The organism is Streptomyces albidoflavus (assembly GCF_000719955.1).
In the GTDB taxonomy this organism is placed as follows: Bacteria; Actinomycetota; Actinomycetes; order Streptomycetales; family Streptomycetaceae; genus Streptomyces; species Streptomyces albidoflavus.
Genome location: NZ_JOII01000006.1, coordinates 226,551 through 281,433 on the forward strand (window position 1 = coordinate 226,551; position 54,883 = coordinate 281,433).

Genomic DNA, 54,883 nt, shown 5'->3' on the forward strand with positions numbered 1-54,883 from the left:
GTGAACGGCAGCGAGCCCAGCCACAACTGGCCCGCCAGCGCCGCCCATTGCCACAGTGCCAGCCGCACGCCGTTGACGAGGGCGCCGGCCGCGAGGACCGCCGCCACTGCGGGCAGCACCGTCACCGCGCCGCTCGCCGCCCGCGCCACCACCGCCCCGGCCGGCGGGAGCGCGGTGACCCGCAACTGCCGCAGCCACCCCGACGAACGGTCCGAGGCCACGCCCGTCCCCGTCGACACGGCCGCGCCGAGCGCCGCGTACGCCGCCATCCCCACCATCGCGACCGCGCGCCACTCGGCGTCCACCTGGCCGAGGTTGGTGAAGAGGAGGTACATCAGTACCGGCATGGCCACGGTGAAGACCAGGAACGAGGGGTCCCGCAGTGTCCGCCGGACCTCCAGGGCGAGGTACGGGCCGAGTGCGCGCATCATCGGGTCTCTCCTTCCGGGCCGGTCTTCGCCGAGGTCAGGTCGAGGAAGGCGTCCTCCAGCCGTGCCGGGGACACCTCCAGTCCGCGTACGGCCCCGGCGGCCGCCAGGGCCCGGACGGTGGCGTCGGAGTCGGCCGAACGCAGGCGCAGCCGGTCGCCGTGGACGGTCACGCTCAGCACTCCGGGCAGCTCGGCCCAGCGCTGCGGGTCCGTGCCGTCCAGGTCGAGGGAGACGAGCCGGACCCCGACCGAGCGCTTGATGTGGGCGCCGCTGCCGTCGGCGACGATCCGGCCCCGGTCGATGACGACGATCCGGTCGGCGTTGTCGTCGGCCTCCTCGATGTAGTGGGTGGAGAACAGCACGGTCCGGCCCCGGTCGGCGAAGGCGCGCAGCGACTCCCAGAAGGACCGGCGCGCCGCCGCGTCCAGCGCCGCCGTCGGCTCGTCGAGGACCAGCAGCCGGGGATCACCCACCACCGCCAGCGCGAACCGCACCCGCTGCTGCTGGCCGCCGGAGAGCCGGTCGACGCGGCGCGCGCCCAGCTCCGCGACGCCCGCCAGCTCCATCGCCGCCCCGGCCGCCATCGGCCGGGGCGCCGCGGCGGCGGCCATCGCGACCACCTCCCGCACCGTCACCCGTGACACCCCGCCGGCGTCCTGGAGCATCGCTCCGACCAGCCCGTCCCGCATCGCACGCCCGGGCGCGCGGCCGAAGACCCGCACCGCTCCCGAGTCCGGCCGGTCCAGCCCCAGCAGGAGCGAGAGCGTGGTCGACTTGCCCGCGCCGTTCCTCCCCAGCAGCGCCACCGGTCTTCCCGGTGGCAGCTCCAGGTCCAGACCGTCGACCGCCGTCACCTTCCCGAACCGCCGCACGACCGCGCTGAACCGCACCGCGACCGGCGGCCCCGCCGCTCCCACGCCGGACGTGTCCCTGCCGGAATCGTGGGCCGTCGGCGCGACTTCCTTCACATGCTGTCCCGTCATGCTCCGAAGCTACGAGCGCGGCCACCCCCGTCGGCAGAGGCGCTTGTACGGACTCCGGCAGGACAAATGTCACCGACGGCCGCCCGCCTTCCCGGTGGAGGGAACCGCCCCCGGACAGACGGAAGTGCCCCGGCCGGATGGGCCGGGGCACTTCACGTACGTGTCCGCGAGGACGTCCTCGGGCGGGCTCAGGCCGCCTCGGCCTCCTGGCTCGCGGACGGCTTGCGGTGACGGCCCTGCGGGGCCGCTCCCTCGTCGTTCCCTGCGGCCGGACCACGGTGCTTTCCGGCGCCCGGTGCGGGCTCCTGGGCGTGCGGTGGCGTGGCCTCGTGCTCCGTGCTGGTCCTGGTCATGGACAACTCACCCCGTAACGCGGTTGATCTTTACAGCCGGGCGAGTTTAACCAACTACCGCACGCCCCGTCAGCGGAGCTTCCCGCAGGGGTACCGGGCGCGCCGCCGGAGGAGATTCCGCTTCCGGCTCCTCGGGTGCGAGATCTTCCACAGGTTCCGAGGCCGAGGCGGGGAAAGGAACATCGGCCACGCCGCACGGCACGTTCCGGGTGGCGTACGGAAGTCGCAGGACGCCCGCGCGTGTCCAGCGGCCCGCGCCGGCCAGCCACCCCTCCGGCGGCGTCAGACCCACCACGTGCCGGCTGGTCGGGCGCCACAGGCCGATACCGGTTCCGCCCGGCCCGTCCATCCGCAGCGCGACCGCGCACGCCTCCGGGGTGAGGAGCTGCCCCGGCTGGACCGCGAACGGCGTCAGCAGCAGGTCGGGGGCGCGCAGACAGCGGGGGAAGCGCACCGGCAGCATGCTGCCGAGCACCCCCCAGCCGATCCTGTCCTCGCCCGCCGCGTCGGAGCGGACCAGCAGCAGCCCGCTCTCCGGATCGGCCAGCAGCAGCCGGTCGTTGCTGCGCTCGGCGATCTGGAGCAGGGGAGTCGTTTCTCCACCCCGGTCCAGGTCCACCACCACGGTCTTCGTCACCCCGTCCCGCTCCTGGTCCAGCGCCAGCAGCCGCCCCGAGGTGTCCAGCCACGCCCCGCCCGCGCAGAACCCGGGCACCTCCGCCACGTGCTCCGGGCCGAAGGCGCCCCCCGCCACCCGCCACACCGCGGTGCTCGCCTCGCCGGGAGCCAGCGCGTAGGCCGTGGCCCCGTCCGGCGCCGCGGGGAGCAGCGACAGCGCGTCGCACTCCACCGAGCCGAGCGGGCGCTCCCCGGTCTGCCGCCCGGTCGCGGGTCCGGTCGCCGGGCCCGTCGGGTAGAGCAGCGAGAACGTGTGCAGGCCCGCCGGGGTCCGGTGGATCAGTACCTGCCCGTCGGCCAGCGGCAGCACCTCCGTGCCCGGTTCCTCCGGCTGGTTCCCGGCGAGCGCGACGGCGTACGGCTCCGGGCCGAACGTCCAGCGCTCCGGGTACCAGGAGGGTCCCTCCCTGGTCAGCCGCGCCGCGTACGAGCCGTCGGCGGCGAACACGCACCCGGCCGGGACCGCGTCGGCCCCCACCCGTACCGCCGTCCCCGCCCCTGCCGTGGCACCGCTCTCCCCGGTATCAGGGGGAGCACTGTCGATGGCACAAACACCCGTAGTCATCGGGCCGTCACCTCCGGCGACGAAGCTAGTGACCCCGTGCGCCCCGAGGGCACCGTTTATCTCCCCGATTCACCCCAAAGAGTGGCCGCATCCCGGGCGGCCGCCGACAGCCGGCGGAGAGGGGGGAGTCCCACCGGCAGCCGAGGCGCCCCCTGTCCCCAGGTAGCCTTGGGCCCGTGCCCCGCCTCTCAGAAGTCCTCACCGCCCTGGACGCCCTCTGGCCCCGTTCCCTGGCCGAGCAGTGGGACGCGGTCGGCACGGTCTGCGGAGACCCGGACGCCGGGATCAGCCGCGTCCTCTTCGCCGTCGACCCCGTGCAGGAGGTCGCCGACGAGGCGATCCGCACCGGCGCCGACCTTCTCGTCACCCACCACCCCCTGTACCTGCGGGGCACCACCACGGTGGCCGCCGACACCTTCAAGGGCCGCGTCGTCCACAGCCTGATCAAGAACGACGTCGCCCTGCACGTCGCCCACACCAACGCCGACCGCGCCGACCCCGGCGTCTCGGACGCCCTCGCGGGCGCGCTCGGCCTGCGCGTGGTGGGCGCCCTGGTCCCCGATCCGGCGGACCCGCACGGCCGCCGCGGCCTCGGCCGGATCTGCGAACCGGCTCACCCCATGACCCTGGCGGAGTTCACGGCGCTGGCCGCCGAGCGCCTGCCCGCCACCGCGCAGGGCATCCGCGCCACCGGCGACCCCGAGGCCCCGCTCACCCGGATCGCGGTGAGCGGCGGCTCCGGCGACGGCCTCTTCGACGACGTCCGGGCCGCCGGTGTGGACGCCTTCCTCACCGCCGACCTGCGCCACCACCCCGCCTCCGAGGCCGCTCAGCGGCCCGGCGCCCCCGCGCTGATCGACGCGGCGCACTGGGCCACCGAATGGCCCTGGTGCGAACTGGCCGCCACCCAGCTCGACGCGGTCTCCGAACGCCACGGCTGGGGCCTGCGGACCTTCGTCTCGGCGACGGTCACCGACCCCTGGACCGCCCACGCGGCGTCCGCGCCCTCTGTCACCCACGAATCCTCTGGAGCCCCCAACTGAACGCCGCGCCCGCCGACCAGATCCGCCTCCTGGACGTCCAGGAACTCGACACCCGGCTCGCCCAGCTCGCCCACAAGCTGTCGGGCCTGCCCGAGCACGCCGAGATCGAGTCGCTCACCAAGGACCTCGCCCAGCTCCGGGACCTGCTCGTCGCCTCCCAGACCGAGGAGGGCGACTGCGGACGCGAGCAGACCAAGGCCGAGCAGGACGTCGACCAGGTCCGCCAGCGTGCCGCCCGCAACCAGCAGCGCCTGGACTCCGGCGCCGTCTCCTCCCCGAAGGACCTGGAGAGCCTGCAGAGCGAGATCGCCTCGCTCGCCAAGCGCCAGGGCGACCTGGAGGAGATCGTCCTGGAGATCATGGAGCGCCGCGAGGCCGCCCAGGAGCGCGTCGGCGAGCTGACCGAGCGCGCCGCCTCCGTGCAGACCCGCATCGACGAGGCGACCGCCCGCCGCGACGCCGCCGCCGCCGAGCTGGAGGCCGAGGTGGCCACCGCCACCAAGGAGCGCGCCGTGGTCGCCGGTTCCGTCCCGGCCGACCTGCTCGCCCTCTACGACAAGCTCCGCGCCCAGCAGGGCGGCGTGGGCGCGGCCCGCCTCTACCAGCGCCGCTGCGAGGGCTGCCGCCTGGAGCTGAACATCACCGAGGTCAACGAGGTGAAGGCGGCCGCCCCCGACACCGTGCTGCGCTGCGAGAACTGCCGCCGCATCCTCGTCCGTACGGCCGACTCGGGCGTCTGATGCGGCAGTTCGCCGTCGAGGCGGACGGCGGGTCCCGGGGCAACCCGGGGCCCGCGGGGTACGGCGCCGTGGTGGTCGACGCCGCCACCGGCGAGACCCTCACCGAGACCGCCGGGTTCCTCGGCACCGCCACCAACAACACCGCCGAGTACCGCGGCCTGATCGCCGGACTCCGCGCCGCCCGCGACCTCGACCCCGAGGCGCGGGTCGAGGTCCGGATGGACTCGAAGCTCGTCGTCGAGCAGATGGCGGGCCGCTGGCGGATCAAACACCCCGGCCTCCAGGAACTGGCCGCCGAGGCCGCCGGAATCCTGGCGCCGGACCAGGTCACCTACGTCTGGATCCCCCGGGCCGAGAACCAGCACGCCGACCGCCTCGCCAACGAGGCCATGGACGCGGGCGCCCGCGGCGAGCGGTGGAACCCGGCCGCCTCCACGGCCGACCTCCCCGCGCCGACGCCGCCCCCGGCCGCCGCCCCGCCGGACCTCTCCACCCCCACCACCTTCGTGCTGCTGCGCCACGGCGAGACCGCGCTCACCCCCGAGAAGCGGTTCTCCGGCAGCGGCGGCAGCGACCCCGCGCTCTCCGAGGCGGGCCGCCGCCAGGCCGCCCGTACCGCCGAGGCGCTCGCCGCGCGGGGGACCGTCGAGGCCGTCGTCAGCTCCCCGCTGCTGCGGTGCCGGCAGACCGCCGAGGCCGTCGCCGGCCGGCTCGGACTGCCCGTCACCGTGGACCAGGGGCTGCGCGAGACCGCCTTCGGCGCCTGGGAGGGGCTGACCTTCGGCGAGGTCCGCGAGCGATGGCCCGAGGAGCTGAACGCCTGGCTCGCCTCACCCGACGCGGCCCCCGCCGGCGGCGAGTCCTTCGGCGAGGTGGCGGCCCGCGTCGCCGAGACCCGCGACCGGCTCCGCGCCGCCCACGCCGGACGTACGGTCCTGCTGGTCAGCCACGTCACCCCGGTCAAGACGCTGGTACGGCTGGCGCTCGGCGCGCCCTGGCAGGCCCTGTTCCGCATGGAGCTGGCCGCCGCCTCGCTCTCGGAGATCGCCTGCTACGCCGACGGGAACGCCTCCGTCCGCCTCCTCAACGACACCGGTCACCTGCGCTGACCCCGCACACGACGCTGCCCCGGACCCCTCCTGAAAGGGGGCCGGGGCAGCGTCGTGCGGCTCAGTGGTGGCCGTTGGCCGTGCGCGAGGCACCGCCGAAGAGGCGGGCGACCGCGCGGAACGGCAGGGTGACGACGGTGGCGATCGCACCGCCGATCTGACGGAAAACGTCTCCGATGGCCTTCAGCATGCGTGCTCCTCCGTTCGGTCTCCGACTGGCGGCCGGGGCGCCGGAAAGCGCCGGACCTGGCGCGTACCCCTGCCCCGGGGAGCGAAACGGGCGCCGCTCAGCGCAGCCCGGACGCCTCGCGCGCCAGCCGCTCCACCCGGTCCCAGTCCTTCGCCGCGACCGCGTCGGCCGGGAGCATCCAGGAACCGCCGACGCAGCCGACGTTGGGCAGCGCCAGGTAGGCCGGGGCGTTGGCGGGGGACACCCCGCCGGTCGGGCAGAACCGCGCCTGGGGCAGCGGCCCCGCCAGCGACTTCAGGTAGGGCGCCCCGCCGGCCGCCTCGGCGGGGAAGAACTTCATCTCGCGCACCCCGCGCTCCAGCAGCGCCAGCACCTCCGAGGCGGTCGAGACGCCCGGCAAAAACGGCACCCCCGACGCCCGCATCGAGGCCAGCAGCGTCTCGGTGCAGGCCGGGCTGACCAGGAAGCGGGCTCCCGCGCCGACCGCCGCGTCCACCGTCTCCGGCGACACCACGGTCCCGGCGCCCACCACGGCTTCCGGGACCTCGGCGCCGATGGCCCGGATGGCCTCCAGCGCCCCGGCCGTCCGCAGCGTCACCTCGACCGCGCGCAGCCCGCCCGCCACCAGCGCCCGCGCCATCGGCACCGCGTCGGCCGGGTCGTCGACGACCACCACGGGCAGAACGGGGGCCAGCTCCAGCACGGAGTCGGTGACGGGAGCGGGGGAGGGCGTCGGTGTAGGGCTCATGGGCCCATGATGACGGGCGGCACGCACACCGCGCAAAGCCTGTTGCGCAGACTGCAACGTACGGAGGTCCGTGGTGCGCTCAGCGCCCGTGGACGTCGGTCACCACCACGTCCAGCGCCCAGGCCGCCCCCGCCTTCTCCGGCTCGCGGGCCTCCACCACGTACCCCAGCTCCCGCAACGCCTTCACCAGCTCCGCCGGACCCTCGGGCTCCGCGCCGAAGGCCAGCAGGTCGCGGGTCAGCCGTCCCTTGGTCGCCTTGTTGAAGTGGCTGACCACCGACCGCTTCTCCACGCCGCCGACCATCCGCGCGTGCAGCACCCGCACCGTCGCCGTACGCTCCGCCACCTCACCCTTCGGCTTCCACGCGCCCGCGTACGCCGCCGACCGCAGGTCCAGCACCAGCCCCGACCCGGCCACGCCGGGCAGCACCTCGGCCATCGCCTTGCGCCAGTGCGCCGCCAGCGCCCCCAGCCCCGGCAGCTTCACCCCCATCGAGCAGCGGTACGAGGGGATCGCGTCGCCCGGCCGCACCGCGCCCCACAGCCCCGAGAAGACCAGCAGTGACCGCTCCGCCCGCCGCGCCGCCGCCTCGTCGAGGGTGGCCAGGCCCAGCGCGTCGTAGAGCACGCCGGTGTAGATCTCCCCGGCCGGGCGGGTGCCGGTGGTCCGCAGCTCCACGTTCTTGCCGATCTCGCCGCGCAGCCCCTCGCTGAGCCCGAGAACGGTCCGCGCCTTCTCCTCGTCGGCGGCGCACAGCTCCACCAGCTCGTCCAGCACGGCCCCCCGGGCCGCGGTCAGCCCCGGCAGCGACAGCTCCTCCAGCTTCAGCGGCGAGCCCTGCCCCGAGGCGGCCTTCCCCTCGGACGGCGGCAGCAGCACGAGCACGATGTGACTCCTTCGGCGACGACAGACCCCAGGCGCGGCCCGCCGGGGCCGCCCCGGCCAGCGTAATGGGCCGCCCGCACGGGCCGCGCCGCGCTCACCGCCCCGGCCTGCGGGTACCATGAACGCACGGCAGACGAGCCGGGCGGACGGCCGCGTGGAGATCCCCGGATCTCCCCGAGGAACGTCCGGGCTCCACAGAGCAGGGTGGTGGGTAACGCCCACCCGGGGTGACCCGCGGGACAGTGCCACAGAAAACAGACCGCCGGGGGCCTCGGCCCTCGGTAAGGGTGAAACGGTGGTGTAAGAGACCACCAGCGCCTGAGGTGACTCAGGCGGCTAGGTAAACCCCACCCGGAGCAAGGTCAAGAGGGGCCGCCGAGAGGCGGCCCTGCGCGGACGTTCGAGGGCTGCTCGCCCGAGTCCGCGGGTAGACCGCTCGAGGCCGGCAGCAATGCCGGTCCTAGATGGATGGCCGTCTCCCCGGAGGCCGCGAGGCCCCCGGGCGACAGGACCCGGCGTACAGCCCGACTCGTCTGCCGCCACTCGCCTTTCCAGCGCCTCCGGCCCCGGCCGGAGGCGCTTTCGTGTTCCCGCCCCGGCCCTTAACCCCCTGGTCATAGCGAATCCTCACGCAGGACACCCCCGTTTCTCAGTTCTTCCTCATCTGCCGTTGGTTGCTTGTCCGTGGCCGGCCGGACAGGACGGACGAAGCGAGGAGGCGAACGGTGTTCAGGGCTGAGACGGCAGTGAGTGAGGGCGGGGGCGGAGGTGCGGACGGGGATGCGTTGCATGTGGCGAGCCGGTTGCATGCGTTCAACCGGTTCGAGCTGAAGTACCTGGTCCCGGTGGAGCAGGCGGCGGAGATCCGGGACGAGTTGGCGGAGCGGATGGAGCGTGATGCGCACAGTCCGGTCGGTGGGTACGGGGTGTGGAGCCTGTACTACGACACGCCTCAGTTGCGGTTCTACTGGGAGAAGATCGAGGGCCTGAAGTTCCGCCGCAAGCTGCGTATCCGCCACTACGGCGACCTGGACGGCGTCACCGACGCCTCGCCGGTCTGCGTGGAGATCAAGCAGCGCGTCAACCGCGTCACGCAGAAACGGCGCATCACCCTTCCCTACGGCGTCGCCAGGCAACTGTGCGACGGCCGGGAACTGGTGCCGCACTCGGCGAAGGAGCGTGCCTTCGTCGAGGAGGTGCTGGAGCTGATCGTGCGGCTGAACCTGCGGCCCGCCGCGATCACCGGCTACCAGCGTGAGGCGCTGGTGGGCCGGGACGCGGACACCGGGCTGCGGGTCACCCTCGACCGGCGGGTGCGCGGCCGGGACCGCGACTTCCACTTCGGCACCCGGACGCCCGAGAACCGGTTCACGATCCCGCCGCATCTGGCGGTCATGGAGATCAAGGTCAACGAGCGCACTCCGTACTGGATCACCGACCTGGCCGCGCGGCGCAACCTCAATCTGGTGCGGGTCTCGAAGTACGTGCAGTCCATCGAGGCGTTCGGCCTGGCGCCGCGCTCGGTCTTCCACATCGACGAGGCGGACTACCCGCCTCCCCCTTCCCACGGACAGCAGTCGGCGCAGGACGCGCCCATGAAAGCAGGAGCACAGTGAATTTCGATCTCGATCTGCAGGAGCTGAGCGGCACGTTCAGCGTCGCCGACGTGGTGGCGGCGATGGCCCTGTCGTTCATCCTGTCCACGGTCATCGGCTACGTGTACCGGTACACCCACCGCAACGTCTCGTACAGCCAGTCCTACGTGCAGACCCTGGTCATCGTCGGCATGGTGGTGGCGCTGATCATGCTGGTGGTCGGTTCGAACCTGGCGCGGGCCTTCTCGCTGGTCGGGGCGTTGTCGGTGATCCGGTTCCGCAACGCGATCAAGGAGACCCGGGATGTCGGGTTCGTCTTCCTCGCCATGGCGATCGGCATGGCCTGTGGTGCGCGCTTCTACACGCTGGCGGCGGTCGGTGCGGTCGTGATCTGCGCGGTCATCGTGTTCATGCACAAGTTCAACTGGTTCGCGCTCGACGTGCAGCGTCAGGTGGTCAAGGTCCAGGTGCCGGCCGGTGAGGACTACACGCCGCAGATCCGTGACGTGCTGATCAAGTACACCAGCGAGTTCGAGCTGGTCAGCACCGAGACCATCCGGGGCGGCGCGCTGAACGAGGTCTTCTACACGGTGCGGCTCAAGAAGGGCACCGAACCCGGCGAGCTGGTGAGCGCGCTGCAGGCCCGCACCTCGGGACAGCGGGTGACCGTGCTGACCGGTTACGACAGCACGGACCTCTGATGACCGCCCCCACCCCCACAGGCACACGCAAGCGCCGGCTGAGGGACCGACTGCCTGTGCGGCTGCGCCAGCACTGGAAGCCGGTCGGGGCCCTGGCCGTCGGCCTCGCCGTGATGGTCGCCTTCCTCGGCGACGTACGGATCTCCCCGTACGTGACCTCCGCCTCCCGGGTGGAGGCGGACACCATCACCGACGACATCCCCGGAACCATCGACCTCTACGACACCTCGACCGCGCACAGCATTCAACTGACGTACCAGCAGACCGACTTCGACAAGATGATGAAGGAGTTCAAGGAAGACGGGACCAAGGACTGGATCAAGGCCGACCTCGTCGTCGACGGCGTGTACCTCAACGATGTCGGCATCCGGCTCAAGGGCAATTCGACGCTGATGTCGCTCCGCGGGGACCAGGCAAAGCAGGGAAAGCAGGCCCGGCAGGGCGGCGCGGAGGCCGGTCCGCAAGGTCAGGCCGCCGGTCAGCAGGGCCAGGAAGGCCAGGCGGACGAGGACGCGCAGGACGAGCAGGGCGGTGGCCGAGGCGGCGGGATGGTGCAGTACGACCTCTCGGCCGAGAAGCCGGAGGAGCTGCCCTGGCTGGTCAAGATCGACGAGTACGTCGAGGGCCGCGCCTACCAGGGGGAGCGGGAGATCTCGCTCCGGCCGGGGAGCAACGGCCAGGTGCCCCTCAACGAGGCGCTGTCGCTGTCGCTCACCGACACCAGCGGGCAGAAGGCCGAGCGGTACGCCTTCACCAGCGTCGAGGTGAACGACCGGCCCGCCGCGACCCGGCTGATGGTCGAGAACCCCGACACCGACTACGGCGACGAGGCGGGCGACGGCAACGCCGTGCTGTACAAGGCCCGGGCCGGCAGCAGTTTCGCCTACCAGGGCGACGACCCCTCGAAGTACGAGAGCTCGTTCAAGCAGCTCAACAAGAAGGGCAGCCAGGACCTCGAACCGGTCATGAAGCTCATCAAGTGGGTCGAGAACGCCTCCGACGAGGAGTTCGCCCGCGACCTCGACCAGTACGTCGACGTCGAGTCGCTCGCCGCCTACGTGGCGACCCAGAACCTGCTGCTGAACTTCGACGACATGGCCGGGCCGGGCAAGAACTACCTCCTCCGCTACGACCTCGACACCAAGAAGTTCTCCGTGCTGGGCTGGGACTACAACCTCACCTTCAGCGGCGACGCGACCGCCGGGCCCGACGACGCGACCGGCATGGGCGGCGGGATGCCCGGCGGTGGCGACGGCGGCGACGGGCAGCGGCCCTCCGGCGCGCCCGAGGGGATGCCCGAGGGGATGCCGGAAGGTCTCCCCGAGGGCGCCGAGATGCCGCAGGGCGGACCCGGGGGAGCCGATGGCGAGGGCCAGGAGCGGGGCGGCCCCGGCGGCGGTGCGGCCGAACACCCGCTGAAGACGCGGTTCCTGGAGACCGACGCCTTCGACGAGGTCTACCTGGCGGCGTACCAGAAGCTCTACCAGGAGTTCTACGCCTCCGGAACGGCCGCGAAGGAGGTGAAGGCCATCGCCGGTCAGGCGCGGGCGGCCGGTGCCGGGTCCGAGGAGCTGGACACCGCCGTCTCCCAGCTCACCGGGACCGTCACCGACCGGGCCGCCGCGCTCGCCAAGGACGAGCAGGTGACCGGCTGAGCATGCCGGTGTCCCCGGCCCCTCCCCGCGCGGAGGGGCCGGGGACACCGGCGCGTGCGGGCGCGGCTCACGTGCCGGCGCCCTCCCGCGTCTCGTCGACGTCGACCCCCGCCCCGAACAGGTCCAGCTGCCCCGCTCCGGCCGCGCCCGCCCCCACCTCGAAGAGCAGGGGCTGCTCGCCGTCGGCCGGGGCCTGGCGGAGGCTGCCGGTGCAGCTGATCAGGAAGCCGGGGACACCGGCGGAGTCCGGGGGATCGTGGCGGGCGAACTTGCCGGCCGGGGTGGCGACCGAGCGGTGGCAGACGGGGCAGGTCTGGCGCGGGTGGCGGTAGGACATGGGCCCAGGATGCCGCGTCCCGGTGACAGCCGGCGGCCCGCCCCCGGCGCAGGGGCCCGCTCCGCGCGCCGGTAGGTTGACGCCTCACCACCGCCCCGCACCGCTCCGGGAGTCCTCGTGCCGCAGCCCGCCCGCCCCCGCCTCCTGCTCGTCACCGACCTCAGCTACCCGGCGCGCGGCCGCCGGTACGGCGACGAGGACACCTGGCTCGCCGCCCGGCTGCGGGAGGAGTTCGACCTCGCGCTCTGCCACCCGCTGGACGCGCGGGCGCTGGCCGGCTCCTTCGACGCGGTCCTGGTCCGCAACAGCGGGCCCGTCCTCCACCACCAGGAGGCGTGGGACGCCTTCCGCGCCCACGCCCTCGCCACCGGCCTGCGCGTCTACAACCCGCTGAACGGCAAGGGGGACATGGCGGGCAAGGGGTACCTCCTCGACCTGACCGCCGCCGGCTACCCGGTCATCCCCACCGTCGACCGGGCGGAGGAGCTGCACCGGCTCCCCGAGGCGCCCTCGTACGCGGTCAAGCCGGTCGCCGGCGCCGACTCGATAGGGCTGGAGTTCCTGCCCCGCGAGGAGGTGGCCGCCCGGCTGGACGGCGGCGTCCTGGCCCAGCCGCGCGTCGACTTCCGGTACGAGGTGTCGTTCTTCTACGTCGACCGGGAGTTCCGGTACGCGCTGTACGCCCCGGACCCCGGGCGCCGCTGGGAGCTGGCCCCCTACGAGGCGACCCCCGCCGACCTGGCCTTCGCCGGGCGCTTCGTCGAGTGGAACGGCCTTACGCAAGGCGTGACGCGGGTCGACGCCTGCCGCACCCGTGCGGGGGAGCTGCTCCTCGTCGAGCTGGAGGACCTCAATCCGTACCTCTCCCTGGACCTCCTCGGCGAGGAGGAGCGGGAAGGGTTCGTGGCGGCGCTGAAGCGGTCGCTCCGGGCGTTCATCGCTCAGGAATAACGAGTAGCTATAGTTTCTTTAGTACGCTGGTGGGCGGTGCTGAGCCGTGCCCGCACCACCAGCCCCCGTTCCTCCGAGGAGAACCCCCGCGCATGTCGAAGCTCGAGATCATCATCGCCAGCACCCGCCCCGGCCGGATCGGCCCCACCGTCGCCGCCTGGGTGGAGGAGTACGCCCAGCGCCACGGCGGGTTCGACGAGATCGAGGTGGTGGACCTCGCCGAGGTCGGGCTGCCCTTCATGGACGAGCCGAACCACCCGCGCCTGGGCCAGTACACCCACGAGCACACCCGTCGCTGGAGCGCCAAGGTCTCCGAGGCGGACGCCTTCGTCTTCGTCATGCCGGAGTACAACTTCGGCTTCAACGCCGAGCTGAAGAACGCCCTCGACTTCCTGCACTCCGAGTGGGCGTACAAGCCGGTCGGCCTGGTCAGCTACGGCGGTGTCTCGGCCGGTACGCGCGCCGCGCAGATGATCAAGCAGGTGGTGACCACGCTGAAGATGACCCCGCTGAGCGAGGCCGTCTCCATCCCGTTCGCCATGCAGCTCGTCAAGGACGGCACGCTGGAGGGCAACGACGCCATGGACGCCGGCGCCAAGGCCATGTTCGACGAGCTGGTCCGGGTCACCGAGGCCCTGCGGCCGCTGCGGCAGAGCTGAGCCATGGACGACGTCCGGCCCGTCTGCGCACGGTTCCACCACGCCATCGAGCTGATCGGCGCCCGGTGGACGGGGGCCGTCCTGCGCGGCCTGTTCGCCGGACACCGGCAGTTCTCGCAGCTCCGCGCCTCGGTCCCCGGCATCAGCGACGCCATGCTCACGCAGCGGCTGCGCACGCTGGAGACCGAGGGGCTGGTCACCCGCGCGGTGACCGCCTCCTCACCGGTACGCGTCGAGTACACGCTGACCGAGAAGGGCCGCGCCCTCGAACCGGTCCTGGAGGCGGTCATCGCCTGGTCCCACCGCTGGGTCCCGATACCCGGCGAGGCCGCTGCGGAGGAGTGAACGGACCGGGACCTTCGTCCCTGGAAGCCCGGCCGGGGCTGTCCTACCGTGGAGAGCGGGAGGCGATGACGATGACCCCGAGCCCGCACGCCACCGAAGCCACCGACGCCGCCGCGGTCACCGACGAGCGGCTGGAGGAACTGGTGCGCGACGCCTGTGCCGCACCCTCCATGCACAACACCCAGCCCTGGGCGTACGTCTTCCACCGGCGCTCCGGCGTCCTGGAGCTGCTGGCCGACGCCGCGCGGACGCTCCCCAAGGAGGACCCGCGCCGACGCGCCCTGCACATCGGCTGCGGCGCCGCCCTCTTCAACCTCCGGGTCTCGGCCGCCCGCGCCGGGCTGCACGCCTGGGTCTCGCCGCTGCCGCCCGCCACCGGCGGTGACGTGCTCGCCGCCGTACGGCTGCGGGCCGGCGAGGTCGAGCGCGAGGCCGCGACCCTCCACCCGGCCGTCGCCGAACGCCGCACCAACCGGGAGCCGTACGAGGAGACCCGCATCCCCGGGGTGATCCGCGAGCAGCTCGGGCGGGCCGCCGCCGTCGAGCGGGCCCGGCTGGTCTTCCCCGAGGGCTGGCACTACCGCATGGTGCTCGACCTCCTCGCCGACGCCGAGGCCGGTGAGACCACCGCCCACCGCGCCGAGGAGCAGGCGTGGCTGCGCGCCGAGGAGACGGCGGCCGACGGCATCCCCCGCACCGCGCTCGGCCCCCGGATGCGCGAGGGTGAAGCCCCGGTGCGGGAGTTCGGGGAGCACCCCGACGGGCCGTGGGCCGACTTCGAGCGGGAACCGCAGCTCGCCCTCATCCTCACGCGGCGCGACGAGCCCGCCGACTGGCTCGCCGCCGGGCAGGCGCTCCAGCGGGTCCTGCTCACCGCGACCCGCGCCGGCCTCAGCGCCGCCCCGGTCACCCGGGCCCTGGAGCACCCCTCGCTGCGCTGGCTGCTGCGCGACCCCTCCGAGGGCCCCGGCCACGTCCAGATGGTGCTGCGGATGGGATACGGCCCCTCGGTGCCGCTGAGCACCGGCCGCCGCACCCCCGACGAGGTGCTCACCTTCCGCGACTGAATCCGGCTCGTACGCCCGTTCGTGCACGATGGAGGGAGCAGCAGCCGACCGCCGGGGGGCGACGATGACCGTGATGACCAAGCTGTACTACCGCTTCGTGTACTGGAGACGCCGCCTCGGCCGCTCCGTGCGCCCGGCCCCCGGGCCGCGCCGCCCCGCCCCCGGGCGCGGGCAGCGCCTGCTCGCGGTGAAGCGGAGCGCGTACCGCTTCCGGCCGCTCTACGTCTTCGCGGTCATCGTGGCGATCGTGCTGGCCGTCTCCTACCTGATGGCAGCGGGGGGCGCCGGGCGCGGCCCGCTGCCCTGGTAGCCGCTCAGCCCTCGCGCAGGACGCCGCGGAGCGCGTCCAGGACCGCGGGGTCCTCGATGGTGGAGGGGACCGGCTCGTCGCGGCCGTCGGCCAGCGAGCGCATCGTCTTGCGGAGGATCTTGCCCGAGCGGGTCTTGGGCAGGGCCGGGACGATGTCGACCCGGCGGAAGGCGGCCACCGCGCCGACCTCCTCGCGCACCCGCGCCACCAGCTCGGCCGCCAGCCGCTCCGGGTCCTCGCCCGCGCCGGCCTTCGGCACCACCAGGCCGCGCGGCAGCTGGCCCTTGAGCGGGTCGGCGGCGCCGATCACCGCGCACTCGGCCACCTCCGGGTGCCCGGCGAGGACCGCCTCGACGGCGCCGGTCGACAGCCGGTGCCCGGCCACGTTGATCACGTCGTCGGTCCGGCCCATCACGAAGAGGTAGCCGTCCTCGTCCAGGTAGCCGCCGTCCCCGGTCAGGTAGTACCCGGGGAAGGCGGAGAGGTACGAGGCCACGTACCGGTCGTCGTCGCCCCACACCGTGGGCAGCGTCCCCGGCGGCAGCGGCAGCCGGATCGCGAGGGCGCCCTCCTCGCCCGCCGCGCACTCCTCGCCGTCGGCCCGCAGCACCCGCACGTCGTAGCCGGGGACGGGCACCGTCGGCGAGCCCGGCTTCAGCGGCAGCGGCTCCAGCCCCATCGGGTCGGCCGCGATCGCCCACCCCGTCTCGGTCTGCCACCAGTGGTCGATCACCGGGACGCCGAGCTTGGCGCCGGCCCAGTGGTAGGTGTCCGGGTCGAGCCGCTCCCCGGCGAGGAAGAGGTGGCGCAGCGAGGAGGTGTCGTACGCGTCGAGCAGCGCGGCCTCAGGGTCGGCCTTGCGGATCGCGCGGAAGGCGGTGGGCGCCGTGAACAGGGTCGAGACCCGGTGGTCGGCGACCACCCGCCAGAACGCGCCCGCGTCCGGGGTGCCGACCGGCTTGCCCTCGTAGAGGACGGTGGTGGCGCCGAGGAGCAGCGGGCCGTAGACGATGTAGGAGTGGCCGACCACCCAGCCGACGTCCGAGGCGGTCCAGAAGACGTCGCCGGGGGAGGCGTCGTAGATGTTCCGCATCGACCAGAGCAGGGCGACCGCGTGGCCGCCGTTGTCGCGGACGATGCCCTTGGGGCGGCCGGTGGTGCCCGAGGTGTACAGCACGTAGAGCGGGTCGGTGGCGGCGACCGGGACCGGGTCGGCGGGGAGCGCCTCGGCCATCAGCTCCGCCCAGTCCAGGTCCCGCCCGGCCACCAGCTCGGCGGTGAGCCGCTCGCGCTGGAGCACCACGCACCGCTCGGGGGCGTGCGCGGCCAGTTCCAGGGCGCGGTCGAGGATCGGGTGGTAGGCGATGGTTCGGGTGGGCTCGATGCCGCAGGAGGCGGCGACGACCACCTTCGGCCGTACGTCGTCGATCCGCACCGCCAGTTCGGAGGCGGCGAATCCGCCGAACACCACCGAGTGGACGGCGCCGAGCCGCGCACAGGCCAGCATCGCCACCACCGCCTCGGGCACCATCGGCATGTAGATGACCACCCGGTCGCCCTTCTCCACCCCCAGCCCGCGCAGCACCCCGGCGAACCGGGCGGTCTCGTCGAGGAGTTCGGCGTAGGTCAGGGTCCGCCGGGAGCCGGTCACCGGCGAGTCGTGGATGAGCGCCGGCTGCTCGCCCCGGCCGAGCGCCACGTGCCGGTCCAGGGCGTTGGCGCAGGTGTTCAGCTCGCCGCCGGGGAACCAGCGGTACAGCGGCGCCGCCTCCGCGTCCAGCACCCGCTCCGGCTCCCGGCTCCAGCTCACCTCCCGGGCTGCCTCGCCCCAGAAGCGCTCGGGGTCGGTGAGGCTCAGCTCATACGCCTCGCGGTACGTGCTCATCGGGCACCGTGGCCTTTCGGGGAGCCCGGGCGGCGGGCGCCGGGCCAGTGGTCGGATGGGGCGCGATGGTAGGGGGCGACGCCGGTCGGGGGAAGACCCTGAACGGCCCTGATCTGCGCCGATGCCCCTGTTCGGGGGCGCCGGCGGCCCTCTCGGTCCTCCGCGGTGATCGGCGGTTACCCCGGAGACGGCCGCGTATGCGGCGCGTGCTGCCGGGCGAGGGCCCTCACTCCTGCGGCACCAGCGTCAGATAGGCGATGCCGAGGACGTTCCGGTAGCCGTTCAGCCAGGCGGCGCGCTGCCGGTCGGTCCGTTCGCGGACCGCGGCGGCCTCCGGGTGGCCGGGGTGGGCGGCGAGCCACACCTCCACGTCCTCGCGGTACCCCGACTCGAACTCCTCCCACTCGGCGGGCGTCGCCGTCTCGATCCGGGCCGGGCGGAATCCGGCCGCGACCGCCTCGTCCACCAGCTCCGCGAGGCTCGGATGGTCGCCCGCGGCGGCGTCCGGCCACATTCCGGCCAGCTCGCCGGGGGAGGGCGGCCGCTCCCAGAAGCCCTCGCCCAGCAGCACCCGCCCGCCGGGCCGCACCAGCCGCCGCAACTCCCCGAGCGCCTCGGGGACCAGGCGGGGCGGCGCGGCACCGGTCAGCGCCTGCGAGGCGCCGAGGCAGAGCACCAGGTCGGCCGGGCCGCGCCGGGTCCCGGTGGCCGACTCGGCGAGGAACTCCACCCGGCCGGCGAGCCCCCGCCCCGCCGCCAGCGCCCGCCCACGCGCCAGATCCTCCTCGTCCACGTCCAGCCCGGTCCCGGTCGCCCCCGGCACCGCCGCGAGCACCCGGAGCATCAACTCGCCCCAGCCGCAGCCGATGTCCAGCACCGTGGCGGGCCGGTGCGCGGCGAGGCGGGCGGTCAGCTCCGCCGCCCGCCCCTCGCCCAGCGGGCCGTGGAAGGTGAGGGCGCGGGGACGGGGCGGGCCGGGGACGGCGTCGGGGGAGCCGGGGGAGCCGGGGGAGGAGGTCATGGGCGCACCGTAGTCACGGGAGGTGGGCGCCGCGCCTCATTTACCGGCCCGGCCCGGCCCGTCAGGCGGCCGGCTCCGGCAGCGGGACGCCCGTGCCGCTGACCCGGACGCGGGGGTCGCCGGGGACCAGGGTGACGGTCAGGACGCCGGGGCGGCCCATGTCCTCGCCCTGGTGGAGGGTGAGTTCGGCGTCCTCGGGGACGAGCCCCGCCTCGCGGGCGTAGGCGCCGAAGGCGAGGGCGGCGGCGCCGGTGGCCGGGTCCTCGACCACGCCGCCGACCGGGAACGGGTCGCGGACGTGGAAGACCAGGGGGTCGGTGGTGTCGCGCCACACCAGCTGGACCGTGGTGAGGTCGGTGCGGAGCATCAGCGTGCGCAGCCGCTCGAAGTCGTAGTCGAGCCGGGACAGGCGCTCGCGGGTGGCGGCGGCCAGCACGAGGTGGCGGGCGCCCGCGTAGGCGACGCGCGGGGCGAGGGCCGGGTCCAGGTCGGCGCGGTCCCAGCCGAGGGCGGCCAGCGCCTCGGCGAGGTCGGCCTCGGCGTACTCCTCGGTGTGCGGGGGGACGCCGGTGAGGGTGGCGCGCAGGACGCCGTCCCGCTCGTCGACGGTGACCGGGACCGGGCCCGCCTGGGTGTGGAAGAGGTACGCACCGGTGCCGTGCCGCTCGCCGAGGGCCACGGCGGTGGCCACTGTGGCGTGGCCGCAGAAGGGCACCTCGGCCTGCGGGCTGAAGTACCGGGCGCGGTAGGCGCGGACGCCCTCGGGGGCCTCGCCGCCGGCCGGCGGCGGGGTGAGGAAGGCGGTCTCGCTGTAGCCGAGGCGGGCGGCGACGGCCAGCATGGTGGCCTCGTCGAGCCCGGCGGCCTCCAGGACGACCCCGGCGGGGTTGCCCCCGGCCGGGTCGCGGGTGAAGGCGGCGTACCGCAGGACGGCGGGCTCGGCGGTGGGCGGGGCGGGCGTGTCGGCGAGGCTCATGGCCGTGCCAACCGGGCTCCGGGAGGAGCTATTCCCGGGGCCGGGCGGGCCTCCGGAGAGACCCGCGCCGGGTTCCGCGCGGCCGGCTCAGTGGCAGTTCTTGGTGCCCTTGTCCTTCTTCGTCCACGCGCAGGAGTCGAGGAGGGAGCCGCTGGGCTTGATCAGGCGCGCCTTGTCGCTGTCGTTGTTCCACACGTACTGCTTGCGGTTCCAGTACACGGTGCCCGAGACGTTCTTGCCGGTGCCGGTGCGGACCTTGACGGTCTTGCCCGCGCCGATCTTGTAGCTGCCGAAGGTGTAGGTGTAGCCGGTGTTGTCCTTCAGCTTGTAGCCCTTGAGCTGGATCGCCGAGCGGGTGTTGTTGTGGATGTTGACCCACTCGGCGTTGAGCGAGGCGTTGGAGCGGGTGTCCTTGCCCGGGCTGTCGTACTGGATCTTGGCGAGGTGCAACCCGCCCTGGTGGGCGGCGGCGGCCGGGCCCGCCGCGAGGAGGGGCGCGGTGAGGGCGGTCGCGGTGACCAGGGCCCAGGCGGCGGTGGGACGTATGCGCATGATGTGCTCCGTGCGTGAAGTTCCTGTGAAGGAGGCTGAGCATAGAGCCTGTTGGGGCGTGCTTGTCCCCGGTATGGTGCGTTCCGCTTGTGTGGGCGGCCGGGGACCCGGGCGGTACCGGGCCCCCGCCCGGATCAGCCCCGTCCGATGTACGGCATCCCGCTCGCCATGACCGTGGCGAACTGCACGTTGGCGTCGAGCGGCAGCTCCGCCATGTGGCGTACGGTCCGCGCCACGTCGGCCACGTCCATCACCGGTTCGCTGCGCACCGACCCGTCCGCCTGGAGGATCCCGGCCCGCATCCGGTCGGTCATGTCGGTGGCGGCGTTGCCGATGTCGATCTGCCCGCAGGCGATCCGGTACGGACGCCCGTCCAGCGAGAGGGACTTGGTCAGCCCGGTCATCGCGTGCTTGGTCGCGGTGTACGCGATCGAGTGCGGGCGCGGGGTGTGCGCGGAGACGGAGCCGTTGTTGATGATCCGCCCGCCCTGCGGCCGCTGCTCCTTGAAGTGCCGGAAGGCGGTCTGGGCGCAGAGGAAGGCGCCGTTGAGGTTGACCTCGACCACCTCGCGCCACGTCTCGTACGCCAGCTCCTCCACCGGGACGCCCCCGCCGCCGAAGATCCCGGCGTTGTTGAAGAGCAGCCCGAGCGCGCCGAACCGCTCGGCGGCGGAGGCGAAGAGGGCGCGTACCTCCTCGGGGCGGGTGACGTCGGTGGGCACCACCAGGGCGCGCCCGGCGGCCTCGCCCGCCAGCGCCACGGTCTCCTCCAGCCGTCCCCCGTGCCGTCCGGCCAGCGCCACCGACCAGCCGTGGGCGAGGAGTTCGAGGGCGACGGCCCGGCCGATGCCGGAACCGCCCCCCGTCACGACGGCGGTCCGGCCCGGCTCTGCGTTCTGCTGTGCGTCAGTCATGGGCCGCAGCGTAGGACGCCGCGGCCCCTGCGCTCACCGGTCGCGCCCGGTGCCGGGCGGCGGCGTCCAGGCCGCCCCGTCCACCGGCGGCGGGAGCAGCCCGCCGAGCCCCTTCACCGTGTACGCGCAGTCCGTGTACGTGTAGCCGGGCTCGATCCTGGCACCCGAGGAGTGGTTGCGCACCGTGTCGGTGGACGAGCCCCGCTTGTACAGGAAGTGGTACTCGCCCGCCGGGAGCGAGAGCCGCTGCTTCGGGTACGACGTGCTCTTGTCCTTGCAGGCCCCGGCCTTGCCCGCCGCCACACTGTCGTACGCCTTGCACCCCGCGCACGCCTTCAGCGTGAGGCGGCCGGTGACCGGGCCGGTGTAGAGAATCTCCACCGTGCCGGGCCCGCCGTTGGAGACGACCAGCTCCATCCGGGTGCCGCCCGGGGACTTGGCCGGCGGCAGCTTCCGCCCGGCCGCCGGGCGCTCCTCGGCGATCTCGGCCGCGATGGCCGCCTTGCGGGCCTTGTCGCGGTTCTTGTTGCCCTTGTAGGTGTCGGCGAAGTCGGTGAAGGTCTCGGCGGCCTCGCTGAACTTCCCGTCCTCGAACTCCTCGACCCCGCAGGAGTACGTGCCCTTCTCCACCCCCGAGCGGGCCTTGTCCGAGACGCCGGAGACCGACTCCCCGGGCAGCTTCCCGGCCAGCGCGTCGAGGGCCCGCAGCCGGGAGGTGTTGTCGCAGGCGTCGTCGGGGAGCGCGCCGGACCGCTCGGAGACCTCGGTCAGCAGCGCCGGGCCGACCTGCCCGGCCTCCTTCGACTCGGGGAACTCCTCGAAGAGCGCGGTCAGATGGTCGCCGCCGGTGCCGGCCTGACCCTGGCCGACCAGGTCCATGCCGCAGGTGTACAAGGCGTCCGCCAGCGGCTTGTCCGGCCAGGTGGCCAGCTTGCCGAGCGCCTGCTCGCCCACCGAGTCCGGCAGCTCGCGCAGATAGGTCAGCGGCTCGATCGCCTCGCAGTGGTCGTCCTCGCGGTAGGGGGTGGCCACCGACTCGTAGAGCGCCTCCAGCTTCGCCGGCACCTTCTTCGCCGCCCGCCGCTCCGGATGGTCCGCCGCCAGGCCCGCGTACCCCTCGACCGCCCGGGTGTACTCCTTCTTCCCGGCGGCGAACCCGGCCCGCCCGGCGGCCCGTTCGGCCAGCGCGTCGGTCTTCGCCAGCCGCTCCAGCAGCATCTCCTCGACCGCCTCGTCCCGGGCGCTCTCGTACGCCACCGCGCCGCCGGCCGGGACCGCCAGCAGCACCAGGCCGAGCCCCAGCACCAGCGCCGGGCGGGGCCACCCGCGTAGCGGCCGGCGCAGCGCGCGGCGCGCCGCGTCGGCGGCGGCCAGCACCGCGACCGCCGCCCACGCCGCGACGAGGAGACCGGGCACCCCCTCCGGGCTCGCCGGGAGGGCGGCGACGAGCAGCCCCGCCGTCGCCGCCACGCACACACCGGCCGGCAGCCACTGGCGCAGCGCCAGGTAACCGAGGCCGAGCCCGCTCAGGTTGAGGACCCCGGCGCCGACCGCGCGCAGAGCGTCCGGGGGACCCGGCGGAGGGCCGGGCGGCGGCGGGGGAACGGCGCCCGGCGGGGGCGGCGGAGGCCAGGCGTCGCCCGGCGGCCCGGCGGGCGGCGGCGGGGCGGCCGGGGGGGGGGGGGGGGGGACCGGGGGCGGGGGGGGGGGCCGCCGCCCGGACGGGTGCGGCCCCGGGTCAGTGGTGGAAGCCGGGCTGCCGGGCCGCGCGGCGGTCGCCGTGGCTCAGCCGTTCCACCGCCTCCCGCAGGTCCTCGGCGAGGAGCATGATCTTGTCGTACCCGATCCCGTGGCGGACCAGGACCCGCTGCACCACCGTCTCCTGCCGGTCGGCGGGGAGCGGATAGGCGGGCACCTGCCAGCCGCGCAGCCGCAGCAGTTCGGTGACGTCGTACAGGGTGAAGCCGGCGGAGTCGGGGTCGGTCAGCGTCCAGGAGACGGCGGGCAGCGCGCCCTGCCCGTCGTACAGCAGGGTGAACGGTCCCAGCTCGGCCACCTTCGCGGCGAGGGCGCGGGCGGTGCGGCCGCAGGAGTCGAGGACCGCCCGGTAGCCCTCGCGGCCCAGCCGCAGCAGGTTGTAGTACTGGGCGACGACCTCGCCGCCGGGCCGGGAGAAGTTCAGCGCGAAGGTCGGCATCTTCCCGCCGAGGTAGTCCACGTCGAAGACGAGTTCCTCCGGGAGCAGGTCCCGGTGGCGCCAGACCACCCAGCCCACGCCGAGCGGCGCCATGCCGTACTTGTGGCCGGAGGCGTTGACCGAGGCGACCCGCTCCAGCCGGAAGTCCCACACCACGTCCGGGTGGACGAAGGGCGCGACGAACCCGCCGCTCGCCGCGTCCACGTGCAGCGGCACGTCCAGACCCGTGTCGCGCTGCACCGCGTCCAGTTCGGCGGCCAGCTCGGCCACCGGCTCGTAGTCGCAGGTGTAGGTGACGCCGAGGATCGCCACCACGCCGATGGTGTGCTCGTCGACGTGGGCGCGGAGCTGGTGCGGGCGCAGCCCCGTCGCCCCCTCCTCCAGCGGGACCTGGCGCAGCTCCACGTCGAAGTAGCGGGCGAACTTCTCCCAGCAGACCTGGACCGGGCCGCAGACCAGGTTCGGCCGGTCGGCCGGCTTGCCCGCCGCCTCCCGCGCCTTGCGCCACCGCCACTTCAGCGCCAGCCCGCCGAGCATCGCCGCCTCGCTCGACCCGGTGGTGGAACAGCCCATCGCCTCGCCGCCGGACGGGCTGTGCCACAGGTCGGCGAGCATGTGCACGCAGCGCGCCTCGATGGCGGCGGTCTGCGGGTACTCGTCCTTGTCGATCATGTTCTTGTCGAGGCACTCGTCCATCAGCGCGTGCACCTCGGGCTCCGCCCAGGTGGTGCAGAACGTCGCGAGGTTCTGCGAGGAGTTGCCGTCCATCGCCAGCTCGGAGCGGATCAGCTCCAGCACCGCCACCGGATCGGCCTCCCGCTCGGGCACCCGCCGCTTCGGCAGCGTCCGGCGGCTCAGCCGCGTGCTGTACACGTCCTCGATGCCGGCGTCGGCGCCGCCGTTCGGCTCCGGCGCCTCCCCGGGCTCCGGCCGGCCCACCTGATGCAGCGCCACGGTGCTCCTCCTGGAGGGGAAGGGGCGGCCGGGCGCGCGCCCCGCGGCTCGAACGTAGGCCGCGCGCCCCCGCTCCGCACCAGCAGCGGGCAACCGGGGGACGCGCGCCCTGCGCCCGTCTACTCACCCGGGTAGCCCACCCCCACCTCCGCCCGGGCCGCGTCCACCGTCCGCAGCACCCCGAGCGTCGCCTCCAGCGGCACCAGCGGCGACTGGCGCTCACCGGCCCGCAGACAGCGCATCACCTCGGCCGCCTGCGGGGCCCAGGTGTCGTCCGGGCCGCCCGCGCTGCGGAACACCTCCGGCTCGCTCCCCGGGCGGTGCAGCACGAAGTGGTCCGGGCGGAAGAAACTCCCCGGCACCTCGATCCACCCGCCGGTCCCCGAGACCGAGGCCGCCCGCGGGGTGTCCGCCGTCACCGAGCAGTGCAGCAGCCCCTGCGCGCCGCCCGCCCACTCCAGCAGCAGCGAGGTGTGGGTGTCGACGCCCTCGGCGGAGAGGGCGGCCCGCGCCGTCACCCGCTCCGGCTCTCCCAGCAGCAACTGGGCGAACGCCACCGGGTAGACGCCGAGGTCCAGCAGGGCCCCGCCGCCGCGCGCCGGGTCCAGCAGCCGGTGGCCGGGCGGGAACGGCCCCGGCAGCCCGAAGTCCGCGGCGACCGTGCGCACCTCGCCGACCGCCCCGTCGGCGACCAGCGCCGCCAGCCGCCGCACCAGCGGGTTGCACCACATCCACATGCCCTCCATCAGGAAGACGTCCCGCTCCCGGGCGAGCGCCACCAGCTCCCCGGCCTGCCGCGCGCTGAGCGCCAGCGGCTTCTCGCAGAGCACCGCCCGGCCCGCCTCCAGGCACATCCCGGCCGCCCGCAGGTGCTCGCTGTGCGGCGCCGCCACGTAGACCACGTCCACCTGGTCGTCGGCGGCGAACTCCGCCCAGCTCCCGTGCGCCCGGGGTATCCCGAACCGGTCCGCGAACCGGCGTGCCGAGGCCGCCGTACGCGACCCGACCGCCACCACCTCGGCGTCCGGCAGCTGCCGCAGGTCCTCGGTGAACGCCGCGGCCATCGCGCCCGTCGCCAGCACCCCCCACCGCACCGGCGCCGAACCCCCTTGCACCGTCTCCGTCTCCGCCATGCCCCACCCCTCACGTCAGGACGCCTCTCACGGCGCCGCCTGCTCACCTCCGGCGGACAGATCCGGACAACGCCCGCCCACCGCCGTACCGCCTCCGGCCAGCCCCGGCCGAAAAGGTCTCGACCATCCTCGCCGAGCTGAGAGCATAAGGAGCCCGACGAACCGAACGACCGAACGACCGCGACCAGCTGGCGACAGCCTGCCCGCGGCCCCGAACAGGAGAGGCAGCATGCCGGACGGCGGCCCGACCACCCACGGGAAGCAGCACCCCCCGACCGCCCCCGCGCGGACGGCCCCCGGCGCCGTCCCGCCCCCGCCCGGACCCGCCGCCGCCCCGCCCCGGGCCACCCCCGCGCTGCGCCGCACCGGCTTCCTGGTCACCCTGGTCCTCGGCGGGCTCACCGCCACCCCGCCGCTGGCCATGGACATGTACCTCCCGGCGCTGCCCGCGGTCACCGACAGCTACGGCGCCTCGGCCGCCACCATCCAGCTCACCCTGACCGCCTGCCTCGCCGGTATGGCCCTCGGCCAGCTCGTGGTCGGCCCGATGAGCGACAAGTGGGGGCGGCGCCGTCCGCTCCTGACCGGCCTCGTCCTCTACGTCCTCGCCACCGCCCTGTGCGTCGTCGCCCCCAACGCCGCGCTGCTGGTCACCTTCCGGCTGATCCAGGGGCTCGCGGGGGCGGCCGGCATCGTCATCGCCCGCGCCGTCGTCCGCGACCTCTACGACGGCCTCGCCATGGCCCGCTTCTTCTCCACCCTGATGCTGATCTCCGGTGCCGCGCCGATCGTCGCCCCGCTCATCGGCGGCCAGCTGCTGCGGTTCACCGACTGGCGCGGCGTCTTCGCCGTCCTCACCCTGATCGGCCTCGGCCTGCTCGTCCTCGTCCACCGGGTGCTGCCCGAGACCCTCGCCCCCGAGGACCGGCACTCCGGCGGCTTCCGCGCCACCCTCGCCACCATGCGCGGCCTGCTCGCCGACCGCCCCTTCACCGGCTACCTGCTCGCCGCCGGCTTCGCCTCGGCCGCCCTCTTCGCCTACATCTCCGCCTCGCCCTTCGTGGTCCAGGAGATCTACGGCGCCTCCCCGCAGACCTTCAGCCTGCTCTTCGGCCTCAACTCGGTCGGGCTGGTCGGCGCCGGGCAGCTCAACGGCAAGGTCCTCGTCGGCCGCGTGAGCCTCGACAAGGTCCTCGCCACCGGCCTCGCCCTGATGACCGCCGCCGCCCTCGCCCTGCTCCTGATGACCCTCGGCGTCTTCGGCGAGGTCGGCCTGGTCCCCGTCGCCGCCGGACTCTTCGTCCTGGTCTCGGCGCTCGGCCTGGTCACCCCCAACACCACCACCCTCGCCCTGATGCGCACCCGGAACGCGGCCGGCTCCGCCTCCGCCCTCCTCGGCACCTCCTCCTTCCTGGTCGGCGCCGTCGCCTCCCCGCTGGTCGGCGTGGCGGGCGAGCACACCGCCGTCCCCATGGCGGTCCTCCAGCTGACCTGCGCCCTGCTCGCCGCCGCCTGCTGGGCCCTCTTCGCCCGGCCCGGCCGCGCCCCGGCCGGCGCGCCGCACACGGGAGGAGCGGACAGCTGAGCGCCCCCCGCCTGCGCCCCGGCACCCCCGAGAGAGCCGGGCTCGACCCCCGCGAGCTGCGCACCCTCGTCCGTGGCGTCCGCCGCCTCCCGCAGGGCCGCCGCCCCTGGTGCGCCGGGGCCGTCGTGGTCGCCGGACGCGGCCCCTACGTCGCCGTCGAGGAGGCCACCGGCTGGGCCGTGCGGTACGAGGGCTGGGACACCGAGGCCGACGCCCCCCGCGAACTCCCCGAGGAGCAGCGGGTCCCGGTCACCCTCGACACCCCCTTCGACCTCGCCTCCCTCACCAAGCTCTTCACCACCGTCGCCGCCGTCCAGCAGATGGAACGCGGCACCCTCGGCATCGACGCCCGCGTCGCCGCGTACGTCCCCGAGCTGACCGCCGCCGACGACGCCGGGCTCACCCTGCGCCACCTGCTCACCCACACCTCGGGCCTCCGCCCCGAACTGCCGCTGTACGAGCTGCCGGACGCCACCGCGCGGCTCGACGCGCTCCGCCACGAGAAGCCGCTCGTCGCCCCCGGCGGCCCGCCCCGCTACTCCGACCTCAACCTCCTCCTCGTCCAGCTCGTCCTGGAACGCCTCACCGGCCGGGGCCTGGACCGCCTCGTCCACGACGGCATCACCCGCCCGCTCGGCATGACCGCCACCTCCTTCGGCCCGCGCCCCGAGGCCGCCGCCACCGAGGACCAGCGGCTGCCCTGGGCCAAGGCCGACCGGGGCATGGTGCGCGGCACCGTCCACGACGAGAACGCCTGGGCGCTCGGCGGCGTCGCCGGGCACGCCGGGCTCTTCGCCACCGCCGGGGACCTCGCCGTCTTCGCCCGCACCCTGCTGGCCGGGGGCGCCCACGGGCAGGCCCGCATCCTCGGCCCCGACTACGTCGACCTGATGCTCCGCCTCGGCCTCGGCTTCGGCATCGACCAGCCCTGGTTCATGGGCGGCCTCGCCGGACGCGGCGCCGCCGGGCACACCGGCTTCACCGGCACCTCCCTGGTCCTCGACCGGGCCACCGACACCTTCCTCGTCCTCCTCGCCAACACCGTCCACCCCCGCCGCCGACCCGCCGACTCCGCACCCCGGGCGGCCGCCGCGACCCTGCTCGCCCGCGCCGCCCGCACCCCGGGCCCGGGAGCCTGACCGGGGCGCGCGTTCCGGCGGGGGCCCGCCCGCCTCGTACACTTCCCCGGTGCACGCCCCACTCTCCCCCCAGGCCCCCGCCGAAGCGCTCCGCGCCACCCTCGCGGAACTCGTCGACGGGCTGCCGCCCCGGCAGGCCGCCCAGGCCACCGCGCGGCTCATCGCCAACTACCGGGGCGCCACCCCCACCGACGCCCCCGTCCTGCGCGACCGCTCCGACGTGGTCGCCTACGCCGCGTACCGGATGCCCGCCACCTTCGAGGCCGACCGGGCCGCGCTCGGGGCGCTCGCCGACGCCGTGCCGCAGTGGACGCCCTCGGGCCACACCGACATCGGCGGCGGCACCGGCGCCGCCGTCTGGGCCGCCGCCGACATCTGGCCCGACCCGGCCGACGGCGCCGCCCCCCGGCCCGTCACCGTGCTCGACTGGGCCGAACCCGCCCTCGCCCTCGGCCGCGAACTGGCCGCCCGCGCCCCCTCCGCCGCGCTCCGCGACGCCCGGTGGCGCCGGGCCCGGATCGACGCCGCCCTCGACGTCCCGCCCACCGGCCTGGTCACCGTCTCCTACGTACTCGGCGAGCTGACCCCCGCCGACCGCGCCGCCGTGGTGGACGCCGCCGCGGGCGCCGCCGAGGTGGTCGCCGTCGTCGAGCCCGGCACCCCGGACGGCTACCGGCGGATCATCGAGGCCCGGGACCGGCTGGTCGCCGCCGGGTTCCACATCGCCGCACCCTGCCCGCACAGCGCCGCCTGCCCGATCGAGGAGGGCACCGACTGGTGCCACTTCGCCGCCCGGGTCAGCCGCTCCTCCCTCCACCGCCAGGTCAAGGGCGCCTCGCTGGCCTGGGAGGACGAGAAGTTCAGCTACGTCGCCGCCACCCGCTTCCGGCCCGGCCCGGCCACCGCCCGGGTCGTCCGCCGGCCGCAGACCCGCAAGGGCCAGGTCCTCCTCGACCTCTGCCGGGACACCGAGGAGCTGAGCCGCGAGACCGTCACCAAACGGCAGGGCCCCCTCTACCGCGCCGCCCGCGACACCGCCTGGGGCGACCCCTGGCCGCCGCGCGAGGACCCCGCCCCCTGACGAGGGCGGGGCCGGCGTCGCTCAGCCCCGCAGCTCCTGCGTGCAGCACTTCACGCTGCCGCCGCCCTTGAGCAGCTCGCTCAGGTCCAGGCCGACCGGCTCGAACCCGCGCTCCCGCAGCGGCCCGAAGAGCCCCTGCGCCGCCTGGGGCAGGAAGACCCGCGCCCCGTCGGAGACCGCGTTGAGCCCGAGGACGGCCGCGTCCCGCTCCCGGGCGATCAGCGCGTCGGGGAAGAGCCGTCGCAGCACGGCCCGGCTGCCCGGGGAGAAGGCGTCCGGGTAGTACATGATCTCGTCGGTCCGGTCGTCCAGGACGGCCAGCGCGGTGTCCAGGTGGTAGTAGCGCGGGTCGACCAGGTCGAGCCCGATCACCGGGCGTCTCAGCACCTCCTGGGCCTGGGCGTGCGCCAGCGGGCTGGTGCGGAAGCCGCGGCCGGCCAGCAGCCAGTTCCGGGTGACGGCGAAGTCGCCCTCGCCCTCGTTGACGTGGAGCGGTTCCACCGGCTCGCCGAAACCGTGGGCGCGGAACCAGGCCGCGTGCGCCGCCGCCTCCGCCTCCCGCTCCGGATGGGCGAAGCGGGCGCCGAGGACCCGGCCGTCCACCACGGTCGCGCCGTTGGCGGCGAAGACCATGTCGGGCAGGGCGGGGTGCGGCTCCAGCTCCTCCACGGTGTGGCCGCAGGCGCGGTAGCGGTCGCGCAGGTCCTCCCACTGGGCCACGGCCAGGGGGACGTCGACCGGCTTGGCCGGGTTCATCCAGGGGTTGATCGCGTAGGCGACGGTGAAGTACTGAGGCCGGCACATCAGGTAGCGGCGGGCCGCGGCATGACGAGGCAAGGGGACTCCTCTCCTCACGGGCGAAGGGCCCGCCCGGTGGCGGCCCCTGTCGCCATGGTCTGCCCGTAATCTCCCCCCTCGTACCCAACGCGCCGGAATCACCCGCTCTTCGCGGGGGCGCGCCGGGATTCCGAGACGGTACGTTGCGCCTCGCCTTCGCTGCTACCTTGGCGGGTATGTCTGAGAAGGCCACCCCCACCCCCGACGCCGGCCGCCGCAGCGACCGCTCCCGCCGCGCGATCTACGAGGCGGCCCTCGCCCTGGTCTCCGAGACCGGTTACGCCAAGCTCACCATCGAGGCCATCGCCGCCCGCGCGGGCGTCGGCAAGCAGACCATCTACCGCTGGTGGCCCTCCAAGGGTGACGTCGTCCTCGAAGCCTTCCTCGACCTGGCCCAGCGCTCCGCCGTCTCACCCGAGGACGACCCCGGCGCCGCCGCCTTCCCCGACAGCGGCGACCTCGCCGCCGACCTGAAACTGGTCCTCCAGGCCACCGTCGACGAACTGAACGAGCCCGCGTACGCCGACCCCGCCCGCGCCCTGTCGGCCGAGGGCATCCTCAACCCGCAGCTCGGCGCCCGCTTCCTCGAACACGTCCTCGCCCCCGGCCTCCGCCTCTACGGGACCCGGCTGACCGCCGCCCGGGAGCGCGGCGAGATCCGCCCGGAGACCGATGTGGCGATCGCCACCGACCTGCTGGTGGCGCCGCTCACCTACCGCTGGCTGATGGGCACGGGCCCGCTCGACCACGCCTACGCCGACGCCCTCGTCGACCACGTCCTCACCGGCCTGCGGGGCGCCTGACCCCGGCCAGGGGGTGCGCTGCCCGCGCGCCTCCCCGAGCCGTACCTGCGCCGTCGTGCGCCCCCCGCGCCTCCGTGCCCGGTACCCCCCGGGCGTCCCACCGGCCTCTCCCCGCCCCGGGAAGTGGCACCATGGAGCGCACGACGTCGAGGTGAGGGGATTGATGGGCGCGGAGTTCGGCCGCCGCTCCGGCGGGCAGAGCAGGTTTTCCCAGTGGCTGCACCGCCGGCCGAAACAGGACCCGGGTGACGAGGCGGCCCGGCGTGAAGAACTGCTGCTGGCCGCGGCCGGGGCGGGACTGCCCCTGGCCCCCGCCGCCCACCCGGAGGGATACCTCTGTTCGTGCGTGCGCATGGGGTGTCCCACCCCCGCCCGCCACCCGGTCTCCTTCGCCTGGCAGACCCAGTCGACCACCGACAAGGGCCAGGTCGAGCGCTGGGCCCGGCACCAGCCCGAGGCCAACTTCATCACCGCCACCGGCATGGTCCACGACGTCCTGGACGTCCCCCTCCAGGCGGGCCGCGAGGCGCTCCAGACCCTGGACGCCGCCGGGGTCGACGTCGGCCCGGTCGCCGAGACGGGCGACGGCCGCATGCTCTTCTTCACCATGACCCGGGGCACCCCCGAGGACGAGGACGAGTGGTGGCCCTGCGAGCTGGACGCCCACCCGGACACCGACGACGACTCGCCCGGCCTGCGCTGGCACTGCCGCGGCAGCTACGTCCTGATCCCCCCGGCCCGCCTCCCGGGCGAGGGCCCCGGCGTCTCCTGGCTACGCGGCCCGGAACACCCCCTCCCCGACCCCCTCACCCTCCTCCCGCACCTCACCGACGCCAGCGCCCGCCACACCGGCGAACACGACCCCACGACAGCCTGGCCCTTGGGCCGCTGACACCTATGAAGCCCGGCCGGCGTTTGAGGCCATCTGTGACCGGCACGGACGACGACCCCCGCCCCACCTCACCCCGGCCCGCCGCAGGCGCTACTCCCCGACCGCCCCGGTCAACCCCTCGATCCGATTGAGGAAGACCACCTTCCCGCCGGCGCCGGACCCCTCCGGCCGCGGCACGGTGACGACCTGGTTGGAGACCCGCTCCAGCGTCACCGCCCGCTTGATGTCCCCCTTGAGCAGCGCCCCCACCTCGGGGCGCACGCTCAGCGGAACCCCCCGCGCGGCCGTCTGCTTCTCGAAGTGCCGCGTGGCGAAGAGCACCATGGCCCCACCGTCCTCGGTCCGCAGCGCCAGCGGAGCGAAGTCCCCCTTGTCGAGCGGCTGGTCGACCCACTGGGTGGTGCGGCCGGGCCGGTCGGCGTTCTCCTCGCGCTGCGCCCGCCAGGAGGAGGTGTGCTGCCCGTCGGCGAACAACTCCCCGCCCTCGCCGAGGAAGCCCGCGTACTCCTCGCTCAGCCGCCCCGGCGCGACGGCCAGGTCCTTGGCGCCGTTCGCCACCGGCACCGCGTTCCCCTGCGCGTCCTCGGAGAACTCCGGTATCTCGTCCGGGGTGAGGATGGAGAGGTAGGCGGCCTTCCACTCGGCGTCGGGCCCGCTCTTGACGAAGGCGACGAACCAGCGGGTGTCCTGTTGCGGGTCGTCGTCCACGTCCCGGTTGCTGTCGGTGTCCGCGAGGAACCAGCGCGGCCACCCGGCCTTGGCGGGGATGAGGAAACGGGCGTCGGTCAGCTCCAGCGGGGCGTGACGCGGGTTGCCGCCCGGTGTGTTCTTCCCCTTGGCCCGCAGGCTGGCCTGGTTGATCTGGCCGAGCGCCCCGGTCACCCGGCCGGCGCTCAGCTCCGGGTCGTACGCCTTGTCACCGGCGTTGTACGCCTTGGTGAACTCGGCCAGCACCCGGGCCGCCTCGCCCTTCGTGGCGGCGGGTACGACCTCCAGCTCACCGTGGACGGTGACGCAACCGCTCGCCGCCAGCGCCAGTGCCGAAACCGCCGCCGACAGCGCCAACCCCCGCCGCCTGCTCATCCCTTGCGACCGCCCTTCCCTGCTCCACGTCCGGGCCCGAACCCTATCGGCCCCGCGCCCGCCCGGCGTACACAGGCCGGGCGCGCCTCCCCGGCAGGGAGGCGCGCCCGGAATCCCGGTGCCAGGGTCAGCGTTGGCGCACCGGGACGACCAGAGGGGTGCCGCCCGCCGGATGCGGGAGGACCTCGACGGGCTGGCGGTAGACCTCGCCGATCAGCCCGGCGGTGAAGACCTCGGCGGGCGGGCCCTCGGCGGCGATCCGGCCGCCGTGCAGGACGGCGGCCCGGTCCGCGTAGGCGGCGGCCAGCTGGAGGTCGTGCAGGACGACGACGACGGCGTCCCCGGCCGCCGCCCGCTCGCGGCAGATCCGCAGCACCAGTTCCTGGTGGCGCAGGTCGAGGGCGGCGGTGGGTTCGTCGAGCAGCAGCAGCGGGGCGCGTTGGGCGAGGACCCGGGCGAGGGCGACGCGGGCGCGTTCGCCGCCGGAGAGCGCGGAGAAGGGGCGCCCGGCGAACTCCGTCACCTCGGTCGCGGCCATCGCCGCGCGGACCGCCTCCTCGTCCTCGTCCTCCCGCTCGGTCCCGGCCCAGGGGGCGCGGCCCATCCGGACCACGTCCTCCACGGGGAACGGGAAGGAGAGCGTGGCCGCCTGCGGCAGCACCGCCCGGCGCAGGGCCAGTTCGGCCGCGCTCCACTCCCCGGCCGGGCGGCCCGCGACGCGTACGGTGCCCTCGGCCGCCGGGGTGTCGGCGGCCAGGGCGGCGAGCAGGGTCGACTTGCCGGCGCCGTTCGGGCCGACCAGGGCGAGGACCTGCCCGGCGCGGACGGTGAGGTCCGCCCCGTCGAGGACGGTGCGCTCGCCGAGGCGGACCCGTAGCCGCTCGGCCTCGGCGAGGACGGTGCCGGGCGCGGGCGCGGCGGGCAGGTCGCGGACGGTGCGCGCGGTGCCGAGGAGCTTGGCCATCAGGCTCATGCCCAGCCTCCCTGCTTGCGCCGGGTGCGGCGCAGGAGCCAGAAGAAGAACGGACTGCCGAACAGGGCGGTGAGGACGCCCAGCGGGAGTTCGGCGGGGGCCGCCACGGTGCGGGCGGCGAGGTCGGCGGCGACCAGGACGAGGGCGCCGCCGAGCGCGCTGCCGGGGACGAGGAAGCGGTGTCCGGGTCCGGCCGCCATCCGCAGCAGGTGCGGGACGAGCAGGCCGACGAAGGTGATGATCCCGGCGACCGCCACGGCGGCGGCGGTCAGCAGCGCGACGACCAGCACCAGGACGATCCGCAGCCGCTCCACGTCGACCCCGAGGTGCCGGGCGGGGCGTTCGCCGAGGGCGAGCAGGTCGAGCTGGCGGGCGTAGAGCGGGGCGGCGATCAGGCCGGCCAGGGCGCAGGGCAGGACGGCGAGCACCTTGGGCCAGGTGGCCTGGGCGAGCGAGCCGAGCTGCCAGAAGGTGATCTGGCTGACCTGGGCGTTGTCGGCGAAGAAGATGAAGAGGCCGATGAGGGCGCCGGCGAAGGCGTTGACCGCGATGCCGGTGAGGATCAGCGTGACCACCTCGGTCCGGCCGCCCGAGCGGGACATGACGTAGACGAGGAGGACGGTGGCGAGTCCGGCGAGGAAGGCGAAGACCGTCACCGTCCAGTTGCCGAAGAAGGTCAGTCCGAGGGCGATGGAGGCGACCGCGCCGACGGCGGCACCGGAGGAGATGCCGATGACGCCCGGTTCGGCCAGCGGGTTGCCGAAGACGCCCTGCATGAGGGCGCCCGCGCAGCCGAGCGAGGCGCCGACCAGCAGGGCGAGGACGACCCGGGGGAGCCGGATGTTCCACAGCACGCTCTCCCCGACCCGGTCCAGTTCCGCGCCGCCGAGGCCGGTGCGGTGCAGGAGGGAGCCGAGGACGTCGCCGATCGGTATGCGGTAGGCGCCGATGCCGGCGGAGAGCAGGCAGAGCAGGACCAGCGCGGCGATCAGGCCGAGGGTGAGGCCGGCGGTGAGGGAGAGGCGGCGGGCGCGGCCGGGGGACCGCCGGGCCGGACTCTCGTCCTGCGGGCCGCCTTTGGCGAGGTCGGCGCGGAATGCGGTGGTGGTCACTTGGCGTCGTCCTGCCCGGCGTAGAGCTGGTCGACCAGGTCGGCGAGGACCTGGTCGGTGCGCGGGCCGTAGTTGAGGAGCACGCCGTCGTCGATGGAGACGACGCGGCGGTCCATCCCGGCGGGGGTCTCGGCGACGCCCGGGATCTTGACCAGGCCGTCGACGCCGTCGACCGACTTCAGTCCCTTGGCCATGACGAGGATCGCGTCGGGGGCGGCCTTGGCGAGGGCCTCGCTGGTGATGGCGGTGAAGTCCTTGCGCAGCCCGGACTCCTTGCCCGCGTCCAGCGCCCCGGCCGCCTCCAGGAGCGAGCCGGCGCCCGACTCGCGGCCGCCGAGCAGATAGACGGAGGCGGAGCCGCGCAGGTACAGGAAGGCGACCCGGGGCCGGTCGGCGGCGGGCAGGTCGGGCACGTCGGCGCGGACCTTCTCGATGCGCTGCTCGGTGCGCTCCACCAGGGCCTTGCCCGCCTCGGGCACGCCGAGGGCCCCGGCCACGGCCTCGATCCGGGGGCCGATGTCGTCGAGCTCCTTCGGCGGGTCCAGGACGACCAGCGGGATGCCCGCGTCGCGGATCTGGCTGATGGCCTCGGCCGGCCCGGTGGTGGTGTCGGCGAGGACGACGGTCGGCTTCAGGGAGAGGACGCTCTCGGCGGAGACGTCGTGGGCCCGCGTCACCACGGGGAGATCGGCGGCCTGTTCGAAGGTGGCGGTGATGTCCCGGGCGACCACCTGCTCGCCGAGGCCGAGGGTGAAGACGATCTCGTTGAGGCTGCCGGTGAGCGGGACGACCCGGCTGGTGTCCTCGACGGTCACGGTGTGGCCGTCGGCCGAGGCCACCTTGGCGGGGAGCTTCGGCTCGGGGGCTGGTCCGGCGAGCGGCTCGATCCGGTCGGTCCGCTCCTCGGCGGCCGGGGCGGCCTGCGGCTTCTGCCCGGAGCCACCGCCTTCGGCCGATCCGCCGCATGCCGTGAGGGCGAGCGCGAGTCCCGCCGCCAGTGCACCGGCCCGAACTGGGATACGCACCGAGTCCACCGTCCTGTCGTGCTGTTGAGGTTCTGGTCCCCGGGGGTTCCGAAGGAGACAGGAGATACCTTAGGTTAGCCTTACCTAAAATCACCAGCCTGCCCGAAAGGGAAGTTTCATGCTGTCTGCCAGACGTACCGCCCGAGCGGGTACCGTCACCGTTCTCGCGGCATTCCTGGGGGCGCTGCTTCCCGCCACCACCGCCCACGCCGCCGACCGCACCGTGCAGGGCGGCCGGCTGGACTGGGGGGTCAAGTCCTCGTTCCAGTCGTACGTCACCGGGCCCATCGCGCAGGGGAGTTACACCCTCCAGGGCGGCGCGGCCACGGTCGGCGCCAGCCAGTTCCGGTTCCACTCGGCGACCGGCTCGTACAACCCGGACACCGGCGCCTTCTCGGCCGGCTTCTCCGGCGGCGTCCGCTTCCTCGGCCACCCGAAGAACGGCGGCCACGAACTCGACCTCACCATCGCCCGCCCCACCGTCCGCATCTCCGGCGGCAGCGGCACCCTCTACGCCGACATGACCAGCAAGGCCAAGGGCACCGGCCAGGTCACCACCTCCGCCCAGGTCCCGCTGGCCACCCTCAACGTCTCCGGCATCGAGATGCGCGGCGGCGGCGGTCCGATCGGCCTCAGCAACCTCCCCGCCACCCTCACCTCCCAGGGCGCCCGCGCCTTCGCCGGGTACTACACCGCCGGCACCGCCCTCGACCCGGTCAGCCTCTCCGCCGACCTCCTCGCCGCCGCCCAGCAGCCCTCCAAGTCCCCCGAGGGCGAGGAGAAGAAGGACGACGGCGGCAAGAAGAAGGACGAGAAGGAGAAGAAGGCCGCCCGCATCGAGGACGCCGCCCTCGACTGGGGCGTGCGCCGCACCTTCCGCGAGTACGTCACCGGCTCCATCGCCCAGGGCGAGTGGAAGCTGGCCGACGGCGCCGAGGACGGCGGAGCCCTCTTCCGCTTCACCTCCGGCCAGGGCACCTTCGACAAGAAGGACCAGCGGCTCGACGCCTCCTTCGACGGCAGTGTCCGCTTCACCGGCGAACACGGCCTGGACCTCAGGCTCAGCAAGGTGACCGTCGCCGTCGAGGACGGCAAGGGCACCCTGCGCGCCGACGTCCGCGACGCGGACGAGGTGACGAAGGACGTCCCGCTCGTCACCTTCGCCGTGAAGGAACTCCAGGCCGAGGACGGCCTGATCACCCTCACCGAGGTCCCCGCGAAGCTCACCGCCAAGGGCGCCGACGCCTTCGGCTCGCTCTACAAGAAGGGCACCGCGATGGACCCCGTCTCCCTCGCCGTCGCCCTCGACAAGAAGGCCGAGTTGCCGCCCCTGCCCGACCTCGGCTCCGCCGACACCCCGACCGCCTCGCCCGAGCCGAACAAGGCCGCCGCGAAGGAGAAGACCGAACCGGCCGCCGCCGAGAGCTCCTCCCCGGCGCTGCCGCTGGCCGTCGGCGCCGGTGTCGTCGTCCTGGCCGCGGCCGGCGGCGGGCTGATGATCGCCCGCAGGCGCCGCACGGCCACCCCCGCAGACCACCCCTCCCCGCAGGACGACTGACCCCCCGTCGGGACCGTCCCGCGCCCCCCCACGCAGTACCTCACCACCTCCCCCCATGCACGGCTCCCCTTCCTCTCTCCGGCGCACGACCAGTGCCCCCGGTCCTCACCTCAGGAGATCTCCCGTCATGACCCCCAACCGCCGCCCCGTCGTCCTGGCCGCCGCCGTCGCGACCGCGCTGGGACTGGGCGCGACCGCCCTGACGCTCCCCGCCGTCGCCGCCGAGGCGCCGCGCGCCGGCGCCCCCGTGATGGACCTCACCGACGGCACCCTGGACTGGGGCGTGAAGGAGTCCTTCCGCCGGTACGTCAACGGCGGCGGCACCATCACCACCTCCGGCGGCGCCACGCAGGCCGACGGCAACGGCCCCTTCACCTTCGTGGGCGGCACCGGCAAGTACAACGAGGCCGGCGACCACGGAGTGAACGTCGCCTTCGACGGCTCCGTCCAGTTCGCCTACCCGACGCACGGGTTCACCATCACCATCGACGACCTGAAGGTCGTCACCGTGGGCAACACCGGCTTCATCAAGGCCGACGTGACCCTCAACGACGACACCCAGGACGACATCGACCTCGCCACCGTCGACCTCGCCGCCGCCACCAAGGGCGACAGCCGCACGGAGCTGGTCTACAAGGACATCCCCACCACGCTGACCGCCGACGGCGCCAAGGCGTTCAACGGCATGTACAAGGAGGGCGACGCCCTCGACCCGGCCACCCTCTCCGTCAAGGCCACCCCCGCGACCACCGCCCCGCCGACCGAGGGGCCCACCGACGAGCCCACGGACGGCCCGACCGAGAAGCCGACGGAGGAGCCCACCGAGAAGCCGACGGAGAAGCCCACCGAGGAGCCCACCGGCAAGCCCACCACCGAGCCCACCGGGAAGCCCTCCCCGGGCGACAGCCAGGAGCCCGGCCAGGTCGCCAAGGGCACCCTCGCCTGGGGCGTCAAGGAGTCCTTCCGCCGCTACATAGCGACCGGCGGCTCCGCCACCGTCGCGGGCGGCGCCAAGGACAACGGCAACGGCTACGACTTCCCGTACGCCAAGGCCGACCTGGACGCCGACGCCCGCAAGCTCTCCGCCTCCTTCGACGGCAGCGTCCGCTTCACCTACCCCTCGCACGGCATCGACATGAAGTTCAGCGACGTCAAGGTCGAGGCCGCCGGGAACAAGGGCACCCTCTCCGTAGACGTCACCACGCCTCAGGGCACCGAGGACGACGTCGCGTTCGCCACGCTCGACCTGACCGGCGTCTCCTACGAGGCCAAGGACGACGTGGTCCGCCTGGAGAAGGTCCCGGCCGCCTTCACCGCCGACGGCGCCGCGGTCTTCGCCAACGACACCACCGGCTCCATGTACAAGGAGGGCGAGGCCATCGACCCGGTGACCCTCGCTCTCGGCCTCACCGACGACGCCCAGCTGCCCGGCGGCTCCGGCGGCAACGGCGACTCGGGCAACGGCGGTTCGGGCACCGGCGGCACGGGCGGCACCGGCTCGGTCGGCTCCGGCACCGTCGGCCAGACCGGCGGCACCGGCGCGCTGGCCTCCACCGGCGCCGAGGTGAACGCGGGCGCCCTCGCCGGCGCTGCCGCGCTGGTCGTGGCCGCGGGCGCGGGCGTGGTCGTCGCGGCCCGCCGCCGCAACGCCGCGGGCGACGCCGCCAGCTGACCCCGGCAGCCCGGTCCAGGGGCGCGCGGTGGACCCTTCCGGGACCGCCACGCGCCCCTGAGCCGTACACCCGCGCCCCGTACTCCCGGGGTGCGCCAGGGAACAGGGGGCGGCCCTCCGTGCGCCCCGGGGCGCCGCACGGAGCCGGGGCCCGGCGGTGTTTCAATTTCCCGGTGACGCACATCGACGTACTGAGGGTCTTCTGCGGCCCCGACGGCCGGCACGGCAACCGGCTGGGCGTGGTCCGCGACGGCTCCCGGTTCCCGGGGGACGAGGAACGGCGCGCGCTGGCCGCCCGGCTCGGCTACAGCGAGACGGTCTTCGTCGACGACCCCGAACGCGGCCTCGTCGACATCTGGACCCCGAGCCTGCGCCTGCCCTTCGCCGGACACCCCTGCGTGGGCGCCGCCTGGCTCCTGGACGTCCCCGAACTCGTCACCGGCGCAGGGGTGGTGGCGGCCCGCCAGGACGGCGAGTTCACCTGGATCGAGGCGCGCCCCGAATGGGCCCCGCCGCGCACCCTGCGCGCCTACGACGACCCGGACGTCGTCGACAAGCTCCAGGTCCCGCCGCCGGGGGAGTGGGTCTACGCCTGGGCGTGGAGCGAGGAGGCGGCGGGCCGCGTCCGCGCCCGCGCCTTCCCCGGCCGGGGCGACGGCGTGGACGAGGACGAGGCCACCGGCGCCGCCGCCCTGCTCCTCACCGCCCGGCTCGGCCGCGCCCTCAACATCAGCCAGGGCCGCGGCTCCCAGCTCCTGACCGCCCCCCAGCGCGACGGCACGGTGGAGGTCGGCGGCCGCGTCGAGATGGCCGGCACCGTACGGCCCTGATCCGCCCCGCCGCGTACGCGGACACGCCTTCGGGCCCGCTCCCCTGGGAGGGCGGAGCGGGCCCGAAGGGGGTCCGGGGACGCGCGCCGGTCAGGCGGCGCTGAGCGGGAACTCCTGGCCCAGCTCGCGGAAGAGCGCCGTGTTGAGGGCGAAGGCGCGCTTGCACTCGTCGACCACGCGCTGCTTCTCCAGGTCGTCGACGGGCAGGGCGTCGAGCAGTTCGCGGTAGCCGCGCTTGAAGGCGGCCGGGTTGCTTATGCCCTCGAAGACGTAGAACCGCACGCCGTCGCCCTTGCGGGCGAAGCCCCAGGTCTTCTCGGCGGTGCCGCGGATGATCTGGCCGCCGGAGAGGTCGCCGAGGTAGCGCGTGTAGTGGTGGGCGACGAAGCCGCCGGGCCAGGTGCGCACGCACTCCCTCACCCGTTCGGCGTAAGCCTCGGTGGCGGGCAGGGCGGTGGCCCGCTGCTGCCACCCCTCGCCGCGCAGATGGGCCAGGTCCCGCTCCAGCTCGGCGGTGCGCTCCAGCTCCGGCTGGAGGAAGGGGCCCGCCACCGGGTCGCCGGCCAGGGCGGCGACGCCCTCCTCCAGGGCGCGGTACACGAACCAGAGCTGCTCGGTGTACCGGGCGTACGCCTCCACGCCGAGCCGGCCGCCGAGCATGTCGCTCATGAAGGTGCTGGTCTCCGCCTCGGTGTGCTGCTCGTGCGAGGCGGTGCGGATGAGCGTCGAGAAGGGGACGGGCGGGGTGTCCACAACGGACCTCCGGGGGCGTGAAGTAAGGGGTGGAAACTGCGCCCATCATTTAACTTAGGCTTGCCTAAGTCAACGGCTTGCCGACTGCTCGTCGGTAAAGTTCCCGACACCGGGTCGAGAAAAACCTCCCCCGGGCCGCCTGTCCCGTACACGCCGAAGGGGCGGCCCCGGCCTCGCCGGAACCGCCCCTCGGGCGGGTGCGCCGCGCGCTCAGGGCAGCGTCAGGATCTCCGCGCCGGAGTCCGTGACCACCAGGGTGTGCTCGAACTGGGCCGTCCGCCTGCGGTCCTTGGTCACCACGGTCCAGCCGTCGTCCCACATGTCGTAGGTGTGCGTGCCCAGCGTCAGCATCGGCTCGATGGTGAAGGTCATCCCGGGCTCGATCACGGTGGTCGCGTTGGGGGAGTCGTAGTGCGGGATGATCAGGCCGGAGTGGAACGAGGTGTTGATGCCGTGACCGGTGAAGTCGCGCACCACCCCGTAGCCGAACCGCTTGGCGTACGACTCGATGACGCGGCCGATGACGTTGATCTGGCGGCCCGGGCGGACCGCCTTGATGGCGCGGTTCAGCGACTCGCGGGTCCGCTCCACCAGCAGCCGCGACTCCTCGTCCACGTCGCCGACCAGGTAGGTCGCGTTGGTGTCGCCGTGCACCCCGCCGATGTACGCGGTCACGTCCAGGTTGATGATGTCGCCGTCGCGCAGCACGGTGGAGTCCGGGATGCCGTGGCAGATCACCTCGTTGACCGAGGTGCACAGCGACTTGGGGAAGCCCCGGTAACCGAGCGTCGAGGGGTAGGCGCCGTGGTCGACCATGTAGGCGTGGGCGATCCGGTCCAGCTCGTCGGTGGTCACCCCCGGCGCGATGGCCTCGGCCGCGGCCGCCATCGCCCGCGCGGCGATCCGGCCCGCCGCCCGCATCGCCTCGATCGTCTCGGGACTCTGCCGTTCGGGACCGGTGTACGGGGTGGGCGCGGGCCGGCCCACGTACTCGGGGCGCCGGATGTTCCCGGGCACGGTGCGGGTGGGAGAGAGCTCCCCTGGTACGAGCGTCGACTGGCCAGACATGCCGACGAGTGTAGCCAGCCCGACTCGGGCAACATGGCCCTCACGGAGGCCGCAGCGGCGGCGGAAGCGAGGGAGCCCCCCATGGCACTGTTCAAGAAGCGCGCGGCAGGCAGGCCCGGCGAGTGGTACTACTGCCTCGAACACGGCACGGTCGAGGAGGGCCCGCAGTGCCCGGCCAAGAACCGGCTCGGCCCCTACCCCAGCCGGCAGGAGGCGGAGAACGCCATGAACACCGCCGCCGAGCGCAACCAGAGCTGGGAGAACGACCCGCGCTGGCACGACAAGGGCGAGGGCGGCGAGGGGGACGACGGCGGCAAGGGCCCGGCGGCCGCCTGAGGCGGCCCCGCGAGCCCCGGCGCGCGGCCCCGGACGCGAGGTCCGGGGCGTACCGCCGCCCCCCTCCTACCAGCAAGTAGGGTCGCTCCCATGACAACTCCTGACTCCGCGGGCGACGCCCCCAAGAAGGCCCCCGCCAAGGACCCCTGGGACCTCCCCGACGTCTCCTCGCTCGTCGTCGGCGTGCTCGGCGGCACCGGCGACCAGGGGCGCGGCCTCGCCTACCGCCTCGCCCAGGCCGGCCAGCGCGTGATCATCGGCTCCCGGGCCGCCGAGCGCGCCCAGGCCGCCGCCGCCGAACTCGGCCACGGCGTCGAGGGCGCCGACAACGCCGAGTGCGCCCGCCGCAGCGACCTCGTCATCGTCGCCGTGCCGTGGGACGGCCACGCCAAGACCCTGGAAGGGCTCCGCGAGGAGCTGGCGGGCAAGCTCGTCGTCGACTGCGTCAACCCGCTCGGCTTCGACAAGAAGGGCGCCTACGCCCTCACCCCCGAGGAGGGCAGCGCCGCCGAGCAGGCCGCCGCCCTGCTCCCCGACTCCCGGGTCACCGCCGCCTTCCACCACCTCTCGGCCGTCCTCCTCCAGGACCCGGAGGTCGCCTCCATCGACACCGACGTGATGGTGCTGGGCGAGTCCCGCGCCGACACCGACCTCGTCCAGGCCCTCGCCGGGCGCATCCCCGGCATGCGCGGCGTCTTCGCCGGCCGCCTGCGCAACGCCCACCAGGTCGAGTCGCTGGTCGCCAACCTCATCTCGGTCAACCGCCGCTACAAGGCGCACGCCGGGGTCCGCGTCACCGACATCTGACCGGCGCCCCCCGTCGGCGGGTCCGGCGAACGGGGCACAGAGGGCATGGGGGACACTGGAGGGCGCCCGTACCGCGCCGCCCGACAGGAGCCGCCCCCATGCCCCGCCTCGCTCTGTACGCCCTCGCCGTCTGCGTCCTCACCGTGGCCGCCGCCGTCGTCTCCTTCGTCCAGGGCCAGTGGATCGGCGTCGTCTGGGTGCTCATGGCCGGCCTCTCCTCCAACATGGCCTGGTTCTCCTTCCGCCGGGCCAAGGCCGAGCGGCAGCGGCAGCAGCAGACCGCCGGCGTCTGACCCGGCTCAGCCGGCCGGCACCCCGTCCGTGCCCAGCCAGAACTGGTAGAGCCGCCGCCCCCAGTACGTGTCCCACTCGCTCACCCCGAGCCCGCCCAGGACCGCGTCCACCAGGCCGAAGAAGGCCCGGTTGACCTCCGGGACCCACAGCAGCGCGAAGACCGCGAGCAGCCCGTACGGCGCGAAGGGCTCGACCTGGCGGCGTACCTTCCGCGACAGCCAGGGCTCCAGCACGCCGTACCCGTCCAGCCCCGGGACCGGCAGGAAGTTCAGGATCGCCGCCGTCACCTGGAGCAGCGCCAGGAAGCCGAGCGCGTACCGGAAGTACGGCGGCACCCCGTCCAGCGCGCCCAGCCAGAACGGGGCCGCGCAGACCACCGCGAAGACCACGTTGGTCAGCGGCCCCGCCGCCGAGATCAGCGAGTGGCGCCAGCGGCCCCGGATGCGGCCCCGCTCGATGAAGACCGCCCCGCCGGGCAGCCCGATGCCGCCGAGGATCACGAAGAGCACCGGCAGCACGATGCTGAGCAGGGCGTGGGTGTACTTCAGCGGATTGAGCGTGAGGTAGCCCTTGGCGCCCACCGAGATGTCCCCGCTGTGCAGCGCGGTGCGGGCGTGCGCGTACTCGTGGAGGCAGAGCGAGACCACCCAGGCGCCGGTCACGAAGAGGAAGACGGCGAGCCCCACCGCCGGGACACCGGCCCACACCCCCCACCCCGCGACCGCCGTCACGGCCGTGATCGCGAGGAAGACCGGGCTGATCCGCCGGTCGGCGGCGCGGACGGGGGACGGCGAGGACGTCGGCACGCGGCACTCCTTCTCGGCTGCCCGGACGCGGCAGCCGCCCGGGCAGCCCACGGTACGGGCCCGCCGCGTCCCGGAGGAACGACACCGGCCCGACACCGGGGGAGGAGTCGGGCCGGGGCCGGGGCCGCGCGGCCGGCCGGGCGCGTGGGCGGGGCCCGCCGGCTGCGGCACCGGGACCGCCCGGCACCGGCGGGGGGACACCGGGGCCGGGCGGAGGCACCGGATCAGTGGAAGGTGTGCTCCTCCGCCGGGAAGGCACCGCCCACGACCTCGTCGGCGAACTCCTTGGTGGCCGCCGTCATGATCGCCCGCAGATCGGTGTACTTCTTGCTGAACCGGGGTGCCTTGCCGGGGGTGAGCCCGAAGGCGTCGGTCCACACCAGCACCTGCGCGTCGGTCCCGGCGCCCGCGCCGATGCCGACGGTCGGGATCTGGAGCATGCCGGTCACCTCGGCGGCCAGCTCGGCCGGTACCGCCTCCAGCACGACCGCGAAGGCGCCCGCGTCCTGCACCGCCTTGGCGTCCCGCAGCAGCTGCTGCGCGGCCTCCTCGCCGCGCCCCTGCACGCGGTAGCCCATGGCGTTGACGGACTGCGGGGTGAGGCCGATGTGGGCCATCACCGGGATGCCGGCCTCCACCAGCATCCGGATCTGCTCGTGTGAGCGCTCGCCGCCCTCCAGCTTCACCGCGCCCACGCCGGCCTCCTTGACCAGCCGGGTCGCGGAGCGCAGGGCCTGGACGGGCCCCTCCTGGTAGGACCCGAAGGTCAGGTCGGCGACGATCATGGCGCGGCTGGTGCCGCGGACGACGGCCGCGGAGAGCATCGCCATCTCGTCGAGGGTGACCGGCACCGTGGTGTCGTACCCGAGGTGGCAGTTGCCCATCGAGTCGCCGACGAGGAGGACGGGGATGCCCGCCTCGTCGAAGACCGACGCGGTCATCGCGTCGTAGGCGGTGAGCATGGGCCACTTCTCGCCGCGGTCCTTCGCGCGGGCGATGTCGTGGACGGTGACCCGGCGGGTGGAGGTCCCGCCGTAAAGCGCCTTGGGGTCGGCGGTGGACTGCGTGGGGGCAGCCGGAAGCTGCGTCATCGCAACGGCTCCTTCTGTCATCTCGAGGCGCCCTGACGGCGTCCCCGGACTCTCCTCCATGGTGGCACCCGACCGGGGTGGACGGGAAGACGTGGAGGCCGGGCGGGGGACGTGACGTGACAGACAGCGCGCGGAGCCGGCGTTTCCCCTGCTACCAGGGGTAACTGTGCCCGTTCTGTCACAGCCGCCCGCCCGGTGCGGGCACCCGGAACTGCGGGGGCGGTGCCGTCCGTCGTCCGGGAAGGAAACCGCCGTCGTGGACGGCACGGAAGGGCGCCGCTCATCCCCTAGGGTCGGGGTTCGAGACGGCGTGGAACAGGCAGCGAGGCGACGACGGTATGGCGCAGGCGTACAGGACGGAACCGGACAGCGACGGCCACGAGCACGGGCGCCCCGAACCCCGGCTCCGCTCCCTCGCCCGCCGGCTCCGGACCCACCGGGGACCCTGGCGGCGCGGGCTGGTCCTCGCCGCCCTCGCGCTCCTCCTCGCCCTGGTCATGGCCGGTCACGCCCGCATCCCCAACTCGGTCGGCAGCCTGGGCAGCCTCGGCGAGACCTTCCTGCCCTGGCTCGGCCTCGCCCTGCCGGTGCTGCTGGTGGCCGGGCTGGTGCGCCGCTCGGCCACCGCGCTGATCGCGCTCCTGCTGCCCGCGGTGGTCTGGCTCAACCTCTTCGGCGGCCTGGTCACCGACAAGTCCGCCACCGGCGGCGACCTCACCGTCGCCACCCACAACGTCAACGCCGACAACCCCGACCCGGCCGCCACCGCCCGCGACCTCGCCGCCTCCGGTGCCGACGTGGTCGCCCTGGAGGAGCTGAGCCCCGAGGCGGTCCCCGCCTTCCGCGAGGCGCTCGCCGCCACCTACCCGCACCACGCCGTCGAGGGCACCGTCGGCCTGTGGAGCAAGTACCCGCTGAGTGCCACCGCGCCGGTCGACATCAAACTCGGCTGGACCCGTGCCCTGCGCTCCACCGTCGACACCCCCTCGGGCCCCCTCGCCGTCTACGTCGCCCACCTGCCCTCGGTACGGGTCAAGGTCGACGCCGGCTTCACCGCCGGCCAGCGCGACAGCAGCGCCGAGGCGCTGGGCCTGGCCATCCGAGGGGAGGAACTGGACCGTGTGGTCCTCCTCGGCGACCTCAACGGCACCATGAACGACCGGGCCCTCTCCCCGGTGACCTCGCAGATGCGCTCCACCCAGGGCGCCGCCGGGAACGGCTTCGGCTTCAGCTGGCCGGCCTCCTTCCCGATGGCCCGGATCGACCAGATCATGGTCCAGGGCGTCGAGCCCGTCTCCTCCTGGACCCTGCCGCGCACCGCCAGCGACCACCTGCCGATAGCGGCGCGTATCAGCTTCGGGTAGCGCGTGCAGGTGGCGGTGCGGCCGTCCGGCCCCGTGCCGGGCGGGCCGCACGCGGCCTTCCGCCGGGGGTCTACGCGTGTCATGCTCATGACTTTCGCGTCCCCCCACGGACGTCCCCCCCCCACAACGGAAGGACCTCCCATGCGGAGAAGATCTTTCGCCACCGCCCTCGCCCTCGGCGCCACCGGCGCCCTCCTGCACCCCGGCACCGCACGCGCCGCGACCCCCGGCGGCAGCCAGGTCGCCCCGCTGCCGCCCAGCCCCGCCCACCCGAACGGCATCCAGGTCGAGACCGAGGTCGTCGGCCGGACCCGCGGCGCCTTCCCGACCCTGCGGACCAAGGAGGTGCGCACCCAGGGCGAGCACGTCCTCTCGGTGGAGTACCAGGTCCAGGAGACCGGCTACTGGTGCGGCCCCGCCGCCACCCGCTGCGCCCTCTCGGCCCGGGTCGCCGCCCCCAGCCAGGCCACCCTCGCCGCCGAACTCGGCACCCACACCGGCGGCACCGACCACATAGGCCAGGTCACCGCGGTGCTCAACTCCCGCATCGACGCCGGCCAGTACTTCACCCGCGAGATGCCGAACGACCCGCCCACCCAGGCCCAGGTGGACCTGCTCTGGTCGGACGTGGTCGACGACATCGACCACGGCTACGCGATCGTCGCCAACATCGTGGCCCCGCCCGGCAACCAGCCGCCCGGCTACCCGGCGGACCAGACGGTGTACCACTACTTCACCGTCATCGGCTACGACACCGACTACCACACGGTGCTGATCGCCGACTCGGCCTCCTTCAACGGCTGGCAGATCTACTGGCTGGACTTCTCCCAGCTCGCCTCGCTGATCCCGCCGAAGGGGTACGCGGCCTGACCCGCCGCCCGCACACCGTCCGGGAACGGCCGAGGTGCCGCGGGGAAGACGTGCTCTCCCCGCGGCCCCTCGGCCACCCGCAAGGCCCTCAGCCCGACTCGCGCCAGCGGCTGGTGATGGGCAGCCGGCGGTCCTTGCCGAAGCCCTTGGCGGAGATCTTGGTCCCCGGCGGGTACTGCCGCCGCTTGTACTCGGCGTTGTCGACCAGCTTCAGCACCCGCGTGACGGTCTCCGGGTCGAAGCCGGCCGCCAGGATCTCGTCGCGCCCCTCGTCCCGGTCGACGTAACGGGCGAGGATCGCGTCGAGCACGTCGTAGTCGGGCAGCGAGTCGGTGTCGACCTGGCCGGGGCGCAGTTCGGCGCTGGGCGGCTTGGTGACGGAGTTCTCCGGGATCGGCGGGGCCTCGCCGCGCTCGGCCGCCACCTCGTTGCGCCAGCGGGCCAGCCGGAAGACGGTCGACTTGTAGACATCCTTGATCGGGCCGTACGCCCCGACCGAGTCGCCGTAGAGGGTCGAGTAGCCGACCGCCAGCTCGGACTTGTTGCCCGGGGCCAGCACGATCTGGCCCTCCTGGTTGGAGATGGCCATCAGCGTGGTGCCGCGCAGCCGCGACTGGAGGTTCTCCTCCGCGAGGCCGGTCAGCCCCAGCTCGCCCATGTACGCGTCGAACATCGGGGCGATGGAGACCGTCCGGTAGTGCAGCCCGGTGCGCCGGGCCAGCTCGGCCGCGTCGTCCTTGGAGTGCTCCGAGGAGTACTTCGAGGGCATCGAGACGCCGTACACGTGCTCGGCGCCGATCGCGTCCACGGCGAGGGCGGCGGTGAGCGCCGAGTCGATGCCGCCGGAGAGCCCGATCAGCACGGAGCGGAAGCCGTTCTTGCGGACGTAGGCGCGCAGGCCCGTGACGAGGGCCCGGTAGACCTCCTCGTCGTCGTCGAGCGGCGGGACGGTGGTGCCGGGGTACTCCACGGGGCCCGGGCCGGCCACCGGCTCGCCGGAGAGGATCACGCGGTCGATGCGCAGCCCGTCGTCGACCGTCCCCTCGGGGGCGTCGGCCGCGGCGGCGGGGAGGTCCAGGTCGAGGACGAGCTGGACCTCCGTGAACTGCGGGGCGCGGGCCAGCACGGCGCCGGAGGCGTCCACCACGATCGTGTCGCCGTCGAAGACCAGCTCGTCCTGGCCGCCGGTCATCGCCACGTAGGCGGTGGCGCAGCCGGCCTCCTGGGCCCGCTTGCGGACCAGCTCCAGGCGGGTGTCGTCCTTCTCCCGCTCGTAGGGCGAGGCGTTGACGGAGAGCAGCAGCCCCGCGCCGGCCGCCCGGGCCGCCGGGACGCGGCCGCCCTCCTGCCACAGGTCCTCGCAGATGGCGAGGGCGACGTCGACGCCGCGCACCCGGATCACCGGCATGGTGTCGCCGGGCACGAAGTAGCGGAACTCGTCGAAGACGCCGTAGTTCGGCAGGTGGTGCTTGGCGAAGGAGAGGACCACCTCGCCGCCGTGCAGCACCGCCGCCGCGTTCTGCGGGGCGCCGGCGGGCTGGCCGTAGCGCGGCTGGGTGGTGCTGGAGCGGTCGAGGTAGCCGACGACCACGGGCACGTCGCCGAGGCCCTCGTCGGCGAGGCGCGCGGCGAGCGCCACCAGCGCCGACCGGGAGGCTTCGACGAACGACGAGCGCAGCGCGAGGTCCTCGACCGGGTAGCCGGTGAGGACCATCTCGGGGAAGGCCACGAGGTGCGCGCCCCGCTCGGCCGCCTCGCGGGTCCGGTGGACGACGGCGTCGGCGTTGCCGTGGAGGTCGCCGACGGTGGCGTCGATCTGGTTCAGGGCGAGTCGTAGTCGATGCACGTCCGCCAGTGTAATCGTCACAACGACGCGATGTCGCGGTCGGCCCGGCGCCTCCCCGCGCGCCGCAGGCGCGGGGAGCCGCCCGGAGACGGGATCGTTGCAGGTCAGCGGCGGTAGCCGAGGACCGTCATCATCCCGGCCTCCGCGTGGTAGACGTTGTGGCAGTGCAGCATCCACAGCCCCGGGTTGTCCGCGTCGAAGTCGGCGGTCAGGGTCCGGTGCGGCAGGATCACCGCGGTGTCCTTGCGCGGCGCGCCCTTGGCCGAGGAGAGCGCGAAGGTGTGGCCGTGCAGGTGGAGCGGGTGCCACATGTCGGTCGCGTTGCTGAAGACGAGCCGCACCCGCTCCCCGGCCCGCACCGGATACCGCTCGGAGGCCTTGTACGGCCGCCCGTTGAACGCCCAGTCGTACCTGGCCATCCCGCCGGTCAGCTGGAACCGCACCGTCCGGTCCGGCGTGCGGGCGGGCAGCGCCGCCGGCCCGGCCGCCACCAGCCGGTCGGCGGTCAGCACCTTCCCGTCCAGCTCCCTGGGCCGCGCCCCCGCCTTCGGCGCCGCCCCGCCGCCGGTCCGCAGCAGCGCCCGGGCGGTCGCGTCCTTCCCCTCGGCCAGCGCCGTCAGCGGGAAGAGCCCGTCGCCCGCCGTCACCAGCACGTCGTACCGCTCACCCATCCCGAGCAGCAGCGCGTCCGTCTCCGCGTGCTCCACCGCGAACCCGTCGGTGTGCGTCACCGTCATCCGGTGCCCGCCCAGCGCCACCCGGTACGCGGTGTCCCCGCCGGCGTTGACCAGCCGCACCCTGATCCGGTCACCCGGCTTCGCCCGGAACACCTCGGGGTCCTCCGCCGTCCGCCCGTTGACCAGGTGGTACGGGTACTTCACGTCCCCCGCGTCCCCGCCGAGCAGGTCGCTACGGGCGCCCATCATCATCCGCGAGGGCCCGCCCGGCTCCTCCGTCCGCGTCCCCTGCGCCGACATGCCGTGCCCGCTGTGACCGCCGCCCTCGTCACCCTCGTCGTCCCCGTTGCCCCCGTCGCCGGAACCGTGGTCCATCCCGGGCGCCATGCCCCGGCTCAGCTCCTTGAGCACCCCGTCCGGAGTGGACCCCTCCACCCCGTCGACCCAGTCGTCCACGACCACGACCCACTCGTGGTCGTAGGCGAGCGGCTCCTTCGGGTCCTCCACGATCAGCGGGGCGTACAGCCCCCGGTCCTGCTGCGTCCCGCTGTGCGGGTGGAACCAGTACGTCCCCGAGTGCGGCACCGTGAAGCGGTACGTGAAGTCGGCGCCGGGGCGCACGTCCTTCTGGGTCAGGCCCGGGACGCCGTCCATGTCGTTGCGCAGGGCGAGGCCGTGCCAGTGGAGCGAGGTCGGTTCGGGCAGGTGGTTGGCGAGGGTGAGCGCCAGGGTGTCCCCGGCGGTGACCCGTACCTCGCGGCCGGGCAGCCGGTCGCCGTAGGCCCAGGTCGGGACGGTGACCGGGCCGAGGTCGAGCCGGGTCTCGGTGGCGGTCAGCCGGACCTCGCGGACCCGGCCGCCGCCGGCCCGCGCCTTCTCGGCGTCCGCGACCTCGCGGCCCGCCGGGTCGATCCAGTCACCGGCGCCGGTCGTCGCCCCGGAACCGGAGCCGTGGTCGGAGCTGGTGCCCCCGGAGGAGGAGCAGGCGGCCAGCAGCCCGGTCCCGGCCAGGCCGAGTCCGGCGCCGAGGAGGGAGCGGCGCGTGGGAGTACGCATGGGAGAGTCACCTTTGTCGTCGTGGGAGTGCGGTGCGAGGCGTGCGGAGACGCGCCTGCCGCGCGAGGGCGCGGAGGCGGCGGTTCCGGCGGCCTAGATCCGCAGGACCGACAGACGGGCGAGGGCGAGCCGGGTCGGCGGCGCTATCGGCCACTGGGCGCCCCGGCGGCCGGTGAGGAGCACGCGTGCGGCGGAACCCGGGGCGGCGCCGCCCCCCAGCAGGCCGCCCGCGCGCAGCAGGAGGCCGAGGGTGAGCGCCGCGAGCACGGCCAGGCAGACCGACAGGGGGTCGGTGCCGGGCAGGGGGTCGGAGGAGTCGGGCGTACCGGTGACGGCTCCGGCGGCGGCTCCGGCGGCGATCCCGGCGGCGGGGGAGTGGTGCTCCGCCCCGCCGGATCCCGCCGGGGCCGCCGCGACCGTTCCCGGCCCGTGGGCGGCGCCGTGCGCACCGCTGTGCGCACCACCGTGGTCCCCCGTCGGGTGCCCCAGGGTGTGCATGGTGAGGACGCCGAGGAGCAGGGCGGCGAGCAGCAGCAGGCGTCCCGCCCGCCCGGCCACCGTGCCCGTCCTCGTCCTCATGGGCGGCAGCCTACCCCTCCCGGGTATACGTCCTGGCGCCGGGCCTGTGTCCGGACGTACGGCCTAGTCGCGGACACCCCGCTTGCGCAGCAGCTCCGCCATCAGGTCGATCTCGGACTGCTGGGCGTCCACCATGCCCTGGGCCAGCCGCTTCTCGGCCGGGACCTCGCAGGCGCTGACGCACCCCTCGGCCATGTGGATGCCGCCCTTGTGGTGGGCGGTCATCAGCCGCAGGTAGAGGATCTCGGCCGCCTCGCCCTCGGTCTTCCGCAGCCGGTCCAGCTCGGCCCTGGTCGCCATCCCGGGCATCAGCGCGCCGTCCTTGCCCGGCTTGTGCCGCATCCCCATCCAGGCCATCGGCGGGTCCTCGGAGACCTTCGGCAGCCCCCACAGGTCGAGCCAGCCCAGCATCATGCCGCGCTGGTTGGCCTGGGTGTTGGCGATGTCGTAGGCGAGGGTGCGGATCTCCTCGCCGTCCGTGCTGTCCCGGACGAGGAAGGACATCTCCACCGCCTGCTGGTGGTGGACGGCCATGTCCCGCGCGAACCCGGCGTCGGCGGAGTCCGACGCCGGGACGGCGGGCGCGGGCGGCGGCTCCTCGCCCCCGGCGGCGGCCACCGTGACCACCGACCCGAGCGCGATCAGCACGGCCGCCGCGCCCGCCGCGAGCGCCGTACGGGTCCTCACGAGGAGAGGCCCCCGGTGCAGGCTGCACCCGGCTCGGGCGTCTGCGGCCCCTGCACGTACTTGGTGAAGAACTGCGCCACGCGCGGGTCGTCCGCGCCGTCCACGGTCACCTGCTTGCCCCAGGCGCTCAGCATCAGCGCGCCCTCCTGCTTCTCCACCGGGCTCATCAGCGAGTACGGGGTGGACTTGACGCGCTCGGTGAGCTTGTCGACGTCGGCCGGGTCGGCGTCGCCGTTGTGGGTCACCCAGACGGCGCCGTGCTCCAGCGAGTGGACGGCGTTGACGTCCGGTATCGGCTTCTCGTAGACGTCGCCGTCGCAGTTCATCCAGACCTGGTTGTGGTCACCGCCGACCGGCGGGGTCATCGGGTAGGAGACCGGCGTCGAGACGTGGTCGCGGCCCAGCTCCTCGGCCTTCCAGGACTTCTCGTCCTTGACCGGCTTCTCGGCCTGCTCCTTCTCCGCCGCCGCGGTCTGCTCCTTCTCGTCGGCCTTCTGGAGGTAGAGGTACCCGCCCCCGCCTATCAGCCCCACCACGACCAGCGTGCTGACGCCTATGAACAGCAGGCGGTTGCGGCGCTCGCGCGCCTGCTCGCTCGCGCGCATGCGCTGGATACGAGCACGGCGGTCCTCCGCGGACCCGGGGGTGTTCCTGGTCGAACCCATGGTGTGTCCTTTGCGCAGTCTTGGGGCGGGCGGGCCCGCTGATCGTAATGGGGAGCGGGGTGTCCAGGGCCATACCGCTGCCCGTAATCTGGCCGAAACCCCTGGCCGTGATACTGGTGGGGCACCCACACGCTGGGCGGTGGCGCACAGACCGTCTGAACTGCAAGGATGTAGCTATGGACAAGCAGCAGGAGTTCGTGCTTCGTACGCTGGAGGAGCGCGACATCCGGTTCGTGCGCCTGTGGTTCACCGACGTCCTCGGCTTCCTCAAGTCGGTAGCCGTGGCGCCGGCCGAGCTGGAGCAGGCGTTCGACGAGGGCATCGGCTTCGACGGCTCCGCCATCGAGGGCTTCGCCCGCGTCTACGAGTCCGACATGATCGCCAAGCCCGACCCCGCCACCTTCCAGGTGCTGCCGTGGCGCGCCGAGGCCCCCGGCACCGCCCGCATGTTCTGCGACATCCTCATGCCCGACGGCTCGCCGTCCTTCGCCGACCCGCGCTACGTCCTCAAGCGCGCCCTGGCCAAGACCTCCGACCTGGGCTTCACCTTCTACACCCACCCGGAGATCGAGTTCTTCCTGCTGAAGAACAAGCCGGTGGACGGCTCCCGCCCGGTCCCCGCCGACAGCTCCGGCTACTTCGACCACACCCCGCAGAACGTCGGCATGGACTTCCGCCGCCAGGCGATCACCATGCTCGAATCGATGGGCATCTCCGTCGAGTTCAGCCACCACGAGGGCGCCCCCGGCCAGCAGGAGATCGACCTCCGCTACGCCGACGCGCTCTCCACCGCCGACAACATCATGACCTTCCGCCTCGTCATGAAGCAGGTCGCGCTGGAACAGGGCGTGCAGGCGTCCTTCATGCCCAAGCCCTTCTCGGAGTACCCGGGTTCGGGCATGCACACCCACCTCTCCCTCTTCGAGGGCGACCGCAACGCCTTCTACGAGTCCGGCGCCGAGTACCAGCTCTCCAAGGTCGGCCGCTCCTTCATCGCCGGCCTGCTCCGCCACGCCGCCGAGATCTCCGCCGTCACCAACCAGTGGGTCAACAGCTACAAGCGCATCTGGGGCGGCTCCGCCCGCTCCGCCGGCGCCGGCGGCGAGGCCCCCTCGTACATCTGCTGGGGCCACAACAACCGCTCGGCCCTCATCCGCGTCCCCATGTACAAGCCCGGCAAGACCGGCTCCGCCCGCGTGGAGGTCCGCTCCCTCGACTCCGGCGCCAACCCGTACCTCTCCTACGCCGTCCTCCTCGCCGCCGGCCTCAAGGGCATCGAAGAGGGCTACGAACTCCCCCCGGGCGCCGACGACGACGTCTGGGCCCTCTCTGACGCCGAACGCCGCGCCATGGGCATCGAACCCCTCCCGCAGAACCTCGGCGAAGCCATCTCCCTCATGGAACGCAGCGAACTCGTCGCCGAAACCCTGGGCGAGCACGTCTACGACTTCTTCCTCCGCAACAAGAAGCAGGAGTGGGAGGAGTACCGCAGCGAGGTCACGGCTTTCGAGCTGAAGAATCTGCTGCCGGTGCTGTAGGGGCGCGCCAGTCCCGTTACCGGACGCCGCTGAGGCCCGTGCTCGCCGAGCGCGGGCCTCAGTGATGCGTGGGCGGCTCGGCCGGGTGGCCGTCCTCCCAGGCGTGGGGGCCGGGGTGGCCTGCGAACAGGCAGCAGGCGTCTCCGTGGGGGAGCGGACCGGTGCCGGGGCAGTCGGTGCGGGTGGCCAAGGAGACCTGGTCGGCTCCGCTCCAGCGCAGCCAGAGGGCGGTACCGCGATCCGTCTCGTCCAGGAAGCCGTAGTGCTCGCTGCCCGCGTGCGAAGCGGCGAGCAGGCACTGTACGGCCGCATCGACGCATCCTGATGCGGCCCTCGCCCGGGCTTCGTCGGTCAGGCCTGGCGGTACGCGGCGCCAGTGCGGACACCTGGTCATGATGCGGAGCCTCGGACAGGGGTGGTGTGCGCTTCCGCGCAGGGGGTGCACCGGCTGCACGTGCAAGGAGGGAACTTGCCGACGGCAACAGGGATGGGACCGTCCGCTTCGACCTGCACCACCGTCACCGGCCCCCATGTGCGGCCGGAGTCCCGGGAGACCTTCAGGGTCATGGCAGTCCGCTTTCTCGTGGTCAAGGCGGTTCCCTTTCCTTTCGCCGGGCCTTTCCTGGCCTGTGATCAGGAAATAGCGCGGAGTACCGGACGGCCACGGCACTTCTGCGGCACTCTTGACGCAGATCCGTGCAAGCCGCCCGAGAGCGCCGGATTCGGGGGAAGGATGGGCGCATGGGAGTGGCGGAGCGACGTAGAGCCAGGGGCTACCGCCAGGAGAAGCTGGCCCACTTGCTCGGCGTGGACCGTACGACGGTGGGGCGTTGGGAGAGTGGCAGGGTCTTCCCTCAGCCGCCGCAGCGCCGAGGGCT

57 protein-coding genes and 1 other RNA gene (2 of these 58 only partly in view) are annotated in these 54,883 nt (G+C 74.0%); 27 read left to right on the plus strand and 31 right to left on the minus strand.

Going from position 1 to position 54,883, the window contains the following annotated elements:
• The 4 genes from IF45_RS0108840 to IF45_RS0108850 all read right to left on the minus strand — a co-directional run.
• Positions 1-431, minus strand: the 5' portion of a protein-coding gene (locus IF45_RS0108840; RefSeq protein WP_030306633.1) for an ABC transporter permease. 295 nt of this gene lie to the left of the window's left edge; the window shows 431 of its 726 coding nt (coding positions 1-431); the start codon lies at positions 429-431; its stop codon lies beyond the left edge, outside the window.
• Complete coding sequence (locus IF45_RS0108845; RefSeq protein ID WP_030306636.1) at positions 428-1,348, minus strand: ABC transporter ATP-binding protein; 921 nt, start codon at positions 1,346-1,348, stop codon at positions 428-430. Before IF45_RS0108845 ends, IF45_RS0108840 begins: the two co-directional genes overlap by 4 nt.
• Before the next feature lie 254 nt (positions 1,349-1,602).
• Positions 1,603-1,767: a hypothetical protein gene (locus tag IF45_RS33240; RefSeq protein ID WP_165394066.1), complete on the minus strand. Its 165-nt coding sequence runs from the start codon at positions 1,765-1,767 to the stop codon at positions 1,603-1,605.
• Between the two features lie 46 nt (positions 1,768-1,813).
• Positions 1,814-2,923, minus strand: a complete 1,110-nt coding sequence (locus IF45_RS0108850; protein WP_018467964.1) for a hypothetical protein — start codon at positions 2,921-2,923, stop codon at positions 1,814-1,816.
• A 263-nt stretch (positions 2,924-3,186) separates the two neighbouring features.
• Between IF45_RS0108850 and IF45_RS32180 the strand changes: the two genes are divergently transcribed.
• From IF45_RS32180 to IF45_RS0108865, 3 genes are read left to right on the plus strand one after another with little or no spacing between them, the layout of a single operon-like run.
• The gene (locus IF45_RS32180) at positions 3,187-4,053 is read left to right on the plus strand and encodes a Nif3-like dinuclear metal center hexameric protein (protein WP_078842852.1); all 867 of its coding nucleotides are present in this window, start codon (positions 3,187-3,189) and stop codon (positions 4,051-4,053) included.
• Entirely contained in the window at positions 4,050-4,793 is a 744-nt protein-coding gene (locus IF45_RS0108860) for a zinc ribbon domain-containing protein (protein ID WP_225930555.1), read from the plus strand. Before IF45_RS32180 ends, IF45_RS0108860 begins: the two co-directional genes overlap by 4 nt.
• The gene (locus tag IF45_RS0108865) at positions 4,793-5,902 is read left to right on the plus strand and encodes a bifunctional RNase H/acid phosphatase (RefSeq protein WP_030306643.1); all 1,110 of its coding nucleotides are present in this window, start codon (positions 4,793-4,795) and stop codon (positions 5,900-5,902) included. Before IF45_RS0108860 ends, IF45_RS0108865 begins: the two co-directional genes overlap by 1 nt.
• A 61-nt stretch (positions 5,903-5,963) precedes the next feature.
• On the opposite strand, the gene IF45_RS33815 is transcribed toward IF45_RS0108865, so the two are convergent.
• From IF45_RS33815 to yaaA, 3 genes are all read right to left on the minus strand, one after another.
• Positions 5,964-6,092, minus strand: a complete 129-nt coding sequence (locus IF45_RS33815) for an LPFR motif small protein (protein WP_003947792.1) — start codon at positions 6,090-6,092, stop codon at positions 5,964-5,966.
• Positions 6,093-6,189: 97 nt separating this feature from the next.
• On the minus strand, positions 6,190-6,840 hold the full coding sequence (gene eda, locus IF45_RS0108875; protein ID WP_030306646.1) for a bifunctional 4-hydroxy-2-oxoglutarate aldolase/2-dehydro-3-deoxy-phosphogluconate aldolase: 651 nt from the start codon (positions 6,838-6,840) through the stop codon (positions 6,190-6,192).
• Positions 6,841-6,919: 79 nt separating this feature from the next.
• On the minus strand, positions 6,920-7,726 hold the full coding sequence (yaaA, locus tag IF45_RS0108880) for a peroxide stress protein YaaA (RefSeq protein WP_030306648.1): 807 nt from the start codon (positions 7,724-7,726) through the stop codon (positions 6,920-6,922).
• Between the two features lie 134 nt (positions 7,727-7,860).
• Between yaaA and rnpB the strand changes: the two genes are divergently transcribed.
• The 4 genes from rnpB (at position 7,861) to IF45_RS0108895 (ending at position 11,677) form a co-directional block, all read left to right on the plus strand.
• An RNA gene (gene rnpB, locus IF45_RS31900) (RNase P RNA component class A) lies at positions 7,861-8,262 on the plus strand.
• A 255-nt stretch (positions 8,263-8,517) separates the two neighbouring features.
• Complete coding sequence (locus tag IF45_RS0108885) at positions 8,518-9,342, plus strand: polyphosphate polymerase domain-containing protein (RefSeq protein WP_030306650.1); 825 nt, start codon at positions 8,518-8,520, stop codon at positions 9,340-9,342.
• On the plus strand, positions 9,339-10,022 hold the full coding sequence (locus IF45_RS0108890; RefSeq protein WP_030306652.1) for a DUF4956 domain-containing protein: 684 nt from the start codon (positions 9,339-9,341) through the stop codon (positions 10,020-10,022). The genes IF45_RS0108885 and IF45_RS0108890 overlap by 4 nt, the downstream gene beginning before the upstream one ends.
• Positions 10,022-11,677, plus strand: a complete 1,656-nt coding sequence (locus tag IF45_RS0108895; protein ID WP_030306653.1) for a CotH kinase family protein — start codon at positions 10,022-10,024, stop codon at positions 11,675-11,677. Before IF45_RS0108890 ends, IF45_RS0108895 begins: the two co-directional genes overlap by 1 nt.
• A 67-nt stretch (positions 11,678-11,744) precedes the next feature.
• On the opposite strand, the gene IF45_RS0108900 is transcribed toward IF45_RS0108895, so the two are convergent.
• Entirely contained in the window at positions 11,745-12,014 is a 270-nt protein-coding gene (locus tag IF45_RS0108900) for a hypothetical protein (RefSeq protein ID WP_003947786.1), read from the minus strand.
• Between the two features lie 117 nt (positions 12,015-12,131).
• Between IF45_RS0108900 and IF45_RS0108905 the strand changes: the two genes are divergently transcribed.
• From IF45_RS0108905 to IF45_RS0108925, 5 genes are all read left to right on the plus strand, one after another.
• Complete coding sequence (locus IF45_RS0108905; RefSeq protein ID WP_030306656.1) at positions 12,132-12,965, plus strand: ATP-grasp domain-containing protein; 834 nt, start codon at positions 12,132-12,134, stop codon at positions 12,963-12,965.
• 92 nt (positions 12,966-13,057) lie between these two features.
• Positions 13,058-13,624, plus strand: a complete 567-nt coding sequence (locus tag IF45_RS0108910) for an NADPH-dependent FMN reductase (RefSeq protein ID WP_008403474.1) — start codon at positions 13,058-13,060, stop codon at positions 13,622-13,624.
• A gap of 3 nt (positions 13,625-13,627) precedes the next feature.
• Positions 13,628-13,969 carry a winged helix-turn-helix transcriptional regulator gene (locus IF45_RS0108915; RefSeq protein WP_003947783.1) on the plus strand — a complete coding sequence of 114 codons (342 nt, stop codon included), beginning with the start codon at positions 13,628-13,630 and terminating at the stop codon, positions 13,967-13,969.
• A 71-nt stretch (positions 13,970-14,040) separates the two neighbouring features.
• Positions 14,041-15,036, plus strand: coding sequence for an Acg family FMN-binding oxidoreductase (locus IF45_RS0108920; RefSeq protein WP_003947782.1), 996 nt, complete (start codon positions 14,041-14,043; stop codon positions 15,034-15,036).
• 73 nt (positions 15,037-15,109) lie between these two features.
• Entirely contained in the window at positions 15,110-15,346 is a 237-nt protein-coding gene (locus IF45_RS0108925; RefSeq protein WP_165398430.1) for a hypothetical protein, read from the plus strand.
• A 4-nt stretch (positions 15,347-15,350) separates the two neighbouring features.
• On the opposite strand, the gene IF45_RS0108930 is transcribed toward IF45_RS0108925, so the two are convergent.
• From IF45_RS0108930 to IF45_RS0108965, 8 genes are all read right to left on the minus strand, one after another.
• On the minus strand, positions 15,351-17,231 hold the full coding sequence (locus IF45_RS0108930; protein WP_030306660.1) for a propionyl-CoA synthetase: 1,881 nt from the start codon (positions 17,229-17,231) through the stop codon (positions 15,351-15,353).
• Positions 17,232-17,457: 226 nt separating this feature from the next.
• A complete protein-coding gene (locus IF45_RS0108935; RefSeq protein WP_018470719.1) occupies positions 17,458-18,252 on the minus strand; it encodes an SAM-dependent methyltransferase in 795 nt (264 codons plus the stop codon).
• 61 nt (positions 18,253-18,313) lie between these two features.
• Positions 18,314-19,228 carry a PhzF family phenazine biosynthesis protein gene (locus IF45_RS0108940; RefSeq protein WP_008403487.1) on the minus strand — a complete coding sequence of 305 codons (915 nt, stop codon included), beginning with the start codon at positions 19,226-19,228 and terminating at the stop codon, positions 18,314-18,316.
• An 87-nt stretch (positions 19,229-19,315) separates the two neighbouring features.
• Positions 19,316-19,780: a lamin tail domain-containing protein gene (locus IF45_RS0108945; RefSeq protein ID WP_008403490.1), complete on the minus strand. Its 465-nt coding sequence runs from the start codon at positions 19,778-19,780 to the stop codon at positions 19,316-19,318.
• Positions 19,781-19,914: 134 nt separating this feature from the next.
• A complete protein-coding gene (locus IF45_RS0108950) occupies positions 19,915-20,694 on the minus strand; it encodes an SDR family oxidoreductase (protein ID WP_051720679.1) in 780 nt (259 codons plus the stop codon).
• 33 nt (positions 20,695-20,727) lie between these two features.
• Positions 20,728-22,164 carry a hypothetical protein gene (locus IF45_RS0108955; protein ID WP_256671078.1) on the minus strand — a complete coding sequence of 479 codons (1,437 nt, stop codon included), beginning with the start codon at positions 22,162-22,164 and terminating at the stop codon, positions 20,728-20,730.
• A gap of 268 nt (positions 22,165-22,432) precedes the next feature.
• Positions 22,433-23,845 carry a glutamate decarboxylase gene (gene gad / locus IF45_RS0108960; protein ID WP_008415041.1) on the minus strand — a complete coding sequence of 471 codons (1,413 nt, stop codon included), beginning with the start codon at positions 23,843-23,845 and terminating at the stop codon, positions 22,433-22,435.
• Positions 23,846-23,964: 119 nt separating this feature from the next.
• The gene (locus IF45_RS0108965) at positions 23,965-24,978 is read right to left on the minus strand and encodes a Gfo/Idh/MocA family protein (protein ID WP_003947772.1); all 1,014 of its coding nucleotides are present in this window, start codon (positions 24,976-24,978) and stop codon (positions 23,965-23,967) included.
• 229 nt (positions 24,979-25,207) lie between these two features.
• On the opposite strand from IF45_RS0108965, the gene IF45_RS0108970 reads away from it, so the two are divergent.
• The 3 genes from IF45_RS0108970 (at position 25,208) to IF45_RS0108980 (ending at position 28,783) form a co-directional block, all read left to right on the plus strand.
• Positions 25,208-26,563: a multidrug effflux MFS transporter gene (locus tag IF45_RS0108970; RefSeq protein WP_003947771.1), complete on the plus strand. Its 1,356-nt coding sequence runs from the start codon at positions 25,208-25,210 to the stop codon at positions 26,561-26,563.
• Between the two features lie 125 nt (positions 26,564-26,688).
• Positions 26,689-27,702: a serine hydrolase domain-containing protein gene (locus tag IF45_RS0108975; RefSeq protein WP_008415035.1), complete on the plus strand. Its 1,014-nt coding sequence runs from the start codon at positions 26,689-26,691 to the stop codon at positions 27,700-27,702.
• 49 nt (positions 27,703-27,751) lie between these two features.
• Entirely contained in the window at positions 27,752-28,783 is a 1,032-nt protein-coding gene (locus IF45_RS0108980; protein WP_018896314.1) for a small ribosomal subunit Rsm22 family protein, read from the plus strand.
• Between the two features lie 21 nt (positions 28,784-28,804).
• Here IF45_RS0108980 and ddaH read toward each other — a convergent pair whose 3' ends face one another.
• Complete coding sequence (ddaH, locus tag IF45_RS0108985; protein WP_003947768.1) at positions 28,805-29,620, minus strand: dimethylargininase; 816 nt, start codon at positions 29,618-29,620, stop codon at positions 28,805-28,807.
• Between the two features lie 176 nt (positions 29,621-29,796).
• Between ddaH and IF45_RS0108990 the strand changes: the two genes are divergently transcribed.
• Together IF45_RS0108990 and IF45_RS0108995 are read left to right on the plus strand one after the other, a co-directional pair.
• On the plus strand, positions 29,797-30,423 hold the full coding sequence (locus IF45_RS0108990) for a TetR/AcrR family transcriptional regulator (RefSeq protein ID WP_008415028.1): 627 nt from the start codon (positions 29,797-29,799) through the stop codon (positions 30,421-30,423).
• A 163-nt stretch (positions 30,424-30,586) separates the two neighbouring features.
• On the plus strand, positions 30,587-31,315 hold the full coding sequence (locus tag IF45_RS0108995; RefSeq protein WP_030306669.1) for a bifunctional DNA primase/polymerase: 729 nt from the start codon (positions 30,587-30,589) through the stop codon (positions 31,313-31,315).
• A 90-nt stretch (positions 31,316-31,405) separates the two neighbouring features.
• Here the strand turns inward: IF45_RS0108995 and IF45_RS0109000 are convergent, their stop codons facing one another.
• The 4 genes from IF45_RS0109000 to IF45_RS0109015 form a co-directional block, all read right to left on the minus strand.
• Complete coding sequence (locus IF45_RS0109000) at positions 31,406-32,398, minus strand: SCO2278 family lipoprotein (protein ID WP_037637785.1); 993 nt, start codon at positions 32,396-32,398, stop codon at positions 31,406-31,408.
• A gap of 127 nt (positions 32,399-32,525) precedes the next feature.
• Positions 32,526-33,371: a heme ABC transporter ATP-binding protein gene (locus IF45_RS0109005; protein WP_008415058.1), complete on the minus strand. Its 846-nt coding sequence runs from the start codon at positions 33,369-33,371 to the stop codon at positions 32,526-32,528.
• Positions 33,368-34,483 (minus strand): FecCD family ABC transporter permease, encoded by a 1,116-nt coding sequence (locus IF45_RS0109010; RefSeq protein ID WP_030306671.1) that lies wholly within the window; start codon positions 34,481-34,483, stop codon positions 33,368-33,370. Before IF45_RS0109010 ends, IF45_RS0109005 begins: the two co-directional genes overlap by 4 nt.
• Positions 34,480-35,517, minus strand: a complete 1,038-nt coding sequence (locus IF45_RS0109015) for a heme/hemin ABC transporter substrate-binding protein (RefSeq protein WP_030306672.1) — start codon at positions 35,515-35,517, stop codon at positions 34,480-34,482. Before IF45_RS0109015 ends, IF45_RS0109010 begins: the two co-directional genes overlap by 4 nt.
• 109 nt (positions 35,518-35,626) lie before the next feature.
• On the opposite strand from IF45_RS0109015, the gene IF45_RS0109020 reads away from it, so the two are divergent.
• The 3 genes from IF45_RS0109020 to IF45_RS0109030 all read left to right on the plus strand — a co-directional run bounded on the left by IF45_RS0109020 (position 35,627) and on the right by IF45_RS0109030 (position 39,568).
• The gene (locus IF45_RS0109020; protein WP_030306674.1) at positions 35,627-37,066 is read left to right on the plus strand and encodes an HtaA domain-containing protein; all 1,440 of its coding nucleotides are present in this window, start codon (positions 35,627-35,629) and stop codon (positions 37,064-37,066) included.
• Positions 37,067-37,193: 127 nt separating this feature from the next.
• Positions 37,194-38,738: an HtaA domain-containing protein gene (locus IF45_RS0109025; RefSeq protein WP_030306677.1), complete on the plus strand. Its 1,545-nt coding sequence runs from the start codon at positions 37,194-37,196 to the stop codon at positions 38,736-38,738.
• A gap of 173 nt (positions 38,739-38,911) precedes the next feature.
• Positions 38,912-39,568, plus strand: a complete 657-nt coding sequence (locus IF45_RS0109030) for a PhzF family phenazine biosynthesis protein (protein WP_003947760.1) — start codon at positions 38,912-38,914, stop codon at positions 39,566-39,568.
• Positions 39,569-39,658: 90 nt separating this feature from the next.
• Here IF45_RS0109030 and IF45_RS0109035 read toward each other — a convergent pair whose 3' ends face one another.
• Both IF45_RS0109035 and map read right to left on the minus strand, forming a co-directional pair.
• Positions 39,659-40,321 (minus strand): biliverdin-producing heme oxygenase, encoded by a 663-nt coding sequence (locus IF45_RS0109035; RefSeq protein ID WP_003947759.1) that lies wholly within the window; start codon positions 40,319-40,321, stop codon positions 39,659-39,661.
• 210 nt (positions 40,322-40,531) lie between these two features.
• Positions 40,532-41,389, minus strand: a complete 858-nt coding sequence (map, locus tag IF45_RS0109040) for a type I methionyl aminopeptidase (protein WP_003947758.1) — start codon at positions 41,387-41,389, stop codon at positions 40,532-40,534.
• Positions 41,390-41,470: 81 nt separating this feature from the next.
• Between map and IF45_RS0109045 the strand changes: the two genes are divergently transcribed.
• The 3 genes from IF45_RS0109045 to IF45_RS0109055 all read left to right on the plus strand — a co-directional run bounded on the left by IF45_RS0109045 (position 41,471) and on the right by IF45_RS0109055 (position 42,825).
• The gene (locus IF45_RS0109045) at positions 41,471-41,725 is read left to right on the plus strand and encodes a hypothetical protein (protein ID WP_003947757.1); all 255 of its coding nucleotides are present in this window, start codon (positions 41,471-41,473) and stop codon (positions 41,723-41,725) included.
• Positions 41,726-41,815: 90 nt separating this feature from the next.
• Positions 41,816-42,532 (plus strand): NADPH-dependent F420 reductase, encoded by a 717-nt coding sequence (gene npdG, locus IF45_RS0109050; protein ID WP_030306681.1) that lies wholly within the window; start codon positions 41,816-41,818, stop codon positions 42,530-42,532.
• 98 nt (positions 42,533-42,630) lie between these two features.
• Positions 42,631-42,825, plus strand: coding sequence for a hypothetical protein (locus IF45_RS0109055; protein WP_003947755.1), 195 nt, complete (start codon positions 42,631-42,633; stop codon positions 42,823-42,825).
• Positions 42,826-42,831: 6 nt separating this feature from the next.
• Here IF45_RS0109055 and IF45_RS0109060 read toward each other — a convergent pair whose 3' ends face one another.
• On the minus strand, positions 42,832-43,632 hold the full coding sequence (locus IF45_RS0109060; RefSeq protein ID WP_003947754.1) for a site-2 protease family protein: 801 nt from the start codon (positions 43,630-43,632) through the stop codon (positions 42,832-42,834).
• 224 nt (positions 43,633-43,856) lie between these two features.
• Positions 43,857-44,723, minus strand: coding sequence for a 3-methyl-2-oxobutanoate hydroxymethyltransferase (panB, locus tag IF45_RS0109065; RefSeq protein WP_003947753.1), 867 nt, complete (start codon positions 44,721-44,723; stop codon positions 43,857-43,859).
• Between the two features lie 338 nt (positions 44,724-45,061).
• Between panB and IF45_RS0109070 the strand changes: the two genes are divergently transcribed.
• Both IF45_RS0109070 and IF45_RS0109075 read left to right on the plus strand, forming a co-directional pair.
• Positions 45,062-46,087: an endonuclease/exonuclease/phosphatase family protein gene (locus IF45_RS0109070; protein ID WP_003947752.1), complete on the plus strand. Its 1,026-nt coding sequence runs from the start codon at positions 45,062-45,064 to the stop codon at positions 46,085-46,087.
• 141 nt (positions 46,088-46,228) lie between these two features.
• On the plus strand, positions 46,229-46,957 hold the full coding sequence (locus IF45_RS0109075) for a C39 family peptidase (RefSeq protein ID WP_030306685.1): 729 nt from the start codon (positions 46,229-46,231) through the stop codon (positions 46,955-46,957).
• Positions 46,958-47,045: 88 nt separating this feature from the next.
• Here IF45_RS0109075 and IF45_RS0109080 read toward each other — a convergent pair whose 3' ends face one another.
• The 5 genes from IF45_RS0109080 to IF45_RS0109100 all read right to left on the minus strand — a co-directional run bounded on the left by IF45_RS0109080 (position 47,046) and on the right by IF45_RS0109100 (position 52,467).
• Entirely contained in the window at positions 47,046-48,803 is a 1,758-nt protein-coding gene (locus IF45_RS0109080; RefSeq protein ID WP_030306687.1) for an NAD+ synthase, read from the minus strand.
• Positions 48,804-48,907: 104 nt separating this feature from the next.
• A complete protein-coding gene (locus tag IF45_RS0109085; RefSeq protein WP_030306689.1) occupies positions 48,908-50,536 on the minus strand; it encodes a multicopper oxidase family protein in 1,629 nt (542 codons plus the stop codon).
• Between the two features lie 93 nt (positions 50,537-50,629).
• Positions 50,630-51,115 (minus strand): hypothetical protein, encoded by a 486-nt coding sequence (locus IF45_RS0109090; RefSeq protein WP_030306691.1) that lies wholly within the window; start codon positions 51,113-51,115, stop codon positions 50,630-50,632.
• Positions 51,116-51,178: 63 nt separating this feature from the next.
• A complete protein-coding gene (locus tag IF45_RS0109095) occupies positions 51,179-51,802 on the minus strand; it encodes a DUF305 domain-containing protein (protein WP_003947747.1) in 624 nt (207 codons plus the stop codon).
• Positions 51,799-52,467, minus strand: coding sequence for a thioredoxin-like domain-containing protein (locus IF45_RS0109100; protein WP_030306692.1), 669 nt, complete (start codon positions 52,465-52,467; stop codon positions 51,799-51,801). Before IF45_RS0109100 ends, IF45_RS0109095 begins: the two co-directional genes overlap by 4 nt.
• 176 nt (positions 52,468-52,643) lie before the next feature.
• Between IF45_RS0109100 and glnA2 the strand changes: the two genes are divergently transcribed.
• A complete protein-coding gene (glnA2, locus tag IF45_RS0109105; RefSeq protein WP_003947745.1) occupies positions 52,644-54,005 on the plus strand; it encodes a gamma-glutamylpolyamine synthetase GlnA2 in 1,362 nt (453 codons plus the stop codon).
• A 58-nt stretch (positions 54,006-54,063) separates the two neighbouring features.
• Here glnA2 and IF45_RS0109110 read toward each other — a convergent pair whose 3' ends face one another.
• Positions 54,064-54,399: a hypothetical protein gene (locus IF45_RS0109110; RefSeq protein WP_030306694.1), complete on the minus strand. Its 336-nt coding sequence runs from the start codon at positions 54,397-54,399 to the stop codon at positions 54,064-54,066.
• A gap of 347 nt (positions 54,400-54,746) precedes the next feature.
• On the opposite strand from IF45_RS0109110, the gene IF45_RS0109115 reads away from it, so the two are divergent.
• Positions 54,747-54,883: the 5' portion of a helix-turn-helix transcriptional regulator gene (locus IF45_RS0109115; protein WP_030306696.1), read on the plus strand. 1,117 nt of this gene lie beyond the right edge of the window; only the first 137 of its 1,254 coding nucleotides appear in the window; the start codon lies at positions 54,747-54,749; its stop codon lies off the right edge, out of view.

Excerpts from the sequence above, each read along its gene's own strand:
- IF45_RS33240 (WP_165394066.1), bottom strand. The coding sequence starts at position 1,767 with ATGACCAGGACCAGCACGGAGCACGAGGCCACGCCACCGCACGCCCAG.
- IF45_RS0108865 (WP_030306643.1), top strand. The coding sequence starts at position 4,793 with ATGCGGCAGTTCGCCGTCGAGGCGGACGGCGGGTCCCGGGGCAACCCG.
- IF45_RS33815 (WP_003947792.1), bottom strand. The coding sequence starts at position 6,092 with ATGCTGAAGGCCATCGGAGACGTTTTCCGTCAGATCGGCGGTGCGATC.
- eda (WP_030306646.1), bottom strand. The coding sequence starts at position 6,840 with ATGAGCCCTACACCGACGCCCTCCCCCGCTCCCGTCACCGACTCCGTG.
- IF45_RS0108895 (WP_030306653.1), top strand. The coding sequence starts at position 10,022 with ATGACCGCCCCCACCCCCACAGGCACACGCAAGCGCCGGCTGAGGGAC.
- IF45_RS0108900 (WP_003947786.1), bottom strand. The coding sequence starts at position 12,014 with ATGTCCTACCGCCACCCGCGCCAGACCTGCCCCGTCTGCCACCGCTCG.
- IF45_RS0108910 (WP_008403474.1), top strand. The coding sequence starts at position 13,058 with ATGTCGAAGCTCGAGATCATCATCGCCAGCACCCGCCCCGGCCGGATC.
- IF45_RS0108915 (WP_003947783.1), top strand. The coding sequence starts at position 13,628 with ATGGACGACGTCCGGCCCGTCTGCGCACGGTTCCACCACGCCATCGAG.
- IF45_RS0108920 (WP_003947782.1), top strand. The coding sequence starts at position 14,041 with ATGACCCCGAGCCCGCACGCCACCGAAGCCACCGACGCCGCCGCGGTC.
- IF45_RS0108925 (WP_165398430.1), top strand. The coding sequence starts at position 15,110 with ATGACCAAGCTGTACTACCGCTTCGTGTACTGGAGACGCCGCCTCGGC.
- IF45_RS0108930 (WP_030306660.1), bottom strand. The coding sequence starts at position 17,231 with ATGAGCACGTACCGCGAGGCGTATGAGCTGAGCCTCACCGACCCCGAG.
- IF45_RS0108935 (WP_018470719.1), bottom strand. The coding sequence starts at position 18,252 with ATGACCTCCTCCCCCGGCTCCCCCGGCTCCCCCGACGCCGTCCCCGGC.
- IF45_RS0108940 (WP_008403487.1), bottom strand. The coding sequence starts at position 19,228 with ATGAGCCTCGCCGACACGCCCGCCCCGCCCACCGCCGAGCCCGCCGTC.
- IF45_RS0108945 (WP_008403490.1), bottom strand. The coding sequence starts at position 19,780 with ATGCGCATACGTCCCACCGCCGCCTGGGCCCTGGTCACCGCGACCGCC.
- IF45_RS0108950 (WP_051720679.1), bottom strand. The coding sequence starts at position 20,694 with ATGACTGACGCACAGCAGAACGCAGAGCCGGGCCGGACCGCCGTCGTG.
- IF45_RS0108965 (WP_003947772.1), bottom strand. The coding sequence starts at position 24,978 with ATGGCGGAGACGGAGACGGTGCAAGGGGGTTCGGCGCCGGTGCGGTGG.
- IF45_RS0108970 (WP_003947771.1), top strand. The coding sequence starts at position 25,208 with ATGCCGGACGGCGGCCCGACCACCCACGGGAAGCAGCACCCCCCGACC.
- IF45_RS0108990 (WP_008415028.1), top strand. The coding sequence starts at position 29,797 with ATGTCTGAGAAGGCCACCCCCACCCCCGACGCCGGCCGCCGCAGCGAC.
- IF45_RS0108995 (WP_030306669.1), top strand. The coding sequence starts at position 30,587 with ATGGGCGCGGAGTTCGGCCGCCGCTCCGGCGGGCAGAGCAGGTTTTCC.
- IF45_RS0109000 (WP_037637785.1), bottom strand. The coding sequence starts at position 32,398 with ATGAGCAGGCGGCGGGGGTTGGCGCTGTCGGCGGCGGTTTCGGCACTG.
- IF45_RS0109005 (WP_008415058.1), bottom strand. The coding sequence starts at position 33,371 with ATGAGCCTGATGGCCAAGCTCCTCGGCACCGCGCGCACCGTCCGCGAC.
- IF45_RS0109020 (WP_030306674.1), top strand. The coding sequence starts at position 35,627 with ATGCTGTCTGCCAGACGTACCGCCCGAGCGGGTACCGTCACCGTTCTC.
- IF45_RS0109025 (WP_030306677.1), top strand. The coding sequence starts at position 37,194 with ATGACCCCCAACCGCCGCCCCGTCGTCCTGGCCGCCGCCGTCGCGACC.
- map (WP_003947758.1), bottom strand. The coding sequence starts at position 41,389 with ATGTCTGGCCAGTCGACGCTCGTACCAGGGGAGCTCTCTCCCACCCGC.
- IF45_RS0109045 (WP_003947757.1), top strand. The coding sequence starts at position 41,471 with ATGGCACTGTTCAAGAAGCGCGCGGCAGGCAGGCCCGGCGAGTGGTAC.
- npdG (WP_030306681.1), top strand. The coding sequence starts at position 41,816 with ATGACAACTCCTGACTCCGCGGGCGACGCCCCCAAGAAGGCCCCCGCC.
- IF45_RS0109055 (WP_003947755.1), top strand. The coding sequence starts at position 42,631 with ATGCCCCGCCTCGCTCTGTACGCCCTCGCCGTCTGCGTCCTCACCGTG.
- panB (WP_003947753.1), bottom strand. The coding sequence starts at position 44,723 with ATGACGCAGCTTCCGGCTGCCCCCACGCAGTCCACCGCCGACCCCAAG.
- IF45_RS0109070 (WP_003947752.1), top strand. The coding sequence starts at position 45,062 with ATGGCGCAGGCGTACAGGACGGAACCGGACAGCGACGGCCACGAGCAC.
- IF45_RS0109075 (WP_030306685.1), top strand. The coding sequence starts at position 46,229 with ATGCGGAGAAGATCTTTCGCCACCGCCCTCGCCCTCGGCGCCACCGGC.
- IF45_RS0109085 (WP_030306689.1), bottom strand. The coding sequence starts at position 50,536 with ATGCGTACTCCCACGCGCCGCTCCCTCCTCGGCGCCGGACTCGGCCTG.
- IF45_RS0109090 (WP_030306691.1), bottom strand. The coding sequence starts at position 51,115 with ATGAGGACGAGGACGGGCACGGTGGCCGGGCGGGCGGGACGCCTGCTG.
- IF45_RS0109100 (WP_030306692.1), bottom strand. The coding sequence starts at position 52,467 with ATGGGTTCGACCAGGAACACCCCCGGGTCCGCGGAGGACCGCCGTGCT.
- glnA2 (WP_003947745.1), top strand. The coding sequence starts at position 52,644 with ATGGACAAGCAGCAGGAGTTCGTGCTTCGTACGCTGGAGGAGCGCGAC.
- IF45_RS0109110 (WP_030306694.1), bottom strand. The coding sequence starts at position 54,399 with ATGACCAGGTGTCCGCACTGGCGCCGCGTACCGCCAGGCCTGACCGAC.